At 60.0% G+C, this 55,334-nt stretch carries 58 protein-coding genes and 3 pseudogenes (2 of these 61 running past the window's edge); 33 read left to right on the top strand and 28 right to left on the bottom strand.

What is annotated here, in order from left to right; genetic code table 11:
* A protein-coding gene (locus BOP93_RS22515; RefSeq protein ID WP_003176055.1) for an FKBP-type peptidyl-prolyl cis-trans isomerase crosses the window boundary here: on the top strand, positions 1-384 show its 3' portion. 234 nt of this gene lie to the left of the window's left edge; 384 of the gene's 618 nt are visible here — the last part of the coding sequence; its start codon lies off the left edge, out of view; the stop codon is at positions 382-384.
* A gap of 124 nt (positions 385-508) precedes the next feature.
* Here the strand turns inward: BOP93_RS22515 and BOP93_RS22510 are convergent, their stop codons facing one another.
* The 3 genes from BOP93_RS22510 to BOP93_RS22500 form a co-directional block, all read right to left on the bottom strand.
* Positions 509-766: a PA4570 family protein gene (locus BOP93_RS22510; protein ID WP_003194088.1), complete on the bottom strand. Its 258-nt coding sequence runs from the start codon at positions 764-766 to the stop codon at positions 509-511.
* 158 nt (positions 767-924) lie between these two features.
* Positions 925-1,266, bottom strand: coding sequence for a zinc ribbon domain-containing protein YjdM (locus BOP93_RS22505; RefSeq protein ID WP_065935044.1), 342 nt, complete (start codon positions 1,264-1,266; stop codon positions 925-927).
* A 193-nt stretch (positions 1,267-1,459) separates the two neighbouring features.
* Positions 1,460-2,428 carry a polyprenyl synthetase family protein gene (locus BOP93_RS22500; protein WP_065883534.1) on the bottom strand — a complete coding sequence of 323 codons (969 nt, stop codon included), beginning with the start codon at positions 2,426-2,428 and terminating at the stop codon, positions 1,460-1,462.
* 239 nt (positions 2,429-2,667) lie between these two features.
* On the opposite strand from BOP93_RS22500, the gene rplU reads away from it, so the two are divergent.
* The 7 genes from rplU (at position 2,668) to BOP93_RS22465 (ending at position 8,307) form a co-directional block, all read left to right on the top strand.
* Positions 2,668-2,982 carry a 50S ribosomal protein L21 gene (gene rplU, locus BOP93_RS22495; RefSeq protein ID WP_003176051.1) on the top strand — a complete coding sequence of 105 codons (315 nt, stop codon included), beginning with the start codon at positions 2,668-2,670 and terminating at the stop codon, positions 2,980-2,982.
* Positions 2,983-3,016: 34 nt separating this feature from the next.
* On the top strand, positions 3,017-3,274 hold the full coding sequence (gene rpmA, locus BOP93_RS22490) for a 50S ribosomal protein L27 (protein WP_003176049.1): 258 nt from the start codon (positions 3,017-3,019) through the stop codon (positions 3,272-3,274).
* Positions 3,275-3,467: 193 nt separating this feature from the next.
* The gene (cgtA, locus tag BOP93_RS22485) at positions 3,468-4,691 is read left to right on the top strand and encodes an Obg family GTPase CgtA (RefSeq protein WP_104504709.1); all 1,224 of its coding nucleotides are present in this window, start codon (positions 3,468-3,470) and stop codon (positions 4,689-4,691) included.
* Between the two features lie 110 nt (positions 4,692-4,801).
* Positions 4,802-5,920, top strand: coding sequence for a glutamate 5-kinase (gene proB, locus BOP93_RS22480; RefSeq protein WP_104504708.1), 1,119 nt, complete (start codon positions 4,802-4,804; stop codon positions 5,918-5,920).
* 15 nt (positions 5,921-5,935) lie between these two features.
* Positions 5,936-6,400: a CreA family protein gene (locus tag BOP93_RS22475; protein ID WP_104504707.1), complete on the top strand. Its 465-nt coding sequence runs from the start codon at positions 5,936-5,938 to the stop codon at positions 6,398-6,400.
* A 101-nt stretch (positions 6,401-6,501) separates the two neighbouring features.
* Positions 6,502-6,984 carry a glutathione peroxidase gene (locus tag BOP93_RS22470; RefSeq protein ID WP_065892862.1) on the top strand — a complete coding sequence of 161 codons (483 nt, stop codon included), beginning with the start codon at positions 6,502-6,504 and terminating at the stop codon, positions 6,982-6,984.
* 219 nt (positions 6,985-7,203) lie between these two features.
* Positions 7,204-8,307: an NADH:flavin oxidoreductase gene (locus tag BOP93_RS22465; RefSeq protein ID WP_104504706.1), complete on the top strand. Its 1,104-nt coding sequence runs from the start codon at positions 7,204-7,206 to the stop codon at positions 8,305-8,307.
* Here the strand turns inward: BOP93_RS22465 and BOP93_RS22460 are convergent.
* Together BOP93_RS22460 and cysZ are read right to left on the bottom strand one after the other, a co-directional pair.
* Complete coding sequence (locus tag BOP93_RS22460) at positions 8,276-9,478, bottom strand: glycosyltransferase family 4 protein (protein ID WP_104504705.1); 1,203 nt, start codon at positions 9,476-9,478, stop codon at positions 8,276-8,278. The two genes, BOP93_RS22465 and BOP93_RS22460, sit on opposite strands and share 32 nt — an antisense overlap.
* A 54-nt stretch (positions 9,479-9,532) precedes the next feature.
* Positions 9,533-10,297 carry a sulfate transporter CysZ gene (gene cysZ / locus BOP93_RS22455; protein WP_065935049.1) on the bottom strand — a complete coding sequence of 255 codons (765 nt, stop codon included), beginning with the start codon at positions 10,295-10,297 and terminating at the stop codon, positions 9,533-9,535.
* A 282-nt stretch (positions 10,298-10,579) separates the two neighbouring features.
* Between cysZ and trxB the strand changes: the two genes are divergently transcribed.
* On the top strand, positions 10,580-11,542 hold the full coding sequence (gene trxB / locus BOP93_RS22445; RefSeq protein ID WP_065885058.1) for a thioredoxin-disulfide reductase: 963 nt from the start codon (positions 10,580-10,582) through the stop codon (positions 11,540-11,542).
* A 125-nt stretch (positions 11,543-11,667) separates the two neighbouring features.
* On the opposite strand, the pseudogene BOP93_RS22440 reads toward trxB, so the two are convergent.
* From BOP93_RS22440 to BOP93_RS22410, 7 genes and pseudogenes are all read right to left on the bottom strand, one after another.
* Positions 11,668-11,841 (bottom strand): annotated as a pseudogene (locus BOP93_RS22440) (HopJ type III effector protein); the annotation flags it as partial.
* Between the two features lie 130 nt (positions 11,842-11,971).
* Positions 11,972-12,313, bottom strand: coding sequence for a HopJ type III effector protein (locus tag BOP93_RS22435; protein WP_104504703.1), 342 nt, complete (start codon positions 12,311-12,313; stop codon positions 11,972-11,974).
* Positions 12,306-12,602 carry a DUF1244 domain-containing protein gene (locus tag BOP93_RS22430; RefSeq protein WP_104504702.1) on the bottom strand — a complete coding sequence of 99 codons (297 nt, stop codon included), beginning with the start codon at positions 12,600-12,602 and terminating at the stop codon, positions 12,306-12,308. The genes BOP93_RS22435 and BOP93_RS22430 overlap by 8 nt, the downstream gene beginning before the upstream one ends.
* Positions 12,603-12,618: 16 nt before the next feature.
* Entirely contained in the window at positions 12,619-12,990 is a 372-nt protein-coding gene (gene folX / locus BOP93_RS22425; RefSeq protein WP_104504701.1) for a dihydroneopterin triphosphate 2'-epimerase, read from the bottom strand.
* Positions 12,991-12,992: 2 nt separating this feature from the next.
* Entirely contained in the window at positions 12,993-13,553 is a 561-nt protein-coding gene (gene folE / locus BOP93_RS22420) for a GTP cyclohydrolase I FolE (protein ID WP_057724018.1), read from the bottom strand.
* Positions 13,554-13,573: 20 nt separating this feature from the next.
* A complete protein-coding gene (gene folM, locus BOP93_RS22415; RefSeq protein ID WP_104504700.1) occupies positions 13,574-14,284 on the bottom strand; it encodes a dihydromonapterin reductase in 711 nt (236 codons plus the stop codon).
* A gap of 57 nt (positions 14,285-14,341) precedes the next feature.
* On the bottom strand, positions 14,342-14,899 hold the full coding sequence (locus tag BOP93_RS22410; protein WP_104504699.1) for an antibiotic biosynthesis monooxygenase: 558 nt from the start codon (positions 14,897-14,899) through the stop codon (positions 14,342-14,344).
* A gap of 218 nt (positions 14,900-15,117) precedes the next feature.
* On the opposite strand from BOP93_RS22410, the gene BOP93_RS22405 reads away from it, so the two are divergent.
* Complete coding sequence (locus BOP93_RS22405; protein ID WP_237140440.1) at positions 15,118-16,068, top strand: MerR family transcriptional regulator; 951 nt, start codon at positions 15,118-15,120, stop codon at positions 16,066-16,068.
* A 2-nt stretch (positions 16,069-16,070) separates the two neighbouring features.
* Here the strand turns inward: BOP93_RS22405 and BOP93_RS22400 are convergent, their stop codons facing one another.
* Both BOP93_RS22400 and BOP93_RS22395 read right to left on the bottom strand, forming a co-directional pair.
* On the bottom strand, positions 16,071-16,676 hold the full coding sequence (locus BOP93_RS22400; RefSeq protein ID WP_104504697.1) for a hypothetical protein: 606 nt from the start codon (positions 16,674-16,676) through the stop codon (positions 16,071-16,073).
* Between the two features lie 58 nt (positions 16,677-16,734).
* On the bottom strand, positions 16,735-17,202 hold the full coding sequence (locus BOP93_RS22395; RefSeq protein WP_065935467.1) for a PAS domain-containing protein: 468 nt from the start codon (positions 17,200-17,202) through the stop codon (positions 16,735-16,737).
* A gap of 127 nt (positions 17,203-17,329) precedes the next feature.
* Between BOP93_RS22395 and BOP93_RS22390 the strand changes: the two genes are divergently transcribed.
* The 7 genes and pseudogenes from BOP93_RS22390 (at position 17,330) to BOP93_RS22360 (ending at position 26,518) form a co-directional block, all read left to right on the top strand.
* The gene (locus BOP93_RS22390) at positions 17,330-17,785 is read left to right on the top strand and encodes a flavodoxin (RefSeq protein ID WP_065885067.1); all 456 of its coding nucleotides are present in this window, start codon (positions 17,330-17,332) and stop codon (positions 17,783-17,785) included.
* 226 nt (positions 17,786-18,011) lie between these two features.
* Positions 18,012-18,125 (top strand): annotated as a pseudogene (locus BOP93_RS27935) (class II aldolase); the annotation flags it as partial.
* Complete coding sequence (locus BOP93_RS22380) at positions 18,125-19,027, top strand: alpha/beta fold hydrolase (RefSeq protein ID WP_104504696.1); 903 nt, start codon at positions 18,125-18,127, stop codon at positions 19,025-19,027. The pseudogene BOP93_RS27935 and the gene BOP93_RS22380, both read left to right, overlap by 1 nt.
* Before the next feature lie 131 nt (positions 19,028-19,158).
* Positions 19,159-20,070, top strand: a complete 912-nt coding sequence (locus BOP93_RS22375; RefSeq protein ID WP_104504695.1) for an SDR family oxidoreductase — start codon at positions 19,159-19,161, stop codon at positions 20,068-20,070.
* 483 nt (positions 20,071-20,553) lie between these two features.
* Positions 20,554-22,344 (top strand): DUF1302 domain-containing protein, encoded by a 1,791-nt coding sequence (locus BOP93_RS22370; protein ID WP_104504694.1) that lies wholly within the window; start codon positions 20,554-20,556, stop codon positions 22,342-22,344.
* 27 nt (positions 22,345-22,371) lie between these two features.
* Positions 22,372-23,730, top strand: a complete 1,359-nt coding sequence (locus BOP93_RS22365) for a DUF1329 domain-containing protein (protein WP_104504693.1) — start codon at positions 22,372-22,374, stop codon at positions 23,728-23,730.
* 286 nt (positions 23,731-24,016) lie between these two features.
* A complete protein-coding gene (locus tag BOP93_RS22360) occupies positions 24,017-26,518 on the top strand; it encodes a LuxR C-terminal-related transcriptional regulator (RefSeq protein ID WP_104504692.1) in 2,502 nt (833 codons plus the stop codon).
* On the opposite strand, the gene BOP93_RS22355 is transcribed toward BOP93_RS22360, so the two are convergent.
* Entirely contained in the window at positions 26,515-27,390 is an 876-nt protein-coding gene (locus tag BOP93_RS22355) for a helix-turn-helix domain-containing protein (RefSeq protein ID WP_065892845.1), read from the bottom strand. The genes BOP93_RS22360 and BOP93_RS22355 overlap by 4 nt on opposite strands.
* Before the next feature lie 136 nt (positions 27,391-27,526).
* Between BOP93_RS22355 and BOP93_RS22350 the strand changes: the two genes are divergently transcribed.
* Entirely contained in the window at positions 27,527-28,429 is a 903-nt protein-coding gene (locus tag BOP93_RS22350; protein ID WP_065892844.1) for a DMT family transporter, read from the top strand.
* A gap of 492 nt (positions 28,430-28,921) precedes the next feature.
* On the opposite strand, the gene norR is transcribed toward BOP93_RS22350, so the two are convergent.
* The gene (gene norR, locus BOP93_RS22340) at positions 28,922-30,466 is read right to left on the bottom strand and encodes a nitric oxide reductase transcriptional regulator NorR (protein WP_104504691.1); all 1,545 of its coding nucleotides are present in this window, start codon (positions 30,464-30,466) and stop codon (positions 28,922-28,924) included.
* A gap of 145 nt (positions 30,467-30,611) precedes the next feature.
* On the opposite strand from norR, the gene hmpA reads away from it, so the two are divergent.
* The 8 genes from hmpA to queC all read left to right on the top strand — a co-directional run bounded on the left by hmpA (position 30,612) and on the right by queC (position 38,962).
* Positions 30,612-31,793, top strand: coding sequence for an NO-inducible flavohemoprotein (hmpA, locus tag BOP93_RS22335; protein ID WP_104504690.1), 1,182 nt, complete (start codon positions 30,612-30,614; stop codon positions 31,791-31,793).
* 221 nt (positions 31,794-32,014) lie between these two features.
* Positions 32,015-32,521 carry a disulfide bond formation protein B gene (locus BOP93_RS22330; RefSeq protein WP_104504689.1) on the top strand — a complete coding sequence of 169 codons (507 nt, stop codon included), beginning with the start codon at positions 32,015-32,017 and terminating at the stop codon, positions 32,519-32,521.
* Positions 32,522-33,313: 792 nt separating this feature from the next.
* A complete protein-coding gene (gene cyoA / locus BOP93_RS22325; protein ID WP_065885078.1) occupies positions 33,314-34,255 on the top strand; it encodes a ubiquinol oxidase subunit II in 942 nt (313 codons plus the stop codon).
* 3 nt (positions 34,256-34,258) lie between these two features.
* On the top strand, positions 34,259-36,277 hold the full coding sequence (gene cyoB, locus BOP93_RS22320) for a cytochrome o ubiquinol oxidase subunit I (protein WP_104504688.1): 2,019 nt from the start codon (positions 34,259-34,261) through the stop codon (positions 36,275-36,277).
* Between the two features lie 3 nt (positions 36,278-36,280).
* Positions 36,281-36,907 carry a cytochrome o ubiquinol oxidase subunit III gene (locus BOP93_RS22315; RefSeq protein WP_057723999.1) on the top strand — a complete coding sequence of 209 codons (627 nt, stop codon included), beginning with the start codon at positions 36,281-36,283 and terminating at the stop codon, positions 36,905-36,907.
* A complete protein-coding gene (gene cyoD / locus BOP93_RS22310) occupies positions 36,907-37,242 on the top strand; it encodes a cytochrome o ubiquinol oxidase subunit IV (RefSeq protein ID WP_003194051.1) in 336 nt (111 codons plus the stop codon). The genes BOP93_RS22315 and cyoD overlap by 1 nt, the downstream gene beginning before the upstream one ends.
* Positions 37,243-37,253: 11 nt before the next feature.
* On the top strand, positions 37,254-38,141 hold the full coding sequence (gene cyoE, locus BOP93_RS22305) for a heme o synthase (protein ID WP_003176002.1): 888 nt from the start codon (positions 37,254-37,256) through the stop codon (positions 38,139-38,141).
* Between the two features lie 122 nt (positions 38,142-38,263).
* Positions 38,264-38,962: a 7-cyano-7-deazaguanine synthase QueC gene (gene queC / locus BOP93_RS22300; RefSeq protein ID WP_104504687.1), complete on the top strand. Its 699-nt coding sequence runs from the start codon at positions 38,264-38,266 to the stop codon at positions 38,960-38,962.
* A gap of 141 nt (positions 38,963-39,103) precedes the next feature.
* Here queC and BOP93_RS22295 read toward each other — a convergent pair whose 3' ends face one another.
* A complete protein-coding gene (locus BOP93_RS22295) occupies positions 39,104-39,976 on the bottom strand; it encodes a queuosine precursor transporter (protein WP_104504686.1) in 873 nt (290 codons plus the stop codon).
* Positions 39,963-40,565, bottom strand: a complete 603-nt coding sequence (locus BOP93_RS22290; RefSeq protein WP_104504685.1) for a helix-turn-helix transcriptional regulator — start codon at positions 40,563-40,565, stop codon at positions 39,963-39,965. The genes BOP93_RS22295 and BOP93_RS22290 overlap by 14 nt, the downstream gene beginning before the upstream one ends.
* Before the next feature lie 214 nt (positions 40,566-40,779).
* Here BOP93_RS22290 and BOP93_RS22285 point away from each other — a divergent pair, with 214 nt between their 5' ends.
* The gene (locus BOP93_RS22285; protein WP_104504684.1) at positions 40,780-41,874 is read left to right on the top strand and encodes a pyridoxal phosphate-dependent aminotransferase; all 1,095 of its coding nucleotides are present in this window, start codon (positions 40,780-40,782) and stop codon (positions 41,872-41,874) included.
* A gap of 167 nt (positions 41,875-42,041) precedes the next feature.
* Here BOP93_RS22285 and BOP93_RS22280 read toward each other — a convergent pair whose 3' ends face one another.
* From BOP93_RS22280 to BOP93_RS22250, 6 genes are all read right to left on the bottom strand, one after another.
* Positions 42,042-42,758 (bottom strand): hypothetical protein, encoded by a 717-nt coding sequence (locus BOP93_RS22280; RefSeq protein ID WP_104504683.1) that lies wholly within the window; start codon positions 42,756-42,758, stop codon positions 42,042-42,044.
* A 117-nt stretch (positions 42,759-42,875) separates the two neighbouring features.
* Positions 42,876-43,889 carry a diguanylate cyclase domain-containing protein gene (locus tag BOP93_RS22275; RefSeq protein WP_104504682.1) on the bottom strand — a complete coding sequence of 338 codons (1,014 nt, stop codon included), beginning with the start codon at positions 43,887-43,889 and terminating at the stop codon, positions 42,876-42,878.
* 118 nt (positions 43,890-44,007) lie between these two features.
* Complete coding sequence (locus BOP93_RS22270; protein WP_104504681.1) at positions 44,008-45,909, bottom strand: alkaline phosphatase D family protein; 1,902 nt, start codon at positions 45,907-45,909, stop codon at positions 44,008-44,010.
* 425 nt (positions 45,910-46,334) lie between these two features.
* Complete coding sequence (locus BOP93_RS22260) at positions 46,335-48,563, bottom strand: ATP-binding protein (protein WP_104504679.1); 2,229 nt, start codon at positions 48,561-48,563, stop codon at positions 46,335-46,337.
* The gene (locus BOP93_RS22255) at positions 48,560-49,174 is read right to left on the bottom strand and encodes a biliverdin-producing heme oxygenase (protein WP_104504678.1); all 615 of its coding nucleotides are present in this window, start codon (positions 49,172-49,174) and stop codon (positions 48,560-48,562) included. The genes BOP93_RS22260 and BOP93_RS22255 overlap by 4 nt, the downstream gene beginning before the upstream one ends.
* Positions 49,175-49,370: 196 nt before the next feature.
* Entirely contained in the window at positions 49,371-49,751 is a 381-nt protein-coding gene (locus BOP93_RS22250) for a response regulator (protein ID WP_065885090.1), read from the bottom strand.
* A 174-nt stretch (positions 49,752-49,925) separates the two neighbouring features.
* Between BOP93_RS22250 and BOP93_RS22245 the strand changes: the two genes are divergently transcribed.
* Positions 49,926-50,300, top strand: coding sequence for a c-type cytochrome (locus BOP93_RS22245; protein WP_104504677.1), 375 nt, complete (start codon positions 49,926-49,928; stop codon positions 50,298-50,300).
* 205 nt (positions 50,301-50,505) lie between these two features.
* Positions 50,506-50,613, top strand: a pseudogene (locus BOP93_RS28345) (LysR family transcriptional regulator); the annotation flags it as partial.
* Between the two features lie 111 nt (positions 50,614-50,724).
* Here BOP93_RS28345 and BOP93_RS22240 read toward each other — a convergent pair.
* Both BOP93_RS22240 and BOP93_RS22235 read right to left on the bottom strand, forming a co-directional pair.
* A complete protein-coding gene (locus BOP93_RS22240) occupies positions 50,725-50,982 on the bottom strand; it encodes a colicin E3-like toxin immunity protein (RefSeq protein ID WP_065936612.1) in 258 nt (85 codons plus the stop codon).
* Positions 50,983-50,989: 7 nt separating this feature from the next.
* A complete protein-coding gene (locus BOP93_RS22235; RefSeq protein ID WP_104504676.1) occupies positions 50,990-52,144 on the bottom strand; it encodes an S-type pyocin domain-containing protein in 1,155 nt (384 codons plus the stop codon).
* Positions 52,145-52,330: 186 nt separating this feature from the next.
* Between BOP93_RS22235 and BOP93_RS22230 the strand changes: the two genes are divergently transcribed.
* Positions 52,331-52,801, top strand: a complete 471-nt coding sequence (locus tag BOP93_RS22230) for a helix-turn-helix domain-containing protein (protein ID WP_065892392.1) — start codon at positions 52,331-52,333, stop codon at positions 52,799-52,801.
* Positions 52,798-53,373 (top strand): PIN domain-containing protein, encoded by a 576-nt coding sequence (locus BOP93_RS22225; protein WP_104504675.1) that lies wholly within the window; start codon positions 52,798-52,800, stop codon positions 53,371-53,373. The genes BOP93_RS22230 and BOP93_RS22225 overlap by 4 nt, the downstream gene beginning before the upstream one ends.
* Before the next feature lie 123 nt (positions 53,374-53,496).
* On the opposite strand, the gene BOP93_RS22220 is transcribed toward BOP93_RS22225, so the two are convergent.
* Complete coding sequence (locus BOP93_RS22220; protein WP_104504674.1) at positions 53,497-53,868, bottom strand: PH domain-containing protein; 372 nt, start codon at positions 53,866-53,868, stop codon at positions 53,497-53,499.
* A gap of 157 nt (positions 53,869-54,025) precedes the next feature.
* Here BOP93_RS22220 and BOP93_RS22215 point away from each other — a divergent pair, with 157 nt between their 5' ends.
* Complete coding sequence (locus tag BOP93_RS22215; protein WP_104504673.1) at positions 54,026-54,661, top strand: LysE family translocator; 636 nt, start codon at positions 54,026-54,028, stop codon at positions 54,659-54,661.
* A gap of 7 nt (positions 54,662-54,668) precedes the next feature.
* Here BOP93_RS22215 and BOP93_RS22210 read toward each other — a convergent pair whose 3' ends face one another.
* Positions 54,669-54,998: a hypothetical protein gene (locus BOP93_RS22210; protein WP_104504672.1), complete on the bottom strand. Its 330-nt coding sequence runs from the start codon at positions 54,996-54,998 to the stop codon at positions 54,669-54,671.
* A gap of 217 nt (positions 54,999-55,215) precedes the next feature.
* Here BOP93_RS22210 and BOP93_RS22205 point away from each other — a divergent pair, with 217 nt between their 5' ends.
* Positions 55,216-55,334: the beginning of a hypothetical protein gene (locus BOP93_RS22205; protein WP_104504671.1), read on the top strand. The gene runs 778 nt beyond the window's last position; only the first 119 of its 897 coding nucleotides appear in the window; it begins with the start codon at positions 55,216-55,218; its stop codon lies beyond the right edge, outside the window.

Genomic DNA, 55,334 nt, shown 5'->3' with positions numbered 1-55,334 from the left:
GCTGCCGCAGGTGCGGGCCTGGCATTCCTGGCTGAAAACGCCAAGCGTGACGGCATCACCACACTGGCTTCCGGCCTGCAATTTGAAGTGCTGACGGCCGGTGATGGCGCCAAGCCAACCCGTGAAGATCAAGTGCGCACTCACTACCACGGCACGCTGATCGACGGCACTGTGTTCGACAGCTCCTACGAGCGCGGCCAGCCTGCGGAATTCCCGGTTGGCGGCGTGATCGCCGGCTGGACCGAAGCCCTGCAACTGATGAATGCCGGCAGCAAATGGCGCCTGTACGTGCCGAGCGAACTGGCTTACGGCGCGCAAGGTGTTGGCAGCATTCCGCCGCACAGTGTCCTGGTATTCGACGTCGAGCTGCTCGACGTTTTGTAAGACCTGTACCTGTAGGAACGAGCTTGCTCGCGAAGAACGTCAACGATAACGCGTAAAGCCTGGTTTAACGCGGTGCCTTTGTTATCTTCGCGAGCAAGCTCGCTCCTACATTGGCTGTTGTTTCTCATGGATGGAACTTGCCATTGAGCTCCGTCGCCGGGCGCAACGCCCGGGCATAGCAGAACAGAAACAGATTCCTCACCACTTCCTTCAGCACCCCAGGCTCACTGGAGCTCAGGCCATTCACGTCCAGGTCGCCCTGGTCCTGCAGTTCATTCAGCGCTTCTTCTTCAAGCACCGCACAGACTTCGCCGGTTTCCCGATGCAGGATTCGCAGGTACGGATGTGGGCGGTCCAGCCAGGCATCTATCAAATAAGTCATGGTCGTTCTCCTTGATGGGTTTCAATGAGAATAATTCTTATTCGTAGAATAGCAAGTGTCTATTGGCGGTTTGCGATTTTTTTGTGTGGGTATTTGAGACAGGTCAACGCGAGGGCGAAGCGCCATCCCGCGACGGGCGCGGGATGGATGCAGCCGTTTCACACCTTGCGTACGAACTCGGACTTGAGCTTCATCGGGCCGATGCCGTCAATCTTGCAGTCGATATCGTGGTCGCCGTCGCACAGGCGGATATTCTTGACCTTGGTGCCGACCTTGACCACCAGGGAAGTGCCCTTGACCTTGAGGTCCTTGATCACGGTGATGGTGTCGCCGTCCTGCAAGACATTGCCCACAGAGTCTTTCTTCACGGTTTCATCGCCCGCTGCTTCGGCCTCGCCAGTGGCGGACCATTCATGGGCGCATTCCGGGCAGACCAACTGGGTGCCGTCTTCGTAGGTGTATTCGGAATTGCATTTCGGGCAGGGTGGCAACGTGCTCACTAAAGCTCCTTGAGAGTCAGGATGGCTAAAAGTCGCACATTATATAGGGTTTTGTGGTCTTGCAGGCTGTATGAGATTCAAATGTGGGAGGGGGCTTGCTCCCGATTGCGGTCTGTCAGCCACCTTATACATTGGCTGACCTACTGCTATCGGGGGCAAGCCCCCTCCCACAGGGTCCTGCGGCGCTGGTGCTTTAGTGAGTGCGGGCGACCGCAAACTCACTCAGCTCAACCAGGGCATCCCGGTATTCGCTGGCGGGCAGGGCGTCCAGGCACTTGATCGCACGGGCCACATAATCACGCGCCAACTGCGCGGTGTACTCCAGCGAGCCTGACGCCTCGACGGCCGCACGGATGGCCTCCAGGTCTTCGATGCCGCCTTTCTGGATCGCCTTGCGCACCAGTGCAGCCTGTTCCGGCGTGCCTTCGCGCATGGTGTAGATCAGCGGCAAGGTCGGCTTGCCCTCGGCCAGGTCGTCACCGACGTTCTTGCCCAGGGTTTCGGCGTCGCCCTTGTAGTCGAGCAGGTCATCCACCAGCTGGAACGCCACGCCCAGGTGATCGCCAAAGGTGCGCAGGGCCTCGGCCTGCTCGGCAGTGGCGCCGCACAGTGCCGCAGCGCTGTGGGTGGAGGCCTCGAAGAGCATCGCGGTCTTGCCGCGAATCACTTCCATGTAGGTTTCTTCGGTGGTGCTGGCGTCGCGTACCTTCGACAGCTGCAGCACTTCGCCTTCGGCGATGATGCGCGTGGCCTGTGAAAGAATTTTCATCACCGGCATCGAGCCCAGTTCAACCATCATTTCGAACGAGCGCGAGTACAGGAAGTCGCCCACCAGCACGCTTGGCGCGTTGCCCCACATGGCATTGGCGGTCTCGCGGCCACGGCGCATGCCGGACATGTCGACCACGTCGTCATGCAGCAGGGTGGCGGTGTGCAGGAATTCGATGGTGGCGGCCAGCAGGCGCAGGTCATCGCCTTCGCGGCCCAGGGCCTTGCCGCACAGCAACACTAATAAAGGACGCAGGCGCTTACCGCCCGCCGACGTAATATAGTCGCCAATTTTGGAGACCAGCGGCACTTTGGACGTCAGCTGCTGCTTGATGATGCCGTCGACGGCGCTAAAATCGTCCGCGACCGCGCGGTAGAAAGCTTGGGGTTGCATCAGCGACAGTCGCTCCAGAAGGGTTGCGCGGCATGCTAGGACCCTGACCCCCGGGTGTCAAGGCGCGATAGACGGCCCCTTGCAACACCCATTTACCTTGCGTACAATCGCGCACCCTGAACTTCCTGGGCAGCACCTGCCTTACGCAATTGCATTCGGGACGTCCATCCCATGCAGCCATGCCAGCCAATACCTCTTCTTATAAAGCGCTGGGTGAGCAGGATTATCGGAGAAATACCATGTCGTACGCAGTAATTGTTACTGGTGGCAAGCAATACAAAGTCGCCCCAGGTGAATACCTGAAGATCGAAAAACTGGAAATCGCCACTGGCGAATCCGTGACGTTTGATCGCGTTCTGTTGGTCGCCAATGGCGATGACGTGAACATCGGCGCTCCAGTTGTTGCTGGCGCTACCGTTGTGGCTGAAGTGATCTCCCAAGGTCGTCACGATAAAGTCCGCATCATCAAGTTCCGTCGTCGTAAGCACCACATGAAGCGTATGGGCCACCGCCAGTGGTACACCGAGATCAAAATCACCGGTATTCAGGCTTAATTTCAGCCTAATTCCTCACTAGGAGAATTGACTCATGGCACACAAAAAAGCTGGTGGTAGTACCCGTAACGGTCGCGACTCAGAAGCCAAACGCCTTGGCGTGAAGATGTATGGCGGCCAGAAAATCATTCCGGGCAACATCATCGTGCGTCAGCGCGGCACCCAATTCCACGCCGGTTACGGTGTTGGCATGGGTAAGGATCACACCCTCTTCGCTAAAATCGAAGGCGTGATCAAGTTTGAAGTAAAAGGCGCGTTCAACCGCCGTTACGTGAGCGTTGTCGCCGCTTAATTGCGCGATCGCTGGAAAAGCCCTGTCTCGCGACGGGGCTTTTTCGTTTATGGGGTGAGTCTCTTGCAAAGCTGTTTGTGATGGGCTCCGGGGCTGGATTTGCGGTCGCTGATTGAGGTCGCTACGCTCATTTTTGCAAGAGTCTTATGTCTTGGTTTCTTAAGCTCGTCCGTGCGGCGAGAGGCGTTTTGTTATGAAGTTCGTTGATGAAGTTTCCATCCGAGTAAAAGCAGGCGACGGCGGTAACGGTTGCATGAGTTTCCGTCGCGAAAAGTTCATTGAAAACGGTGGCCCCAACGGCGGTGACGGCGGTGACGGCGGTTCCATCTACCTGATGGCCGACGAAAACCTCAACACCCTGGTCGACTACCGTTACACCCGGCACTTCGATGCCGAGCGTGGCTCCAACGGCGGCAGCACCGACTGCACCGGTAAAAAAGGCGAAGACCTGGTGCTGCGCGTACCGGTCGGCACCACGATCATCGACTCCGCGACCCAGGAAGTGATCGGCGACCTGACCAAGGCCGGCCAGAAGCTGATGGTGGTGCAGGGCGGCTGGCACGGTCTGGGTAACACCCGATTCAAGTCCAGTACCAACCGTGCGCCACGCCAGACCACCCCGGGCAAGCCGGGCGAGCAGCGCGACCTCAAGCTGGAAATGAAAGTACTCGCCGACGTGGGCCTGCTGGGCCTGCCGAACGCCGGCAAAAGTACCTTCATCCGCTCGGTCTCGGCCGCCAAGCCGAAAGTCGCCGACTACCCGTTCACCACCCTGGTACCCAACCTGGGCGTTGTAAGCGTCGACCGCTGGAAGAGCTTTGTGATCGCCGACATCCCTGGCCTGATCGAAGGCGCTTCCGACGGCGCAGGCCTTGGGATTCGCTTCCTCAAGCACTTGTCGCGCACGCGTTTGCTGCTGCACCTCGTCGACATGGCGCCACTGGATGACACCAGTGCAGCCGACGCCGCCGAAGTGATCGTCAGCGAGCTGACCAAGTTCAGCCCGGCCCTGGCCGAGCGTGACCGTTGGCTGGTGCTGAACAAGTGCGACCAGATCCTGGAAGAAGAGCACGAAGAGCGCGTCAAGGAAATCGTCGATCGCCTGGAGTGGGAAGGTCCGGTCTACGTGATCTCGGCCATCGCCAAAGAAGGCACCGAGCGCCTGACCCGCGACATCATGCGCTACCTGGAAGACCGCGCCGACCGCCTGGCGGCCGACCCGGTGTTCAAGGCCGAACTGGCCGAGCTCGACCAACAGATCGAAGACGAAGCCCGTGCCCAGCTGCAAGCGCTGGACGACCAGCGTGCCCTGCGCCGCAGCGGCGTGAAATCGGTGCATGACATCGGCGACGATGACTGGGACGAAGAAGACGTGGATGACGAAGACGGTCCGGAAATCATTTACGTGCGTGACTGATTCGTTGCGATAAACTTGAACGCCGCTCCCTTGGAGCGGCGTTTTGGTATCCGGGTATAACGTTATGGGCGGCGCTGGGTCGCGCGGCCCTCACTCTAAGGTTGAAGATGATGCGGAGCAAAGTGACAGGTGCGCAGCGCTGGGTCGTGAAGATCGGCAGTGCGTTGCTGACAGCGGATGGCAAGGGGCTGGACCGTGCCGCCATGAGCGTCTGGGTCGAGCAGATGGTGGCCTTGCATGAGGCCGGAGTCGAGTTGGTGCTGGTATCGTCCGGGGCAGTTGCCGCCGGAATGAGCCGCCTCGGCTGGACCGCGCGACCCAGCGCGATGCACGAACTGCAAGCCGCCGCCGCCATCGGCCAGATGGGCCTGGTGCAAGCCTGGGAGTCCAGCTTTGCCGAGCACGGTCGCCACACGGCGCAGATCCTGCTGACCCATGACGACCTGTCCGACCGCAAGCGCTACCTCAACGCCCGCAGTACCCTGCGCGCGCTGGTGGAGCTCAAGGTCATCCCGGTGATCAACGAGAACGACACCGTGGTCACCGACGAAATCCGTTTCGGCGACAACGACACCCTCGCCGCGCTGGTAGCCAACCTGGTGGAAGCCGACCTGCTGGTGATCCTCACCGACCGCGACGGCATGTTCGACGCTGACCCGCGCCACAACCCCGACGCCCAGCTTATCTACGAAGCCCGTGCCGATGACCCGGCGCTCGACGCCGTGGCCGGCAGTGTCGGCGGCGCATTGGGCCGTGGCGGCATGCAGACCAAGCTGCGCGCTGCGCGCCTGGCCGCGCGTTCCGGGGCTCACACCATCATCGTCGGTGGGCGCCTGGAGCGCGTGCTGGATCGCCTCAAGGCGGGCGAGCGCATCGGGACGCTGCTGTCGCCGGAGCGTGGCATGCTGGCGGCGCGCAAGCAGTGGCTGGCCGGGCACCTGCAAACCCGTGGCACCCTGGTGCTGGACGAAGGCGCGGTATCGGCGCTGTCCCAGGGCAACAAAAGCTTGCTGCCGGTGGGCGTCAAACGGGTGCAAGGCAGCTTCCGCCGAGGCGAGATGGTGGTGTGCGTGGCGCCGGATGGTCGTGAGATCGCCCGCGGCCTGGCGAACTACAGTGCCCTGGAAGCGCAGAAGATTATTGGACAATCGTCCGACGCGATTGTCGGACTCCTGGGTTACATGGCTGAGCCGGAACTGGTTCACCGCGACAACCTGATCCTGGTTTAACCAAAGGAATACACGATGCGTTTAATGACAGGACTGCTCGGCCTGCTGTTGGCCATGCCGCTGTTGGCCTCGGCCGAAGAAGTCGGCCAAGTGTCGACGGTGTTCAAGATTGTCGGCCCCAATGACCGGATCGTCGTCGAGGCGTTCGATGACCCCAAGGTCGACGGCGTGACGTGTTACCTGTCGCGCGCCAAGACCGGCGGCGTGAAAGGTGGCCTGGGCCTGGCCGAAGACCGCGCCGAAGCCTCGATTGCCTGCCGCCAGGTCGGCCCGATCCACTTCAAGGGCGAGCTCAAGGACGGCGACGAAGTGTTCAAGGAGCGCACCTCGCTGGTGTTCAAGACCATGCAGGTGGTGCGTTTCCTCGACAAGAAGCGCAATACCCTGGTGTATCTGGTCTACAGCGACCGCCTGATCGAAGGCAGCCCGCAGAACGCAGTGACGGCGATTCCGATCTTGCCGTGGCCAACCGCGCAGTAACCGGCGGGCGAGTTTTTCAATCGGCATCTATGATTGCAGGCTTGTGGTCTGTAATCTCGAAGGGCTGCAATGCGAAGAACATGGGATATCTGGAGTTCGTCATGAGTGCTTTCCACGACCTGAAACTCAAAGCGTTGGACGGACAAGAGCTGCCGCTGGCGCCCTTCAAGGGCCAAGTCGTGCTGGTGGTCAACGTCGCCTCCAAATGCGGTCTGACCCCGCAGTATGCGGCCCTGGAAAACCTCTACCAGCAATACAAGGACCAGGGTTTCACCGTGCTGGGCCTTCCGTGCAATCAGTTTGCAGGTCAGGAGCCGGGCACCGAGCAGGAGATCCAGGCATTCTGCAGCCTCAATTACGGGGTGACGTTCCCTCTGGGCAGCAAGCTTGAGGTGAACGGCCCTGATCGTCACCAGCTATACCGCCTGCTGGCGGGCGAGGGCGCTGAGTTTCCAGGCGATATCACCTGGAATTTCGAAAAATTCCTGCTCGGCAAGGATGGCCGGGTGCTTGCGCGCTTCTCGCCGCGTACGCCGCCGGATGATCCAACGGTCGTCCAGGCCATCGAAAAAGCCCTGGCCTGAATCCCCTCGTTGTAGGAGCGAGCTTGCTCGCGAAAATCGTCAACGGTGACGCGTACGCTCAGGATTTACGCGCCGCCCTCCGGCTCTTCGCGCGCAAGCTCGCTCCTACAGGTATTCGGTTGTTTTTATCGCCTTAATCACTCAGATCAATAGTGCTACCCAGCAAGCTTCGGCGTGCATATTATCCACATCATAAATTCGCCTCATGTGGAGTGCTCCATGCCCGTCCAAGCCTTGTTCAAACCTTTCCAGCTCGGTGCACTGCAACTGTCGACCCGCGTGGTCATGGCGCCGATGACGCGTTCGTTTTCACCGGGCGGCGTACCCAATTCCAAAGTGATCGAGTACTACCGCCGTCGCGCCGCCGCCGGTGTGGGCCTGATCATCACCGAAGGCACCGTGGTCGGCCATCAAGCCTCCAACGGCTACCCCAACGTGCCGCACTTCTACGGCGAAGCGGCGTTGGCCGGCTGGAAGAAAGTGGTGGATGCGGTCCACGCCGAAGGCGGCAAGATTATTCCGCAGTTATGGCATGTGGGCAGTGTGCGCCGTATCGGTACCGAACCTGATGCCAGCGTGCCGGCCTATGGCCCGATGGAGAAACTCAAGGATGGCAACGTTGTCGTCCACGGCATGACCACCCAGGACATCAAGGACGTGATCAATGCCTTCGCCCAGGCGGCCAAAGATGCCCAGAGCATCGGCATGGACGGTGTGGAAATCCACGGCGCCCACGGCTATCTGGTCGACCAGTTCTTCTGGGAAGGCAGCAACCAGCGCACCGACGAATACGGCGGCAGTCTGGCCAACCGCTCACGTTTTGCCATCGAACTGATCCAGGCTACCCGCGCGGCGGTCGGCCCGGACTTCCCGATCATCTTGCGTTTTTCCCAGTGGAAGCAGCAGGACTACACGGCGCGCCTGGTGCAAACCCCCGAGGCGTTGGGCGAATTCCTCAAGCCGTTGTCCGACGCCGGCGTGGATATTTTCCACTGCTCCACGCGGCGGTTCTGGGAACCGGAGTTCGAAGGTTCCGACCTCAACCTGGCCGGGTGGACCCGCCAGTTGACGGGCAAGCCGACGATTACCGTGGGCAGTGTCGGCCTGGATGACGAATTCCTGCAGTTCATGGTCAACACCGATAAAGTCGCGCAGCCGGCCAGCCTTGAGAAACTGCTGGAGCGCTTGAATAACGAGGAATTTGATCTGGTCGCCGTGGGCCGTGCGCTGCTGGTGGACCCGGATTGGGCAGTGAAGGTGCGCGAGGGGCGTGAGGCGGACATTCTGCCCTTCAGTCGTGAGGCGTTGACGAGCCTGGTGTAAGCGGCGACAAGACGGGCGCTGGTTGCCCGTCATTGCACGCACCGCGTAACTGGCGCTCGAACTGCTCGACGATTGCCGGCCAGCCCTGGCGGCTGGCATGTTGTCGGGCATTCAAGCGCGCTCGGCGCAAGGTCTCGCGCTCCTCCAGCAGCCAGACGGCCGCATCGCAAAATGCGTTCTCATCCCCCGGCATCGCCAGCGCACCGTTGTAGCCATGGCGAATATGCTGGGTGGCGGCCGCCTGGTCGTACGCCACCACCCCCAGCCCGGACGCCATGGCTTCCAGCACCACATTGCCGAACGTTTCGGTGAGGCTCGGAAACAGGAACAGATCGCCCGAGGCGTAATGCCGTGCCAGCTCTTCGCCGCGCCGGGCGCCGCAGAACACCGCTTCGGGCAAGTCGCGCTGCAACAGGCCGCGCTGCGGGCCATCGCCGACAATGACCAACTTGAACCGTCGCGAGGGGTAAGTGCTCTGCAACGCATCGAAACAGCGTTTGAGCAGCCCCAGGTTTTTCTCCTGGGCGAGGCGTCCTACGTGCAGCACCACACTATCGTCGCTCTCCACCCCCCAGCTTTCGCGCAGGCTGTCGTCGCGTTTCGCCGGATGGAACAGTTGGCTATCGACCCCCCGGGACAGCATCCCGAGACGCTCGAAGTGCCGACGCTCCAGCTCCAGGCGCTGACTCGCGCTGGGAACCAGCGTCAAGGTCGACCGGTTATGAAACCAGCGCAGGTAATGGGTGACCAGGCGACTCAACAGACTCAAGCCGTACTGGTTCGAATACTGTTGAAAGTTGGTGTGGAAGCCGCTGACCACGCTGATGCCCAGGCGTCGCGCCGCGCGCAACGCCGACAGGCCCAGCGGCCCCTCGGTTGCGATGTACAACACATCCGGGCGCTGACGGGTCCAGCGTCGCAGCAGCTTGTGCATCGACGATTGGCCCCATTGCAGCCCTGGATATCCCGGCAACGGCCAGCCACGGCACAGCAGCAACTCATCGTCACTCGGCCGGCTCTGGTCGACACCCTGGCGGGGGCGCACCAGTTCGATTTGATGGCCGCGCGCGCGCAAACCGTCGCACAGGCGGCCAAGGGTGTTGGCCACCCCGTTGATTTCCGGCGGGAAGGTTTCGGTGATCAGGGTGATGTGAAGCGAGGCTGTCGTCATGACCCACAGTGTCGCTGCGGGCCATGTCGTCATTGTGTCACTGCGATGATGGATTTATGACCGGGCTACCTGCTGACCCGTCATCGCCTCGGCACCTTGCTCGCGCACCCAGAACAGCGTGGCCCCGGCGACCGCCGCCGGCATCATCAGCAGGTTGACCACCGGCACCAGCAGCACCAGGTAGACGACTCCGCCAAAACTCATGCTCTGCCAGCGTTTCTGGCGCAGCCAGGCGAGCATTTCGTTCCAGCCCAGCTTGTGGTTGTCGGCCGGGTAGTCGATGTATTGGATCGCCATCATCCACACGCCGAAAAGCAGCCACAACGGCGCGGCAATCAGGTTGACCACTGGAATGAACGACAGGATGAACAGGCCGATAGCCCGCGGCAGAAAGTAGCCCAGCTTGCGCATTTCCCGGGCCAGGGTGCGCGGGACCATGGCGATCAATTCGGCCCAACTGAACGCGGGGAAGTCGTCGGTGCCACGCACCACCACCTCGACTTTCTCCGATAGAAAGCCATTGAACGGCGCCGCGATGATGTTGGCGAGCATGGTGAAGGTGAAGAACACCATCAGCACCACCAGCGCGACAAACAACGGCCATAACAGGTAATTGAGAAAGCTCAGCCAACTCGGCAGGGTTGGCATCAGGTGGTCAACCCACAGGCTGAACTGGTGCCCGGCAAAATAGATCAGCCCCACAAACAGCAGCAGGTTGATCGCCAGCGGCAGCAGCACAAACAGGCGCAGGCCGGGGCTCAGCACCAGTTTGAGGCCTTCGCGCAGGTATTGCGGGCCGGAAAGAGCGGGGGCGGGCATGGATAACTCCGAGCATAGTGACGAACGGGCCGACCTTACCGGCTTTGTATTCCGGGCGAAAGCGGCGACATCAACGGTAACAAACGCCTCGATTGACCGAGCCGACTGCATAGAGACCACCTATGAGCTGGATTGTTATTCCGTATTTCCTTAATCTTGCCCCCCTCGATACGCTGCACCCATTATTTTCAGGGCCCGCGAGTTCAAGCCTTCCCCAAGTGCTTCGTGGTCCCTTTTTTATTCCAGCCGTCTTGTTGTGCGGACGGTCGATAGGAGTGAGTCATGTCTGATACCCGTCATTCGCGAGTGATTATTCTCGGTTCCGGCCCTGCCGGTTACAGCGCTGCCGTCTACGCTGCCCGGGCCAACCTCAAGCCGCTGCTGATCACCGGCATGCAGGCGGGCGGTCAGTTGACCACCACCACTGAAGTCGACAACTGGCCGGGCGATGTCCATGGCCTGACCGGCCCGGTGCTGATGGAGCGTATGAAAGAACACGCCGAGCGCTTTGAAACCGAGATCGTGTTCGACCACATCAACAAGGTCGACTTCTCCAAGAAGCCTTACAGCCTGACCGGCGACAGCGGCGTGTACACCTGTGACGCATTGATCATCGCCACCGGCGCCAGCGCCCGTTACCTCGGGCTGCCCTCGGAAGAGGCGTTCATGGGCAAGGGCGTTTCCGCCTGCGCGACGTGCGACGGTTTCTTCTATCGCAACAAGCCGGTGGCTGTGGTCGGTGGCGGCAACACCGCCGTGGAAGAGGCGCTGTACCTGGCCAACATCGCCAGCACCGTGACCCTGGTGCACCGCCGCGAAACCTTCCGCGCCGAGAAAATCCTGATCGACAAGCTGCACGCCCGTGTCGCTGAAGGCAAGATCATCCTCAAGCTCAACGCCACGCTGGACGAAGTCCTGGGTGACAACATGGGCGTGACCGGCGCCCGCCTGAAGAACAACGACGGCAGCTTCGACGAGTTGACAGTCGACGGCGTATTCATCGCCATCGGCCACACCCCGAACACCTCGTTGTTCGAAGGCGTGCTGGAAGCCAAAGACGGTTACCTGGTGGTGCAGGGCGGCCGTGAAGGCAACGCAACAGCCACCAACATCGAAGGCATCTTCGCTGCCGGTGACGTGGCGGACCACGTGTACCGCCAGGCCATCACCTCGGCCGGCGCCGGCTGCATGGCGGCCCTGGATGCTGAGCGTTACCTCGATGGTCTGAAAGACGCTTCGTTCTAAGCAGCTCTGCAAAACAAATGTGGGAGGGGGCTTGCCCCCGATTGCGGTGTTTCAGTATCAGATGTACTGACTGACACACTGCCATCGGGGGCAAGCCCCCTCCCACATTTTGTTCCGCGTATGACTCAGGATTTGCGGGTCAGCGGCTGTGCGCTGAATTTCACGCCGGCCAGGCCATGGGCGATCAATGCGCGGATATTTCCGTGGTCAGTGCCTTCAGGCGTCGCGACCACCGAACGGTAATGCTCGCCAAACACCAGCAACCCTTCCAGCAACGCCAACCCCAGGCTCTTGCGCGAACTAAGCGACGCTGCAAAACAAATGTGGGAGGGGGCTTGCCCCCGATTGCGGTGTTTCAGTATCAGATGTACTGACTGACACACTGCCATCGGGGGCAAGCCCCCTCCCACATTTTGCTCCGCGTCTGACTCAGGATTTGCGCGTCAGCGGCTGTGCGCTGAATTTCACACCGGCCAGACCATGGGCGATCAATGCGCGGATATTTCCGTGGTCACTGCCTTCAGGCGTCGCCACCACCGCACGGTAATGCTCGCCAAACGCCAGCAACGCTTCCTGATCGCTCAACCCCTCCAGTAACGCCAACCCCAGGGTCTTGCACGAACCTTCGTTCTGGCCGGCGGCATTTTCCACCTCGCCGTTGGTGAAGGCTTGCGGCTGGTAGTCGTAACCTGCGGCAACAAAAGCCAGAGTATCGGCAAAAACGTGCTCGCCGCTGTTGAGGCTGGCGCGCAGGGTGGTCAGGTCAGTCATGGGGTTTTCCTTTGGCGAACGCGGCCTGCTGGTCGGCGCTGGCTTCTTTTTGATATTGGGCTTTCCACTGCGCGTACGGCATGCCGTACACCACTTCACGGGCGTCATCGAGGCTCAGCTCGATCCGGCGCTCATCGGCCTCGGCCTTGTACCACTTGGACAGGCAGTTGCGGCAGAAGCCGGCCAGGTTCATCAGGTCGATGTTCTGTACATCCTTGCGGCTGTCCAGGTGTGCTACCAGCCGGCGAAAGGCGGCGGCTTCGAGTTCGAGGCGTTGTTGGTCGTTCATAGGGCTCACTTGAGTATCAGCGGCTGGCCGCCAGAGTAATCGAAACCGACTCGGCAAAGCGCAGCGCATGGGGCTTGTCCACTTCGACTTCGGCGTACAGCACCGATTGGTTACTCATCACCAGGTCCAGCAGCTCCTGGGTCAGGCGCTCGAGCAGGGCAAAACGGTTGCCTTCGACATGGGCGATGATCGCCTTGGTGATGGTGCGGTAATTCAAGGCATGGTCGATGTCATTATCGCGCACGGCTTCCTGGGCGGCATACAGGATGGTGAGGTTGATCAGCACATCCTGCTTGTTGAGGATTTCGTCCTCGTTGATGCCGATAAAGGTGCGCAGGCACAGGTCCTTGACCCGGATGCGCGCCATGCCTGGTTGAAGTTGTGGCATTGCTACTTGCTCCGTCCAATCAGTTGCAGGAACTCCATGCGCGTGGTGTTCGACTCGCGGAAGGCGCCGAGCATCACCGAGGTGTTCATGGTTGAATTCTGTTTTTCCACGCCGCGCATCATCATGCACATGTGCCTGGCCTCGATCACCACCGCCACGCCGGCGGCCTGGGTCACGTCCTGGATGGCATCGGCGATCTGTCGGGTGAGGTTTTCCTGGATCTGCAGGCGTCGGGCGAACATGTCGACGATGCGCGCCAGCTTGGACAGGCCCAGCACCTTGCCGGTCGGAATATAGGCCACGTGGGCCTTGCCGATAAAGGGCAGCAGGTGATGCTCGCACAGCGAGTACAACTCGATGTCCTTGAGGATCACCATCTCGTCATTGTCAGAGGCGAACAAGGCGCCGTTGACGATTTCCTGCAGATTCTGCTCGTAGCCATGACACAGATACTGCATCGCCTTGGCGGCGCGCTTGGGCGTATCGAGCAGGCCTTCGCGCTCGGGGTCTTCACCCAGGCCCTTGAGGATCTCGCGGTAATGGTGGGGCAGGGACAAAGTCATACAACATCCTCACAAACGGCTTACTTGATGTGCCGCCCGCCGTTGACGGTCAGGGTGGTCCCGGTGACATAGGGGTTGTCCAGCAGGTAACGCACACTCTGGTAGATCACTTGCGGCCCGGGCTCGATGCCCAGTGCCGACTTGGCCAGGACCCTGTCGCGATAGGCCGCGTCGTCGCCTTCATTGAACATCACCATGGCCGGCGCAATGCCGTTGACCTTGATCAACGGTGCGAACTGCGCGGCAAACGACAGCGTGAGGCTGTCGAGACCGGCCTTGGTGGCGCAATAGGCCATGTGCTGACGGCTGCCCTTGCGCACCACATCGTCGCTGATATGCACGATGTCGGCCGGTGTCGAGCGTTGCAGCAGGGGGGAACAATGCAGGTTGATCAGGTACGGCGCAAGCATGTGCACGCTGAACATATCGATAAAGGCGCGGCTTTCGTCGCCCGGCGTTTCCGCGACCCAGGCCGAAGCGTTGTGGATGATCGCACGCAGCGCGTCGGTACGTGACTTCAGCTCAGCGATGAACGCCAGGATTCCCGCCTCGCTGGAAAAATCGGCAAACAGGCCGACCGCGCCGCGTTCGCGCAATTGCTGCACACCCGGACGTTCGCTGCGGTAGCTGAAGATCACCGGTTGCCCTTCGTCCAGCAGGCGCTCGGCGCAATACAGGCCGACACGCCGGCCGGCACCGGTGATCAGGATCGGGGCGTTGGTTGCAGTCATGGGAGGCTCGAGTCGCTGGCAGATGCAAACTATACCAGCGACCCGCCCCCCCTGTACTCAGGCAGCGGCTTCGCCGGCCTTGCGGGACGGCGTCGGGTGCAGCCAGTTCGCCAGTAGATGAGTCGATAACGGGATAAAGAAGTAAACCATCAACGGTGTGAGCGCCAGGGTGCTGACCAGCACCCGGCTGAACAGGTCCAACTCGCCGAGCAGGGGGGCCAGGCCGAAATTGAACAGCAGCGACACCGGGAAAAACGCCAGCCAGATCGCCACCGCCTGTTTCCAGCGCGGCGGGCGTGCGCCGACGGCGCCGAACCAGCCATCGATGCCACTGACACGGTGCTCGGACGGGTCGGCAAACAGCTCGCTGCCACGGCTCAGCCAGGCACTGCGCGACGCGGAAAACTCCCAGGCATGCAGGGTCTTTTCATCGGCGAAGCGGAAGATAATCTGGAATTCATCATCATGGGGAGGCGGTGCGAGCACGCCGGAGCCCAGGTAACCGGGAAAATCGGTGGCCAGTTGCTCGCCTTCGCGCAGCCAGGCCATCAGTTCTTCATAGCGACCTTTGGCCACACGGCGCGCAACCATCAAGGTGACGGGAGAGGTAGACATTGTGTATCTCCAGATAAACGGGTGCGCTTGGCCGGGTAGGCAGCGCACGAGCGCAGCGGCGGGTAGTGCCACTGCGCTGAAAAAACAGGCAAGGATTATTCCTGTTTTGGGAAAATACGCCAGTGACATTGGTCCGAAGTCCAGGGAGCTTGAAAAAGACAGGTTTAAAGGCGTTAAATGCGGCTCCAATCCTGGTGACTTTTGTCAGAAATAACGTGATTACTGCCCCGACTGATAGCACTTTGCAGCTGGCATCGATTGATTCGGCGCAACTGTTCCCCATTCGAGAAGTCGCAAGATTGACAGGCGTCAATCCGGTCACGCTGCGGGCGTGGGAGCGGCGCTATGGTCTGATCCGGCCCGTGCGCACCGAAAGCGGGCACCGCCTTTACTCCAGGGGCGATATCGAGACGGTCAATCGTATTCTCGAATGGACTGAACGTGGCGTCGCGGTGAGCAAGGTAGGCAAACTTCTGGCCCGTGACGCTCAACAGGTCGACGCGCTGCGTGCCGAGCGCGACGCGGTTGCAGACAGCGAATGGCCGCAGTGGCGGGCTCGGCTGCTGCAGGCCATCAGTGCTTTCGATGATCGCCAGTTGGAAAGCGTGTACGGTCAGATTTTCTCGAGCTATCCCTTGAACGTCGCGTTCCAGGACATCCTGATGCCGCTGTGGAACGACCTGCTGCGCCATCAGGGCGGTTTCGGCCAGGCCAGCGAGTGGCTGTTTTTCGACGCTTTCCTGCGCGTGCAGACGCTCCTGCGTCTACAGATAGCCAGCGCATCGGCGGCCCCCCGCGTGTTACTCTGCGCCATGCCGGGTGAGTGCCGAAAACTTGAGCTTTTGGTGGCGGCGCTGCTGATGAGCGGGGAGGATTTGACCGTGAAGGTGCTGGGCCTGGGTCAGCCGGTCGAGGAGTTGACCCTTGTCTGTGAAAAGATCCGCCCCCAGGCGATGGTCATTTTCTCCAACCACGCACACAAGCAGGACCTGGAAGCGCGCTTGAACCGGCTGGCATTGACCCTCAACTGCCCGCTGTTTCTGGCGGGTGCTGCATCGGACCTGGTGCAGGCTGATCTGGCCGGTACGTCCATTGGCTGCCTGGGCAGTGAAGGGCGTCAGATGCAGCAGCTTCTGCAGCAGTTTCTCAGTGGCGGCCTGGATACCTGATCTCATGCATGTACATGCGGATGCACCAGACGATGCTGGTGCAGGATGAACTGGCGCAGGCGCTCGATTTCATCCGAGTCACTCTGATTCAGGCGGTAGGCGAACAATCCCCGGGCGGTTTCCCGCTCCAACGTACCGCGCAGCGCAATGCGTTCGTAACCGGACGGGCTGAACCACAACGAGAAGGTTTTCGGCGGTCTGGCTCGGCCACGCCCTTCTACCAGCACACCTTTGAATGACACTTCATGCACCCACAGGGCGCTGGCGTAGCCCTTGCTGTTCTCCAGGGCCACCGGCTCTTCAAGGGCCAGGCGCCATGGGCGGACCATCGGCCCGTCTTCAAAAATACTCGGCACGCCCAACCGAAGATGCACTGCATGAAATTCATCCTCTACCAGATGCAGAGGGAAGGTCAGTTGCTGATTGTCGAATTGCGCCTGGATGGTGACCTGGTCATGGGCGGCCAACCGGGTCAGCAGGTCGCGAATCTGTGCACCGCCATTGACCGTCAGGCTCGACCCTGCATCCCGCAGGTTGAGCTGCGGGTTGTGCTGCATGTTCTGGATAAAATCCAGCTCGTCCTGAGTCAGTAGAGCATCGCGGTGCATTGATATAGCTCAAAGGTTGCGCATTAAAAGGCCATTATTGCTCTAAAGAAGGCATTTTTTACAGCTTGTTAACGCCGCTCGTTGACTTGAGCGCCGCCAGCTCGGCCTTAAGCTCGGCCACCTGGGCTTCCAGCTGAGCCACGCGTTGCTGCGCCTTTACCTGAGTGGTGACGTCTTTTTGCACACCGACGAAATACGTCTGCTGGTCGGCGGCGTTGTACACCGTGGATACCGAGAGTTCGTTCCAGAAGTGCGTGCCGTCCTTGCGGTAGTTGCGCACGATCTCGCGGCAGGCGCCGCCACTGTCGAGCGCCTCGCGGATCGCCATCAGGGCCGGCTGGTCGCGATCACCCGACTGCAGGAAACGGCAATCCTGATAGAGAATCTCGTCCAGGGTGTAGCCGGTCAGACGTTCGAACGCGGGGTTGACGTAGATCAGCGGCTTCTCGTCGCCCTCGCGTTCGGCAACGACGATGCCGTCGTTGGACGCGTTGACAACCATCTGCAGCAACTTGGGGTTAATCATTGAACGTTCCATGGCGTGTTCCGATGGTGCAAGTTTATGGCAAATTCTGAATGTTGCACGGCAGGCACTGAAACCCTGGTGCAGCTGCTAATATCCTACGCTTTCGTTCAATGACAGGATCAGATTGATGAAAGTCGCCATCCTTTCCGGCTCGGTCTACGGCACGGCAGAAGAAGTCGCCCGCCACGCCCGGGACATCCTCAACGCAGCGGGTTTTGAAGCCTGGCACGATCCGCGCGCCACGCTGGCGCAGGTGCAGGCCTTCGCCCCCGAGGCGTTCCTGGCGGTCACATCGACCACCGGCATGGGCGAATTACCCGACAACCTGCAGCCGCTGTATTCGAGTATTCGCGATCAACTGCCTGCCGCCTGGCGCGGCCTGCCCGGTGCGGTCATTGGCCTGGGCGACGCCAGCTATGGCGATACCTTCTGCGGCGGCGGCGAGCAACTGCGCGAATTGTTCGGTGAGTTGGGCGTACGCGAAGTGCTGCCGATGCTGCGCCTGGACGCCAGCGAAAGCGTGACCCCGGAAAGCGACGCCGAGCCGTGGCTGGCCGAGTTCGTGACGGCCCTGCAGCAGTAACAGGTGGGTGCGCCATCCGTGGACGCGCTGTCCGGCGCGCTTTTATTGACGGCGCTTCTCTGACACCGATTTGTACTATTCTCCTGGCTGACTCGCCCAGTCATCAAGCTGGCTGCGAAGGCAACTCCGCAAGCCAGGGCGTCTGACTAGACTGGCCCATCACTTTAAAAATAATAATAAGTGCGCCAAGGAGGTCGACATCGTGAGCCTAGTTCCGGTTTCATCGTCAAAGGCGATGGTGGCAGCTGTCACAAAAAGTGCCCAAGATATGGTCGGAGCGCTGGCCTGGCCGGCGCTGTTGCGCACATTGGATCACCAGGCCCCCGGGTATAAAAGCTGATGCCACTTGCAGAAATTCCGCTCAGCGTCTGGCGCAAGCGCGGCCAGGACTTCGTCTTTCGCGGCCAGTCCATTCGTTATTGGGTGGCCGGGCAGGGCGAGCCGCTGCTGCTGATTCATGGCTTTCCCACGGCCAGTTGGGATTGGCACTACCTGTGGCAGCCCCTGGCCCAGCACCATCTGGTGATTGCCTGCGACATGCTCGGCTTTGGCGACTCGGCCAAACCGCTGGATCACGGTTACTGCCTGCTGGAGCAGGCGGATCTGCAGCAGGCGCTGCTCGAACACCTGCAGGTGACGAAACCGGTGCACGTGTTGGCCCATGACTATGGCGACAGCGTGGCCCAGGAACTGCTGGCCCGGAATTATGAAGGCCGGTTCCAGATGGCCAGTTGTGTGTTTCTCAACGGTGGGCTGTTCCCTGAAACCCATCGCGCAACCTTGGTGCAGAAGTTATTGCTCAGTCCCCTGGGCTGGATGATTGGCCGGGCTTCTGGACGAAGCAGTCTGGCCAGCAGTTTCAACCAGATATTTGGGCCCCGCACGCGCCCCAGCGAAAGTGCCCTGGATGATTTCTGGAGCCTGATTGAACGCAACGATGGCCCGCGTATCCTGCACAAACTGATCAGCTATATCCCGCAGCGCCGTCGCCTGCGTGACCGCTGGGTGGCGGCGATGCAACGCGACGACGTGCCGTTGCGCGTCATCGACGGTGAGGTCGATCCCATTTCCGGCGCGCACATGGTGGAGCGCTACCGCCAGTTGGTGCCGCATGCCGATACGGTATCGCTGGCCGGCATCGGCCATTACCCGCAGATCGAGGCACCGGTCCAGGTGCTCAGGCATTACCAGGCGTTTCGTGAGCATATTGGCCAGCAGTCGGTGCGTGCGGCTTGTTCCTGAGCCTGGCACCTGCCCCAAGGCATCATCCCGCTGCCTTATCGAGCACCATTCAGCGTCGGGCGTATTTATTGTGACCGGAGGCGCTGTGCCCGACACTCTGGCCATAGCCATTGTCGCCAGAGGAGTTCGGTATGAGTCAGTCAGTGCAGTTGCAGGATAAGGTCGTGATCGTCACCGGTGCCGGCGGCGGATTGGGCCGGGCTCACGCGCTGCTGTTCGCCCGGCACGGGGCCAAAGTGCTGGTCAATGATCTCGGTGGTTCGACCCAGGGCGAGGGCGCCAATGCTTCGGCGGCCGACCGGGTGGTGGCCGAAATCCGCGAAGCCGGCGGCATTGCCGAAGCCAACCATGACTCCGTCACCGATGGTGACAAAATCGTGCAGAACGCGCTGGATGCCTTCGGCCGTATCGACGTGGTGGTGAACAACGCCGGTATCCTGCGCGATAAAACCTTCCAGAAAATGGACGACAGCGATTGGGACCTGGTTTACCGGGTGCATGTCGAAGGCGCCTACAAAGTCACGCGCGCCGCCTGGCCGCATCTGCGCGAGCAGGGGTATGGCCGGGTGATCTTCACCGCGTCCACCTCGGGCATCTACGGCAACTTCGGCCAGTCCAACTACGGCATGGCCAAGCTCGGCCTGTATGGCTTGACCCGCACCCTGGCGCTGGAGGGGCGCAAGAACAACATCCTGGTCAACGCGATTGCCCCCACTGGCGGCACGCGCATGACTGAGGGGCTGATCCCGCCGCAGGTATTCGAGCGCCTCAAGCCGGAACTGGTCAGCCCGTTGGTGGTGTACCTGGGCAGCGAAGCCTGCCAGGAAACCTCCGGCCTGTTCGAGGTGGGTGGCGGCTGGATCGGCAAGACCCGTTGGGAGCGCAGCCTGGGCGTGGGCTTTGATCCAGAAGCGGGCTTTTCGCCGGAAGACGTGGCGGCGCACTGGCAGCAAATCTGCGACTTCGAAGGCGCGGCGCACCCCAAGGACACTATCGAGGCCTTGAAGGAAATGATGGCCAACTTGCAGAAGTTCAGCCTCTGATCGTTACCATAAAATTAGAGAATCCTACGGGGCGTCGATGGCGCCCCGTTTTTATTCCATGCATAAAAAAGGCCGCTGCACAGGCAGCGGCCGAAGTAAGACGTTGGATCAAGGAGCGATAAATCAACGTCAGTGAACACGGGTAACAGATTGAAAATAGTCACAATCCATTGGATTCAAGCTTTTCTCCCCAACTCGGGAGCGGGCTGTTTGCCCTGAGAGCGAGGCAAGAATAATCGGTTGTAACAGAATGAGTAATAGCGGTTCAGGACAAGGACTGTTACCAAAACGACAATAATTGCCGTGCCGTCATCGATTCTTCTGATAATCCGCCATCCATCCAATCCATGACCCGTGCCCAAGCCTCAGGCGGCGGGGCTTGTCATCCTTTCGAGCGACAACACGAATACCTCCTTGGTGCGCTTATCGCTCCCCATGGGCAGCAGTAGGGTGGGGCCTTCTGTCACTCACCGGGGAAGACGCATGACAAAAACAACAATGCGCGCCATCTTCACGCCACAGGCGCTGGCCGCTGCGGTTGCCGTGGGCTGCTGTGCCCAGGCACAGGCTGTTTCGTTCAACATCGGCGAGATCGAAGGGCAATTCGATTCTTCGCTGTCGGTCGGTGCGAGCTGGGGCACGCGGGATGCCGACAGAAGCCTGGTCGGCACCGTCAATGGCGGCACGGGTCAGGCGTCCACCGGAGATGACGGGCGGCTGAACTTCAAGAAGGGCGAAACCTTCTCGAAAATCTTCAAGGGCCTGCACGACCTTGAACTCAAATACGGCGACACCGGTGTGTTCGTGCGCGGCAAGTACTGGTACGACTTCGAGCTCAAGGACGAAGACCGCGAGTTCAAGCCGATCAGCGACCACAACCGCAAGGAAGGCGCCAAATCCAGCGGTGCGCAGATCCTCGACGCGTTCGTCTACCACAACTACTCCCTGGGCGACCTGCCCGGCACCGTGCGCGCCGGCAAGCAGGTGGTCAGTTGGGGCGAAAGTACCTTCATCGGCAACTCCATCAACAGCATCAACCCGATCGACGTGTCGGCATTCCGTCGCCCGGGGGCCGAGATCAAGGAAGGCTTGATTCCGGTGAACATGCTGTTTGCCTCCCAAAGCCTGACCAATCAACTGACCGTCGAAGGCTTCTACCAGCTGGAATGGGACCAGACCGTGCTGGACAACTGCGGCACCTTCTTCGGCGGTGACGTGGCGGCGGACGGCTGCACCAATAACTACACCGTAGGCAGCCCGGCGATCCGACCGTTGCAACCGGTGGCGGCTGCCTTTGGCCAAGGGTTTGGCGTCACCAATGAAGGCGTGATCGTGCGGCGTGCCGGTGACCGCGATGCGCGCGACTCCGGCCAGTTCGGCGCCGCCCTGCGCTGGCTGGGCGATGACACTGAATATGGCTTGTATTTCATGAACTACCACAGCCGCACACCGACCGTCGGTACCCTGACGGCCAACACCAACCTGGCCACTCTCGGGCGCATTATTAACACCGCCAACGCCATTGCGCCGGGTTCCGGCGCCGGTTTGGCTCAAAGCACGATGCTCGGTCGTGGCCAGTACTACCTCGATTACCCCGAAGACATCCGTCTGTTCGGTGCCAGCTTTTCCACCACGCTGCCCACCGGCACGGCGTGGACCGGCGAAATCAGCTACCGCCCCAACGCGCCGGTGCAACTGAATACCACCGACCTGACCCTGGCCTTGATCAACCCGATCGCCGGCCAACTGGCCTCACCCATCCGCAGCAATTTCGGCGATGACAACAAAGGCTACCGCCGCAAGGAAATCACCCAGATCCAAAGCACCATGACCCAGTTCTTCGACCAGGTGCTGGGCGCCGAGCGCCTGACCCTGGTGGGCGAAGCGGCCGTGGTGCATGTCGCCGGCCTGGAAGACAAAACCAGACTGCGTTATGGCCGCGACTCGGTGTACGGCGCCTATGGGTTCCAGGGTGACACCGACGGTTTCGTCACCTCCACCTCCTGGGGCTACCGCGCACGGGCAATCCTTGATTACAACAACGCGATTGCTGGGGTGAACCTCAAGCCCAACCTGTCCTGGTCCCATGACGTCGCCGGCTACGGCCCCAACGGGATTTTCAACAAAGGCGCCAAGGCCATCAGCGTCGGCGTGGACGCGGACTACCGCAGCACCTACACCGCCAGCCTCAGCTACACCGACTTCTTTGGCGGCGACTACAACACCCTGACCGACCGCGACTTCCTCGCCCTCAGCTTCGGCGTGAACTTCTGATTTGGCTTAAAAGAAGGACAAGAACTTATGCGTAAGACAATTGCAGTGCTGGCCCTGAGTCTATTGGCCGCCCACGTAATGGCAGCGGTATCGCCGGAAGAAGCCGCCAAGCTTGGCACCACACTTACCCCGGTCGGCGCCGAAAAAGCCGGCAACGCCGATGGCTCGATCCCGGCCTGGACCGGCGGCATCCCGAAAAACGCCGGCGCGGTGGACAGCAAGGGCTTTCTCGCCGACCCGTTCGCCGCTGAAAAGCCGCTGTTCGTGATCACCGCCGCCACCGTCGACAAGTACAAGGACAAGCTTTCAGACGGCCAGGTGGCGATGTTCAAGCGCTACCCCGAGACCTACAAGATCCCGGTGTACCCGAGCCACCGTACGGTCAACCTGCCGGCCGATGTCTACGAGTCGATCAAGCGCAGCGCCCTCAACGTCAAGGCGATCAACGACGGCAACGGTCTGGAAAATTTCACCGGTAACCGTTACTACGCGTTCCCGATCCCGAAAAATGGCGTGGAGGTGCTGTGGAACCACATCACCCGCTACCACGGCGGCAACCTGCGCCGCATCATCACCCAGGCCACGCCCCAGACCAACGGCAGCTACACGCCGATCCGCTTCGAAGAAGAAGTCGCGGTGCCCCAGGCCATCCCCGATATCGACCCGGCCAAGGCGGCCAACGTGCTGAGTTACTTCAAGCAATCGGTCACCGCGCCGGCGCGGCTGGCCGGCAATGTGCTGCTGGTGCACGAAACCCTCGACCAGGTGAAAGAACCGCGCCTCGCCTGGATCTACAACGCCGGCCAGCGCCGTGTAAGGCGCGCGCCGCAGGTGTCGTATGACGGGCCGGGCACCGCCTCCGACGGCCTGCGCACCACGGATAACTTCGACATGTTCTCCGGCGCGCCCGACCGCTATGACTGGAAACTGGTGGGCAAGAAGGAGCTGTACATCCCTTACAACAGCTACAAGCTCGACTCGCCCACCCTCAAGTACGACGACATCATCAAGGCCGGGCATATCAACCAGGACCTGACCCGCTATGAGCTGCATCGCGTCTGGGAAGTGGTCGGCACCGTCAAGCCGAGCGAGCGGCACATCTACGCCAAGCGCCACATGTACATCGACGAGGACAGCTGGCAGGTCGCCCTGGTGGACCACTACGACGGTCGCGGCCAACTGTGGCGCGTCGCCGAAGGCCACGCACAGTTCTATTACGACCACCAGGTGCCGGCCTACACCGTGGAAACCCTCTACGACCTGATTGCCGGACGCTACCTCGCGCTGGGCATGAAAAACGAGGAGAAGAGCAGCTTCGTGTTCGGCTTCGCGGCCAAGGCGGCGGATTACACCCCGGCGGCGCTCAGGTCTGAAGGCGTGCGCTGATCCTCGACTCAAATGCAATCAATCTGTGGGGGGAGCAAGCCCTAATTAAGCGCAGATCCCCTGTGGGGGGGGGCGGTGCGACTATTCGACTTGCCCCCGATAGCGGTGCGTCAACCAACATCAATGTTTGCTGGGCCGACGTCTTCGGGGGCAAGCCCCCTCCCACATTGGTCTGCATACACATCGGGTTTTGTGCATGGCCCTTAATCACCCTGCTGAATACTTCTTCAACAACCGCCCACCGCAGGACTAGGGTTGCATCACAATAAAAAAGCAGGATGCAGCAATGACCGCCCTGACACGCTGCCTGGACCGTCCCGGATTTATGCCCCGGCTGTCCGCCCACCATGTGCTGCGCCCGCGCCTGGCCGCAGCGTTGCTCGCGGCGTCGGCGCGTGTGAAGTTGTTGTGCGCGCCGGCTGGCAGCGGCAAGAGCGCGCTGCTCGCCGAATGTGCACTGCAGGCGCCGTCCGGCTGCCAGGTGTACTGGTTGGCACTCAATGGTGGCGTGGCGTGCCCTGATGATTTTTCCCGGCGCCTGGCCCACAGCCTTGGGTTGCCCTACACCGATGAAGCCACGTTATTGCTGGATCTGGGGCGCTGGCAACCCACGGCGTGGGTGTGCCTGGATGATTTCTGCCGCCTGCCCGCGCCCGAGCTGGACGCCTTGCTGGACCGGTTGCTCGCCAGCAGCAGCCCGGCGCTGACCTGGTGGCTGGGCGCGCGACGCCGACCATTGTGCAATTGGCCACGGCTGTTGCTTGATGATGAATTGCTGGAGTGCGGCAGCGCTGAACTGGCCTTCAATGCTACGGAAATCCAGGCATTGCTCGGGCCTGGGCAGACTGTCGAGAGTGTCATGCAATTCAGCGCAGGCTGGTGTGCCGGAGCGCGCATCGCGTTACTCAATGACGGCCACGCCGATAAAACCTTGCTCGATTATCTGCAACACGAAGTGTTCAACAGCTTGCCGGCGGAGTTGGCCGAAGCCTGGCGGGTGCTCGCCAACCTGCCGCGCTTCAACACGGGCCTGTGTGAACATCTGTTCGGCTTTGGTGACGGTGCTCAGTACCTGCGCGAGCTGCAAGCGCTCGGTGCGTTTATCCAGCCCTGGGAAGGCAGCACCGATTGGCTGCAGATATTTGCACCCCTGGCGCGCCTGCTGCGCGAAGAGCCTTGGCCGGCCAAGCGCGCCTGGCACCGGCGCGCCTGCCAGTGGTTCAGTGCCGAGCAGGACTGGCAGGCCGCCTTCGAGCAGGCGCTGCTGGCGCAGGAATACGAGGCGGCGGTGAGCCTGTTGCAGCACTTCAGTTTCGAAGACTTGTTTCGCGGGCAAAATGCCGTGTTGCTGTTGCGCCTGCATGAGCAGCATGGTGATGAATTGATGCTCGGCTCGGCGCAATTGGTCGGGCTGGTCACGGCGGCACTGCTGTTTGCCGGGCGCTTCGAGCAGGCGGCGGTGTGCATCGACCAGTTGGCTCGATTCGCGCCGCGACCCACGGCGACGGCGCAGCGTCACCTGGTGGCGCGCTGGCAGGCGCAGGCCGGCTGGCTGCTGCACCTGAGCGGCGATGCCGAAGGTTCCCGCGCGCATTTCCTCGATGCGCTGCAAGCCTTGCCCGAGAGTGCCTGGACATCGCGCCTGATGTGCCTGTCGGGCCTGACACAGCAAGCCCTGCTGCGCGGTGAGCTGGATGTCGCCCAGACCTTCAATCGCGAAGCGCTGTGCCTGGCCCGCGCCCACGGTTCGCTGGTGTTGGAGGCCTTGCTGGAGCTGGATCACGCCCAGTTGCTGGAACAGCGCGGCGCGCCTTACCGGGCGCACAGCCTGCTGGAAGGTGTGCAAGCGATGCTGGTCGAGCAGCGCTTGCAGGCGGGGCCACTGATGGGGCGTATCGCCCTGCGACGCGGGCATCTGGCGTTGCGTCAAGGGCAGGACGCCCTGGCGGGCGAATGTTTCGAGGTCGGTATGAACATCTGCCTGCACAGCCAGGACAAGCGGGTGCTCTACGGATTTCTCGGGCTGGCGCTGCTGGCGGCCAATCGCGGTGATTACGCCCAGGCGTTTATCCAGCTGCGCGATGCCGAGCGGCTGATGCAGCAGCGCCACGTCCCCGTGCTGGTGTACCGCGCGGTGCTGTTGTTGGTCAGCGGGCATTTCTGGTTGCAGCAGGGGCGCGCGGAATTGACGGTGGAAGCGATGCGCCGCGTGCTGCGCCACTTTCATGGGCCCTGCGCCAAGCAGGCGCCGCCGGCCACACTGGAATTGATCCCGCGTCTTGAGTACCTGCTGGTGCTGGCCGAGGTCAGGCTGGGCTGCGCCGAACAGCCGCTTGAGCGTCTCGGCGCCTTGCTCGACAGCACCCGGCAACGCGGCATGCTGTGCCTGGAAACCGAGCTGCAGTTGGTGCTGGGCGAGGTGGCCTGGCGCCTCGGAGAGCCGACCCGGGCGCGACTGGCGCTGCAAGCCGGCCTGGCATTGGCCGCGCGTTGCCAGGTGCAGCAGGCGGTGCGCGAGTTGCGTCTACGTGCCCCGGGATTATTGAGTGAGTTGGGGCTCGAACCGCAAGCGTCGCCCGTCGGCGTCACGCAAAACCCGCTGAGCCAGCGCGAACTGGAAGTGTTGCAGTTGATCGCCCTGGGCAACTCCAATCTGCAAATTGCCGACCGCCTGTATATCTCCCTGCACACGGTCAAGACCCATGCGCGGCGTATCCACAGCAAACTCGGGGTGGAGCGACGCACGCAGGCGGTGGCCAAGGCCAAGACGCTGGGCTTGATGGGCTAGGCGCGAAAGGCCTGGCGATAGTCCCCGGGCGCCGCCCCCATGGCTTGGCGAAAGCGCTGGTTGAAATGACTGGCGCTGGAGAAACCGCACATCAAGGCGATCTCCCCCACGGCCAGGGCGCTGCCGCGCAGCAGGCTCTTCGCACGTGCCAGCCGGCGCGCCAGCAAATACTGGTGGGGCGGCAGGCCGAAGCTTTGGCGGAACATGCGCGCGAAGTGATACTCCGACAGCGCGCACAGGCCCGCCAGTTGGCCGAGGCTGATGGCGTCCTGCAGGTGCTGGTCGATGTACTCCACCAACCGCCGCCGCTGGTGCGCGGCCAGCCCACCTTTTACCCGCAGGCCGTCACGGGCGCCGACCTGGCTGAGCAGGGTGTGACTGAGCATTTCGTGGGCCAGGCTGCTGGTCAGCAGGCGCTCGCCGGGCTCGTGCCAGTTGAGGGCAATCAACTGGTGAAAGCATCCGGACAGGCGGGCGTCTTCGAGGAAGGTGCCTTCGCGCAATTGCAGCTCGCGGGGTTCGCGGTCAAGCAGGGTGACGCAGCCGAGGGCAAATTGTTCGGGGCTGAAATACACATGGGCCAGGCGAATCTGACCATTGATCACCCATGCCGATTGATGCTCGGCCGGCAGGATGCACAGTTTGTCCGGACCGCCCTTGACGCCCGGCTGATCACGGCGAAAAGTGCCGGTGCCGCCGCCGATGTAGCACGACAACGTGTGATGGCTGGGCGCCTGGTAATCCTGGGAATCGTGGTGGTTGCTCCACAATGCTGCGGACAAACCGTCACCGAGCTCGGCGCAGGCTTGCAGGCGTGCGTTGGGCGAGCGGTTAAGGGCTTGAAAGACTTGCAGGGATTCCAGTGCTGGCATGCTGTGTTCTCCGACGTTTTGCATCCTACCGCGCCGTCATGGCGCTGTGAGCCCCGTGTCTTACAAAAGCGCAAGAATGTGCAAGAGAACCGCACGCGGTAAAAGCGACACTGTGGCTCACTTACCGGAGCCCGCTATGAACCTTTCCCTGTATCTACTCACGGTGCTGATCTGGGGCACCACCTGGATCGCGCTCAAATGGCAGTTGGGCGTGGTGGCGATTCCCGTATCGATCGTTTATCGCTTTGGCCTGGCGGCGCTGGTGCTGTTCGTGCTGTTGCTGCTCAGTCGCCGGCTGCAGGTGATGAACCGGCGCGGGCACCTGATTTGCCTGGCGCAGGGCCTGTGCCTGTTTTGCGTCAATTTCATGTGTTTTCTCACCGCCAGCCAGTGGATCCCCAGCGGGCTGGTGGCGGTGGTGTTTTCCACGGCGACCTTGTGGAACGCGCTGAATGCCCGGGTGTTTTTCGGTCAGCGGGTCGCACGCAATGTGTTGATGGGCGGCGCGCTTGGGTTGCTGGGCCTGGGCTTTTTGTTCTGGCCGGAGGTGGCCGGGCATACCGCCAGCCCGCAGACCTTGCTCGGCCTGGGCCTGGCCTTGCTGGGCACGATGTGCTTTTCGGCGGGCAATATGCTCTCCAGCTTGCAGCAGAAAGCCGGGCTCAAGCCGTTGACCACCAATGCCTGGGGCATGGCCTATGGTGCGGCGATGCTGGCGGCCTATTGCGCAGTGCGTGGTATTCCGTTCGAGATGGACTGGAGTGCGCGGTATATCGGTGCGCTGTGGTACCTGGTGATCCCGGGTTCGGTGATTGGCTTTACCGCCTACCTGACGCTGGTGGGGCGCATGGGGCCGGAGCGGGCGGCCTATTGCACGGTGTTGTTCCCGGTGGTGGCGCTGAATGTATCGGCATTTGCCGAGGGCTATCAGTGGACCGCCCCGGCGCTGGCGGGGTTGGTGCTGGTGATGCTGGGCAATGTGCTGGTGTTTCGTAAACCCAAGCCGGTGACCCCGATTTTGCATGCGAAACAGGTCTGATGTGGGAGGGGGCAAGCCCCCGTAGCGATAGGTATCTACACAATTTTGGTGCGACACCGCACCTGTGGGAGGGGGCTTGCCCCCGATGGCGGCCTCAGAGCCGACCAGGATGTTGGATTGGACCGAGTACATATCCATTTCTGCGGTAACGGCTGCTATGGGTTCCGCTTTTACAGCGGCTCACTTTTGAAAAGCGCAAAAGTAAGCAAAACGCTCCTGCCCCACCACTCGGCACCTCGCCTAGGCTCGGTGTGCCCTCTCTCCGGCTTGAATCCGTGGGCCGCCGCAATGGGCCATCCATGGCCCAGTGCGGCTAACCCGGCGTCCTGCCGGGTTACCCACGAATTCAAGCCTGCGTTCGGCCAGCGTGGTTTAACGGGGCGCCTGAGATCAAAAGCAGATCAAGATCAAGGTCAAGAGCGGCTCGCTTCGCATCGTGGTTACGGTTGGGCGCTACAGAGTTGTGTAGCAAGCCCTCTCCCACATTTCGGGTTATTTCAGGCCCAGCCGCCTGGCCATGCGGCCGAGGTTGGCACGGTCCAGGCCCAGTTCGCGGGCGGCGGCGGCCCAGTTGTGTTGATGGCGTTCCAGGCAGGCGCTGATGACCTGGCGCTGGAAGTGTTCGGTGGCCTGGCGCAGGTCGCCAGTGACGTCGGGGGCGCTGGCGAGCGGTGCGTCGAGGGTCGCTGCGCTGACATCCGGCAGGTCGAGGTCTGAAGCGCTCAGGCTGAGAATCTTCGGCCGCTCGCGGCAGTGGCCCAGGGCTTTGAGCGCGCTGCGTCCGATCAAGTGCTCCAACTCGCGCACATTGCCCGGCCAGTCGTAGGCCAGCAGCGCCGCCTGGGCATCGCTGGTCAGGCGCAGGCTGCCCAGGCCCATGCGTGAGCGGTTCTGCTCCAGAAAGAACCCGGCCAGCAACAGTACGTCGCGCCCGCGTTCACGCAGCGCAGGCACTTTCAGTGGGTAGACGCTCAGGCGGTGGTAGAAGTCGGCGCGGTAGCGGCCATTGCGGACTTCTTCCGCCAGGTCACGATTGGTGGCGGCAATCAGGCGCACATTCACCTGATGCTCCTTGTCCGAACCCAGGCGCTGCAACTGGCCGCTTTGCAGCACCCGCAGCAGCTTGGCCTGCACCGTCAGCGACAGCTCGCCCACTTCATCCAGGAACAGCGTGCCACCATTGGCCAGTTCGAATTTGCCCCGGCGTTCATTCAGCGCACCGGTGAAGGCGCCGCGCACATGGCCGAACAGCTCGCTCTCCACCAGGGTCTCGGGCAGCGCGGCGCAGTTGAGGCTGATCAGGGGTTTGTCGGCACGCGCCGACGCGGCGTGGATCGCCTGGGCCACCAGCTCCTTGCCGACCCCGGTCTCACCGGTGATCAGCACGGTCAGGTCACTGCCGCCCACCAGTTTGATTTCCTCCACCAGGTGCTTGTGCGCCTTGCTCTGGCCGATCATTTCCTTGTGCTGCTGGCCGCTGGCCTGACGGTAGATCTCGGCACGCTGGTGCTCGTCTTCGGCGCGCAACGCCAGGCGTTCAATGCGCTCGGCGACGTTGACGGTGGCGGCGGCAAGGCTGGCAAAGGCTTGCAGGGCGTCGAGTTCGACCCGTTCAAAGCGCTCGGTGTCGAGGGCGTCCAGGGTCAGCAGGCCCCAGGGCCGGTCGTCGATAAACAGCGGGCAGCCCATGCAGTCGTGGACTTCCAGGTGCCCGTGCAGGCCGTCCACCAGGCCGTCGTAAGGGTCGGGCAACGGGCTGTCGCTGTCGAAGCGGGTAGGGCCGGGGCTGCTCAGCAACACCTCGAAACGCGGGTGCTCGCTGACTTTGAAACGTCGGCCCAGGGTATCGGCACTCAATCCATCCACGGCCAGCGGCACCAGCCACTCGCCATCCAGGCGCAGCAACGCGGCGGCATCGCACGGCAGCAGGGCGCGCATGGCGTGCAACAGGCGTCGGTAGCGCTCGCCTTCGGGCAGTTCCCGGGACAGGTCGGCAACCAGCGGCAGCAGGGTGGTGAGCAGCGGCTTTGCAGTCATAATGACTCCTTGTAGTCCTTATGACTATAAGTTGTACGAAGTCATACTGACTACATAATATTTAAGTTATTGAAAAGTAAAACTTTATCGATTGGCATGATTAGTGAGTACACAAAGGCATTAGTGAAAAGACCAGGAGTCTCCCATGCTGAGTGCCCAAGATCGTGCCATCGTCAAATCCACCGTGCCCCTGCTGGAAAGCGGCGGCGAAGCGCTGATCACCCATTTCTACCGCATGATGCTGTCCGAATACCCTGAAGTTCGCCCACTGTTCAATCAGGCTCACCAGGCCAGCGGCGACCAGCCCCGTGCCCTGGCCAATGGCGTGTTGATGTACGCGCGGCATATCGACCAGTTGGACCAGTTGGGCGACCTGGTGGCCAGAATCATCAACAAGCACGTGGCCTTGCAGATCCTGCCGGAACACTACCCGATCGTCGGTGCGTGCCTGCTGCGGGCTATTTCCGAGGTGCTGGGCAGCGAGATAGCCACCCCTGAAGTAATGAGCGCGTGGGGCGCGGCGTATGGCCAGTTGGCGGACATCCTGATCGGCGCCGAAGCGGCTATCTACGACGAGAAAGCCCAGGCCCCCGGTGGCTGGCGCGGTGCGCGGCCGTTCGTGCTGGTCAAGCGTGTGGAGGAGAGCGCCGAGATCATCTCGTTCTACTTTTCCCCGGCGGACAACGGCCCGATCCTCAACGCTGCCCCCGGTCAATACATCGGCATGAAGCTGGTGCTCGATGGCGAGGAAGTGCGTCGTAACTATTCCCTGTCGGCCTTGAGCGATGCCGGGGTGTACCGCATCAGCGTCAAGCGCGAAGCCGGCGGGCGGGTGTCCAATTACCTGCATGACCAACTGCACGTCGGCGCAACTGTTGACCTGTTCCCCCCAGCGGGCGAGTTCACCCTGGCCGCCAGCGACAAGCCGCTGGTGCTGATCAGCGGCGGGGTAGGCATTACGCCAACCCTGCCGATGCTCGAAGCGGCCCTGGCCACCCAGCGCCCGGTGCATTTTATCCACTGCGCGCGTAACGGCGGCGTGCATGCGTTCCGTGACTGGGTGGATACGCTGGCGGCCAGGCACCCGCAGCTCAAGCGTTTCTATTGCTATGCCGAGGACGACGGCGTGAGCCCGGCGGCGGACACGGTCGGCCTGCTGAGCCAGGAGCAACTGGCGGCCTGGCTGCCCGAGCAGCGCGATATTGATGCGTACTTCCTGGGGCCCAAGGGTTTCATGGCGGCGATCAAGCGGCATCTGAAGGCGTTGGGCGTACCGCACAAGCAGGTGCGCTATGAGTTCTTCGGCCCCGCTGCGGCGTTGGAATAATCCCTCAGCAGCCATGCTGTCCAATGTGGGAGGGGGCTTGCCCCCGATAGCGGTGGGTCAGTCAGCTTGTCTTTCGCTGACACATCGCATCGGGGGCAAGCCCCCTCCCACATTGGATTCTTCATTTTTCCTGATTAATCCGTTGTTAACCCCTCTCTGTTTTAACGGGTGCCTGTGTGTAAACTTGTTGCCATCAGGCAAACAGACAAAGGAAACCGGAGATGAGTGACGAAATGCGTTTGGGCAGGGAGCGGCGCTTTCTGGTGTTGCTGGGCATCATCTGCCTGGCGCTGATCGGCGGCGCGCTGTACATGCAAGTGGTGTTGGGCGAAGCGCCGTGCCCACTGTGCATCCTGCAACGCTACGCCTTGCTGCTGATCGCGTTCTTTGCGTTCATCGGGGCCGCGATGCGTACCAAAGGGGCCGTTACGTTCTTTGAGGGCCTGGTGGTGCTCAGCGCCGTGGGCGGTGTGGCGGCTGCCGGTCACCATGTGTACACCCAGTTCTTCCCTCAGGTCAGTTGCGGCATCGATGTGCTGCAGCCGATCGTTGATGACCTGCCCCTGGCCAAAGTGTTTCCCCTGGGCTTCCAGGTCGACGGCTTCTGCAGCACGCCTTATCCGCCGATCCTCGGCCTGTCCCTGGCGCAATGGGCGCTGGTCGCCTTCGTGCTGACCGTGATCCTGGTGCCCCTGTGCATCTATCGTAATCGCCACCCCAAAGCCTGAATCCGCGCCACGAAACGCCCCGGTCTCCTTGAGTGAAGGCCGGGGCGTTTTGGTTCGCAGGGATTTGTGAAAGCGCCGTGACGAGCGGCAACAAAAGCGCTGCGCAGCGTGCGACATGTTGTCACACGGAGGCTGTCGCAGGCGGTTCGAAACCGGCCGAACTGGCCTCTGGATTTGCATCCGGTGCGCAAACTGTGCTGTCAGTTCGTGGTTTGAAAGACACCGCCATGTGCGTGGAGTCCGAGCACCGGACGGGTCTGCAAATGCCTTGTTTTATGGGGACTTTACTGCGTTTACCATACCCTTACGGTGCGTAAGGGGAGTGGCAATCTGCCCAATGACAACGCAGTTTTTGTGGTTTTTGTTGAGAATTGAACGCGATAACATCACGAACCGTTGCAGGAATGGTGAAGGATTATTGCTGTAATCGATAAAAATTATTTCTGTATCAGACATGGTTTATACATCGCTAGCTAACTACAATCGCCCGCACTGAATGTCCGGTGCTGTTCAATATTTGAGCATTGGGGCGGTCGAGGAGCAGATGGAAGGCTCTGTGCGATCCCAGGTTCCGGCAGCCTTTCAACTATTCCGCACCAAATGGAATTGGTCTGTAACAAGGCCTTTAGCCACGAAATCGAATAAGAACTCACCGCAGGTCCGTGAAACGTACACCTATGACGTAGCGGGCTGGCTCTTATTCAATCGAAGAGAAATGCCAACCCTTGGCAGGGTGAAGTGTTGGCGATCAAAACCCAACTGCATTGCGCAAGCTGCTTTAGAGGTCGTGAGATGAGTAAAAACAGGTACCCCCGATTACTAGGCTTTTTGCCGCTGCTTGGCATGATGTTAATGCTGGGAGGCTGCAAGTGGACCTTGCTCGACCCAAAAGGACAGGTCGGTCTGGATGAACGAAACCTGATCATCACCGCCACCCTGCTGATGCTGCTGGTCGTGGTCCCTGTGATTATCATGACCTTCGCCTTCGCCTGGAAATACCGCGCGTCCAACACCAGCGCCACCTACGCGCCGAAGTGGTCGCACTCCACCAAGATCGAAATCGCGGTGTGGCTGGTCCCGATCCTCATCATCATTGCCCTGGGTTATGTGACCTACAAGTCCACCCACGCACTGGACCCGTACCGTCCGCTGGAATCGGACGTCAAGCCGATCAACATCGAAGTGGTCGCGCTGGACTGGAAGTGGCTGTTCATCTACCCGGACCTGGGTATCGCCACTGTGAACCAGATCCGGTTCCCGGAACACACTCCGCTGAACTTCAAGATCACCTCCGACGCCGTGATGAACTCGTTCTTCATCCCAGCCCTGGGCGGCCAGATCTACGCGATGGCAGGCATGCAGACCAAGCTGCACCTGATCGCCAACCAGAAAGCTGAAATGGAAGGCATCTCCGCCAACTACAGCGGCGCTGGCTTCACCGGCATGAAATTCAAAGCGATCTCGACGAGCCAGGAAGAATTTGACGCCTGGGTAGCCGAAGTCAAGGCCGCACCTAAACAGCTTGATCAAGCTGAGTACGACGCCCTGACCAAACCAAGCCAGAACAACCCTGTCGCGCTGTACTCCGCGTTTGAACCGAACCTGTTTCAGAAAATCGTCGACAAGTACGAAGGTATGAAGCCAGGCAAGCCGGTCAAGCACGAGAAGAAAGAAGTGGCCGTGGTTGAAGGTTCTGACACAGGCGCGCATTCAACTGCTGGGGCAGAGGAGTAAACGATGTTTGGTAAATTAAGTTGGGACGCGGTCCCATTCCACGAGCCGATCGTGATGGTGACCATCGCCATGATCGCGCTGGGTGGTCTGGCACTGTTTGCGGGTATCACGTACTTCAAGAAGTGGACCTACCTGTGGACCGAGTGGCTGACCTCGGTCGACCACAAGAAAATCGGTGTCATGTACGTCATCGTGGCCATGGTCATGCTGCTGCGTGGTTTTGCCGACGCCATCATGATGCGTACCCAGTTGGCCATGGCCACCGAGGGTTCGCCTGGCTACCTGCCACCTGAACACTATGACCAGATCTTCACCGCCCACGGTGTGATCATGATCATCTTCATGGCGATGCCTTTCTTCACCGGCCTGATGAACCTTGCCTTGCCGCTGCAGATCGGTGCGCGTGACGTTGCCTACCCGTTCCTGAACTCCCTGAGCTTCTGGCTGCTGGTTTCGGGCGTGGTGCTGATCAACGTGTCCCTGGGCGTCGGCGAATTCGCCAAGACCGGTTGGGTTGCGTATCCGCCATTGTCGGGGCTGCAATACAGTCCGGGCGTGGGTGTGGACTACTACATCTGGGCGCTGCAGTTATCAGGACTCGGGACGACATTGACGGGGGTCAACTTCCTGGCCACCGTCCTGAAGATGCGCGCCCCTGGCATGAAACTGATGGACATGCCGATCTTCACCTGGACCTGCACCTGGGCAAACGTGCTGATCGTGGCTTCGTTCCCGATCCTGGCCGCTACCATGGCGCTGCTGTCGCTTGACCGTTACCTGGATTTCCACATTTTCACCAATGAACTTGGTGGCAATCCAATGATGTACGTGAACCTGTTCTGGGCATGGGGTCACCCTGAGGTGTACATCCTGATCCTGCCGGCGTTCGGTATCTTCTCCGAAGTGATCTCGACCTTTACCGGCAAGCGCCTGTTCGGTCACCACTCGATGGTCTATGCATCGGGCGCCATTTCGGTACTGGGCTTCATGGTGTGGCTGCACCACTTCTTCACCATGGGTTCGGGGGCCAGCGTCAACGCCTTCTTCGGCCTGGCGACGATGCTGATTTCCATCCCGACGGGGGTGAAGCTGTTCAACTGGCTGTTCACCATCTACCACGGTCGTCTGCGCATGACCAGCCAGGTCCTGTGGACCCTGGGCTTCATGGTGACCTTCGCCATCGGCGGCATGACCGGCGTACTGCTGGCCATCCCGGGTGCTGACTTCGTCCTGCACAACAGCCTGTTCGTGATCGCTCACTTCCACAACGTGATCATCGGCGGCGCGGTATTCGGCTACATCGCAGGTTTCAGCTTCTACTTCCCGAAAGCGTTCGGCTTCAAGCTGCACGAAGGCTGGGGCAAGGCTGCATTCTGGTTCTGGATCTCGGGCTTCTTCGTCGCGTTCATGCCGCTCTATGCACTGGGCTTCATGGGCATGACCCGTCGTCTGAACGCCACCACCAACCCTGAGTGGGTGCCGTACCTGTACGTCGCCATGTTCGGTGCGGTGATGATCGCTGTGGGCATTGCCTGCCAGCTGATCCAGCTGTACGTGAGCGTCCGTGACCGTAAGCAGAACGCCTGCGAGTCCGGCGACCCATGGAACGGCCACACCCTGGAATGGTCGACCTCGTCGCCACCACCGTTCTACAACTTCGCCGTGATCCCTACCGCGAACACCATTGATGCGTTCACCGAAGCCAAGGAAGACGGTACTGCGTACCAGAAACCTGCGCACTACGAGCCGATCCACATGCCAAACAACACCGCCACTGGCGTGGTGATGGGTGCGCTGTTGACCGTGTTCGGTTTCGCGATGATCTGGCACATCTGGTGGCTGGCAATCGTGGGCCTGGTAGGCACCATCGGTTACTTCATCATTCACGCTGCCCGTGATGATCAAGGCTACATGGTGCCGGTCGAAACGATCGAACGCATCGAAGCCGAGCAGCACGCTCGCCTGGTAGCCGAGAAGAAGATTCCGGCCAACCGTGTAGAAACCTCGTTGGAACAGGCTTAAACCATGTCGAACTTAGTGACCAATGCTGGACACGCCCATGTCGATGACCATGGGCACGATGACCATCACCACGACTCGGGGCCAATAACCGTCTTCGGTTTCTGGCTCTACCTGATGACCGACTGCATCTTGTTTGCGTCGATCTTCGCGGTGTACGCGGTACTGGTAAACAACGTAGCGGGTGGCCCGTCGGGCCACGACATCTTCGAATTGCCTTACGTGCTCGGCGAAACCGCCTTGCTGTTGTTCAGTTCGATCACCTACGGCTTCGCCATGTTGGCCTTCTACAAGGGCAACAAGAAAGGCGTACTGAGCTGGTTGGCACTGACCTTCCTGTTCGGCCTGGGCTTTATCGGCATGGAGATCAACGAGTTCCACCTGCTGATCTCCGAAGGCTACGGCCCGCACCGTTCCGGTTTCCTGTCGGCGTTCTTCACGCTGGTCGGCACCCACGGTCTGCACGTATCCGCCGGCCTGCTGTGGATGGCGGTGATGATGTATCAGGTCAATAAGCACGGCCTGACCAACACCAACAAGACCCGCCTGAGCTGCCTGAGCCTGTTCTGGCACTTCCTGGACGTGGTCTGGATCTGCGTATTCACCGTCGTTTACTTGATGGGGACTCTGTAATGGCTAATGCACACTCCCATGACAGCCACGATTCAAGCCACGGCAGCGTAAAGTCTTACGCCATCGGCTTCATCCTGTCGGTCATCCTGACCCTGATCCCGTTCGGCCTGGTGATGTACCCAACCCTGCCGAAGTCGATCACCTTGATGATCGTCCTGGCGTTCGCGGTAATTCAGGTCCTGGTTCACCTGGTGTACTTCCTGCACCTGGATCGTTCCAAAGAGCAGCGCGAGAACGTGATTGCGTTCGTGTTTGCAGGCCTGGTGATCGTTCTGCTGGTTGGTCTGTCGCTGTGGATCATGTTCAGCATCCACACCTACATGATGGCGAAGTGAGGTAAGACCCGATGTCGCTTAAGCACTTTATCCAAATCACCAAACCGGGGATCATTTTCGGTAACGTGCTTTCTGTGGCGGGCGGTTTCTTCCTGGCCTCCAAGGGACATGTCGATCTGGCCATCTTCCTGGCGGCAATGATCGGCACCTCCCTGGTGGTAGCTTCCGGATGCGTGTTCAACAACTGCATCGACCGTGACATCGACATCAAGATGGAGCGCACCAAGAATCGCGTGCTGGTCCAGGGCCTTATCTCCCTGAAACTGGCACTGATCTTCGCGACCGTCCTGGGTGTTGCGGGCGTGGTGTTGTTGTACAAGGTGGCCAACCCGCTGGCGGCGCTGTTTGCCGTGATCGGCTTTGTCATCTACGTCGGCCTCTACAGCCTCTACCTCAAGCGCAAGTCGGTACACGGCACGCTGGTGGGGAGTCTGTCGGGGGCGATGCCGCCGGTGATTGGTTATGTGGCTGTAACCAATAGCTTCGACATGGCCGCGCTGGTGCTGCTGGTGATGTTCAGCCTGTGGCAGATGCCGCATTCCTACGCCATCGCGATTTTCCGCTTCAATGACTACCTGGCTGCCTCGATTCCGGTTCTGCCGGTCAAGCGTGGCATCCAGGTGGCCAAGAAACACATCCTGCTCTACATCCTGGCCTTCCTCGTGGCGACCTTGATGTTGACCTTCAGTGGCTATGCCGGCATGAGCTACCTCGCCGTCGCCGCGGCCATGGGCATGTACTGGTTGTACATGGCCTGGACCGGCTACAAGGCGGTGGATGACACCGTCTGGGCGCGCAAGCTGTTCGTGTTCTCGATCTTCACCATCACCGCGCTCAGCGTGATGATGTCCCTGGATTTCCAGGTGCCGAAAGAGCTGTTGCTGACTTACGCGCACTGAGTGGTCCGAGCAATAAAGGCCCCGCCTTCGCAAGAAGCGCGGGGTTTTTTATGGTATGCCCTTTATGATCGCGAGCAAGCTCGCTCCTATACCCAAATTCTTCGAATGCAGGAAGCAAAGCAATGAGTAAAAAAGCCGTTATGGTTTTCAGTGGCGGGCAGGACTCGACCACCTGCCTGATCCAGGCATTGAAGCAGTATGACGAACTGCACTGCATCACCTTCGATTATGGCCAGCGCCATGTGGCGGAGATCGAAGTGGCTCGCACGTTGGCCAAGCAGTTGGGCGCTACCGTGCACAAGGTGATGGATGTGTCCCTGCTCAATGAGCTGGCGATCAGCAGCCTCACCCGTGACAACATCCCCGTGCCCACCGTGAACAGCTCAGGCGAAAGCCTGCCGAGCACCTTCGTGCCGGGGCGTAACATCCTGTTCCTGACCCTGGCCGCGATCTACGCCTATCAAGTCAAGGCCGAGACCGTGATCACCGGCGTATGCGAAACCGACTTCTCGGGTTACCCGGATTGCCGCGACGCGTTCGTGAAAGCGCTGAACCAGGCCCTCAAGCTGGGCATGGAATACGACGTACGCCTCGATACCCCGCTGATGTGGCTGAACAAGGCCGAGACCTGGGCCCTGGCCGATTACCACGAGCAACTTGAGCTGGTCCGCGAGCAGACGCTGACCTGCTACAACGGCGTGATTGGCACAGGCTGCGGCAACTGCGATGCGTGCAACCTGCGCGCCCGAGGCTTGGAGGAGTATCTGCAGAATAAAGCGGATGTGATGCAGAGCCTCAAGCACAAGTTGCAGCTGAAGTAACTCGATCAAGAGCCAGGTGAGGTCCAAATGTGGGAGGGGGCTTGCCCCCGATGAGGGAGTGTCAGCAAATGCATTTTTGACTGACACACCGCTATCGGGGGCAAGCCCCCTCCCACAGGGATAGCGGTGAACCAGTGAGTTTCATGCACTGGTCAGATAGCGCTTGAACAACGACCGCGCCCCATACGCCGGCAGGATATTGAAGAACGCAAAGCCGACTTTGATCGCGATCTGCACATAGATCATGCTCAGGATGTCACTGGTCTGCATCACGCCATAGAAGGCGATAAAGCAGAACAGGAAGCTGTCGATAATGACCGCAAAGAACGTACTGAGGAAAATCCGCAGGTACAGGTACCTGGAGTTGGTCAGTTCCTTGATTTTGCACAGCAGATAAGAGTTGATGTTCTCCGACACCAGGAACGACACCGACGAGGCGATCAGCACCGACGAGACTTGCAGGATCACGTCGGTGTACGGTCCATCGAGTTTCCAGCCCGGCAGCCCCGGCAGGAAGGTCGAGCCGTAGAGCAGGATGATGATCATCGCGTTACTGGCAAACGCAAACAGGATCGCTCGGCGTGCCAGGCGCAGCCCGAAGTTTTCGTTCAGCAGGTCCACGATCAGAAAGGTCAGGGGATACAGGAACGTGCCCGGCGTCACGATGATGCCCATCGACTCCAGGTAGATCGGTTTGGTCGCGGCGATACTGGTGAAGATATAAAACGTGAACAGCAGCAGATTCAGGATGATGTAGATCATCCATGAGTTTTCATTGCGGTCGTTCATGTCGTAGGCCGTAAGTGCACCGCCTTGTGAATAGAACTTCTTGTAGAGGTTCCTGATTTCCATCCGGTTGAAGTTGTCCATCATTTCGCTGTTGAGCACTTCACTGAGCTTGATCTTGATGACCTTGCCGGTGTCGATCACCATGATCACCGCCAGGCGCTTGTCATTTTCAAAGCCCAGCAGCTTGTATTTGCTGTTTTCAGCCGGTGCTTCAAGCATGCTCATTGAAACGCTCCTCGAAGATATCGCCGATGACACACAGGCGATCCGAGTTCGCGCAGGGTTCGAGGGTAATGAAGAGTTTTTTGGTGGTGCGGTCGTACACCAGCTTTTCCTTGTCGTCGCTGCAGGCGCCTTTTTGCACGATCAGCAGATCGCCTGGCTCATTGAGACCGGCAATGGCGTGTTCCAGCAGTACGCCAATCAAGTTGCAGGACATGCCGAAGTAGTAAGTCAGCGGGAACAGCGTGGACAGTTCACCGATACGCTTACCCAGGTGCTGTATAACCTGGCTTTCCTTGAGCACCGGCACCGCCGCCGGGTTCATGTTGCCCAGGGGGGAAACATTGCTCTCGATGATTTCCTTGGCTTCAAAATTGATCGTCTCGATTTCTTCGTAGGAGACGCCGAAGAAGTCGGAGATTTTCCGGATGGTCGAATGCTGTACGTTGGCGACCTTGCCTTCCAGGATGTTGTAGATGGTGGTCCTGGTCAGGCCGGCGGCGCTGCTTAACGAAAGCTGGGTCTCGCCGCGACTTTTGATCAAGTACCTGATGTTGCTCTTCAGGTGCTCGGTTTTTTCCCGTCTGTGCATCAAATGCTCACCACTTCCATTTAGTCATAATCGTCCATTCTTTTTTGCGAAACCGTGGATTTAGAGCCTGGCACGCGGCTTTTCAGCGTCGCGATCGCGAGTGTTACATGCGTGCCGCTCAACAATAAAGCGCTAAATCGGGCCGCGTTTTCCTCGTCATACTTCTCTGTACGACCCGTACGAATCCCTCGTCCGTCTACAAGGAGTAGTTGCCATGGTCAGCGTCAGTCGTCGATCTCTTCTCGCCTTGGGCGCGGCCTTGCCCGTGCTGGGGCACCTGGACTGGGCCTTCGCAAACCCTGCGCCAGCGACCGCTGACAAAGTATTGCTCAACTACAACGAAAGCCCCTACGGGCCGTCGACGGCGGCGCTTGAGGCAATGCAGCGGGGCAGTGCGGCAGCGGGGCGGTATCCCTACCGACACATGTATGCATTGGCTGCGTTGTTCGCCCAGCAGCAAGGCATTAGCGAAGAGAACGTGGGAGTGTTTGCTGGCTCAATGGCCGCGCTGCGCTATGCCGTGCTGGCATTCACCCGCCCAACCCGTGGCTTGGTGATGGCCACGCCATCCTACGAAGTGCCGCGCCAGGCGGCCGAATCGAACCAGGCGCCGGTGCGCGAAGTCAGCCTCGATGCCGGGCATGCCCATGATGTACCGGCCATGCTCGCGGCGGACTCTCAGGCTGGCATGCTGTACCTGTGCAACCCCAACAACCCGACCGGCACCCTGACGCCCACCGAGGCCATCCATCAGGCGCTGGCGAACAAACCCAAAGGCAGCGTGCTGGTGGTGGACGAAGCCTATATCGACTTCTGCGATGCCCCCAGTTGCGTGACCTGGACCAGGGACCACGACGACCTGCTGGTGCTGCGCACCTTCTCGAAAATCTACGGCATGGCCGGTGCGCGCCTGGGCCTGGCAATCGGCCACCCGGCATTGCTGGAGCAACTGGCGGTGTTCGGCGGCGACAATGTGCCGGCCGGTGCCAGCCTGCTGGGCGCCCACGCCAGCCTGGAAGACGTCAAGCTGCTGGGCCAGCGCAAGGCCCTCAATGCCGGCTTGCGTGACGAGACTATCGCTTGGCTGAACGAGCGAGGGTTCAGGTGCACGGCGTCGCAGAGCAACTGCTTCATGATCGACGTCAAGCAACCTGCGGAGCCGGTGATCGAGCGGCTGGCTGCGCAGAATGTGCTGGTGGGGCGGGTATGGAGCAACTGGCCGCAATGGGTGAGGGTAACGGTGGGTAACCGGCAGGAGATGGAGCGGTTTCGCCAGGTGTTTGCCACGCAGATCATGGGTGTCGGCTGAACCGCATACAAAAGGTGGGAACGGAGCAAGCCTTAATGCCAGTCAGATAAGCGAACGAAATGCCCAAGGCAGCGAAGATCAAATGTGGGAGGGGCGGTGCGCTAACTGACCTGCATCAGGACTTGCCCCGTCCCCAACTTCAGTCCTGCTGTGTGACCGGCAATGGATTATTGCTGGACGATGCTGTAGCCATCAAAGGCTGTCTGCTGTTGCAGTGCCGCAATCACGTTCTTGCGGCTCAGCGGCTGCTCAGTGCCGGCGTTATCGACAAAGCTTTCCACCTCCGGCTCGGCTTCATCGCCCTCACCGACAAAATTGAACCCCAGGAATTCGAATGCTTCACGGTCGACGTTGAGTTTGGAGCGTGGCGTACGCAGTGGCAGGGTGACGCTGGCGCCATCCTTGCTGATCACAAACACCTCGGCTTCTTTCTTGGCACGCGCGGCCTTGCCCTTGCCGGCGCTCGGGTTGCTGATGGCTTGGTGCGACTGGTTCAGCACTTTGAGGGCCAAGCCGTAGACCAGCTCCTTAAACTCGGGATCGTCCTTGAAGCTGGACAGGATGCGACTGATGGAGAACTTGCTGCTCAAGTCTTCCAGGGCGGCGTTATCGGCCGCTTCGGCGTCCTTCAATTGCTTGAGCCGGCCCATCAGCTCGTACGCCTTGTCATCGTCAAAGGCGTCATGGGCCTGACGGATGGCCAGGCGCAATTCGCGGATCTGGTCGCTTTCCTTGGAGGTGTGAAACGCGTCCAGCACCATTTCGCTGATGATCTTGGCCGCTGGCACATGCTGTGAAAGATTGATGGCGTTCTCGTACTCGGCTTGGGCGTGCAAGGCGGTTACGGAGGCTTCGGCGGAATCAGCGGTGTACGAATCGGACATTGAAATTTCACTACTTCAGTAAACGGGGAGAGACAAAAAAGCGTCGCGCATTTTCAGGGGGCAGGGGAGTCAGGTCAAGGCAACTCATCGAAGGTGAGCCCGCTCAGGTCGTCGGTTTTATTCCGACACGCCATTCTTCCCCGCCGCCTTGGACCGATACAGCGCCTGATCGGCGCGGGTCATCAGGGTTGCCGGTGACTCACCGAGCTGGCGTTCCACCACGCCCAGGCTCAGGGTTATCCTGGCGCCACCCACGGCGGGCATTTCCTGGATTTTATGACGCACCCGTTCGGCCAGTTCCCTGGCCGTCTCCAGCGTACTGTTGGGCAAGACCAGCATGAATTCATCACCGCCCCAGCGCGCCAGCACGTCATCTGCACGCACGCACGCTTCCAGGCCTTCAACCACCCGTATCAACGTCTGATCGCCTACGCCATGGCCATATCGGTCATTGATCGGCTTGAAGTCATCGATATCCATGGCCACCAGCGCCAGTGGCAAGCGAAAGCGTTCGGCGCGGCTGCACTGTTCGAGCAATACGTTTTCCAGGCGATAACGGTTGGCGATGCGGGTCAAGGCGTCCCGTTCGGCCAGGGAGCGGTTTTCGTCCAATTGCAGTTGCAGTTGCTGATTGACGCGCGACAACTCAAGGGTGCGCTCGACCACCAGTGCTTCAAGAGACTGGTTACGCTTTTGCAGGCGTTCCATGGAGCATTTGCGAGTGTGGATGTCGCGGTGCGCACCCACCATGCGCGCGACCGAGTTGTCTGGATTACGCGCGATGACGTAGCCACGGTCTTCGATCCAGAGGTAGCTGCCATCGTATTTTCGACAGCGGTATTCGGCCCGGTATTGGGGCGAGCGTTGGCAGATATAGTCGTCAAATCCGGCCATCACCCGGGGGTAATCCTCAGGATGGATCAGGTTCTCCCAGGTGAATACGCTGTTTTCCAGGGAGTGGCGCGAGTAACCCAGCATTTCGTACCAACCGGGATTGCGGTAGACGAAACCGGTATTGGCATTCCAGTCCCAGATACCGTCGCTGACCAATTCCATGATGGCATGCAACAGGTCGGCGCTGAGGTCGGAAAAGTCATTGCGCGGTATTTCACTGCCGGTTGTATCGTCCATTTACGCGCTTCCTGCGTGAACTGGCTCCCGAGGCCAGCTGTGGTTGACGCCGATACTCCGTGGCTGGCGCTACTGTACAACGCGGCCGGTGTGCTTTGAATAGGGCAGATGTATTGTTTCAGGGGCGTGGCGCGGTCATTTTCGTACGCGGCTTGCCATTCGCGTTGTGCTGAAAAATCGCTTCAGGTTGGCCCTTTTCGTTGAAAAACACCTGACCGATTCCCGCGCAATTCCATAAGCGCTCGCCAGCCTCGGCATGTTCCGGGATATGCGGCACCACCTGCATGGTACGGCGCCGGGTAAACCAGTTGAGCGGTGAGCGCGGGGAGTAGAGCCAGCGGTTGAGACGGTCGAACCATTCCAGCAGACGCGGCGGGAACTCGTTCTTGATGCCGCTGCTGGTGATCTGCCAGATCCTGGGACCCGCATTGCGGTGGCGAATCAGCACTTCGTAGACAAACGAATAATGCACGTCCCCCGACAGAATCACGTAATTACCGGGTGTGCGGGAGTGGCGGAAGATATTGAGAATCACCTGGGCGCTGCCGCGATGGGCCATCCAGTTTTCGGCGTCGACCAATAAGGGGTGGCCGCACCAACTGAAGATTTTCTGCACGGTCTCTATCAGCTTCACGCCAAAGATCGGCGCGGGCGAGACGATAATGGCCGACGGATGATCGAGCAGTTCCTGCTGCAGTTCGCTCAAGGCTTCCCAATCCAGCAGGCCGGAGGGTTGCTTGAGGGTGAACTCGCTGCGCCAGCGGCGGGTGCGGGTGTCGAGCACCACCAGCGCGGGGTTGGTGGGGAGTACGTAGTGCCAGTGCTGGAACTTCAACAGCGCTTGCACCAGGTCATCCTGCGCGCTGGCGTCGAGGTGATTGTGATGTGCCGTGGCCGTCAGGGCCTGGGTTTGTTTCACCAGTTCGCCAAACGCCTGCGGTTGGTTGCCCCAGCCCTGGCACAGCATATAGGCAAGCAAGGCATTGCCGATGATGCGTTTGGAGAAGGGGTGGCCGTAGGCGGTTTCCTCCCATTGGGCGCTGAGGTTCCAGTCATCGGTGATGTCGTGATCGTCAAAAATCATCAGGGTCGAAAGGTGGGCAAACACCCGTGCAACGCCCGGCAATCCGTCACGAAACCGATCAATCAGCCCCTGTTCGCGAGCGTAACGCTGCTGTTCTTCAAGGCTCAATTGCGGCGCCTGGGGCGCGATCAGCGTCCAGGGCATGGGAGACCAGGCCAGCAGGTACATCGCCAGGACCTCGGCGAAGCTCACGAGGTGATTGTCTGCGGTGCTGCTGGTGAAAATCGGCTTCTTCACACCGCCGAAAAACCGTTCGCGCAGGGTCTCGTTGCTGTCCAGCGCCGGCAGCAGGTCGGCCCTGTGGTAATAGCTGGCAGGATGCCCGTAGAGGTTGGCGCTGTCGTCTACCACTGCGCCCTCCAAATACTCGTCGAACAACTCCAGGCGTGCAATCAAGGCATGAATGGCCCGCAACATCGGCCCGGCGACGTCATCGGCGTAGATCTGGTCGCCGCTCATCATCAGCAAGGCCGGGCGGTCGGTGGGGAGTGGCGCAGCCGCCAGCAGACGGTCTACGCACAGCAGGCCTTCGTCGGCACGGTGGTGAGGTTTGCGACACGAACCATGCACCAACTGATGCAGGCGGCTGTGCAACACGAAGTTCGCAGTACCGGCTTCAGGGTATAGAAGATGCCCGGCCCACTGCGCAATGCCCTGGGTGTCGATCAGCAGGTCGTAGCCGATAACCACGTCCTGGGGCAGTGCGTGGTCCAGTGCGATATCGATCAGGTGGATAAAAGCGTGACGCCCGGCGGCAACGACTTGGCACTGGCGTTCGTCCAGGCCGATCTCCAGCGTTTCGCCTTGAGGTACATACAGCTTCAACGTCAAGGTCAGGGCGCGGCTTCCCACCAGCCACATGACCAGTCGCCGGGGTTCCAGGCGGCGAAGAAGGGGGCCCGCGATAACGGCGGGCAGGGTGTCGGGTTGAGGCATCAACAATGCCGCTCATGCAGAGTAGAACGGGAAAGCATAACCCCGAGGATGTCAGTGTTTTGTTAACAGCGTGCAACACAGGGCGTAGCACGCCTTGCAAGGGATCAGCGTCGGTTCACACCAGGAAGCCCTGTCCGAGAGGGTCCAGGTTCGATTCTTTTCTTGCTTGTTTCTGGTCTTGTCCCTGTGGGACGGCGTCAACTGGGGGCGTCGGCTGCGCGGGACTGACCGGGGACTGGGCGTTTTGTACAGATTGATGAAGGTTATAGCTGTGAAACGATTGACCGATGATCATGGACATACCTCTTGCTCAGTTGAAGGAGGGTGGCTCGCACCAGGACGCTCTCTGAGTACGCCATGATCAGTGGCGCTGGCCGGGCAGACGTTCCCGGCCATCGGTATCGCAAGATGTCACAGCGTTTATTTCAGATCGGCTTTGGCACCGTAAACCGGAACTCACTCCCTCGGCCCACCTCACTCTCGGCTACGATCCTGCCGCCATGGGCCTGCACGATGCCCTGGGTGATGTACAGCCCCAGGCCGCTGCCGGTGGGGTTGTTTTCGGTCTGGGTCCAGTAGCGGTCAAACACATGGGGCAATTGTTCCGGCGCAATGCCTTCGCCAGAATCCCGCACCGAGAACACGATTTCTTCGCCATTGCTCATGGCACTGATGCCGATATTGCCCTGGCGTGGGGTGAACTTGATGGCATTGCCGATCAGGTTCGACAGGACCTGGAACAGGCGCTCCGGGTCGGCGTTGATCAGCAGGCCGGGCTCGGCGTTGAACGACAGGTCAATGCCTTTCTCCGATGCCAGCGGTGCGAGCAAGGAGTAGGCCTCTTCGAATATCTGGCTGACATCCAGCGCCACCGGCTTGACCACATACCGCCCCGCATCGATTTTCGACGTGTCGAGCAAGTCCTCCAATAGCACATTCATGCGCCCGGCCGCCTGCTGCATGGTATCGATGGCCGAGGAAATCCGCCGTGACGTATGAGGGCCGTCGGAGCTGAACGCCTTTTGCAGCATGCCGCAGAGCATGGAGATCACGGTCATGGGGTTGCGCAGGTCATGGGACACCACCGCCACCAGCTCTTCACGCGCCCGCACGGCTTGTTGTTCGCGCAGCACCTGGCGGGCCAGGTCGTTTTCCAGGGCCGAGCGGCGCAGGTCATTGGCGGCGAACAGGTCGCCATGGCTCCACTTGGTGGAGATGCCGGCCATTTCGACCTTCCAGATTTCAAATGACGTGCGGGGACGAAGGCGCAGGCCGGCGTCGGAATTTTCCAGGTCCAGCGGCTTTTGCGGGTCGCCGCTCCAGTTGATGTTCTCTTTGACTTCCGGGCGGAACCACAGCACACCGTTGTCCACAGGCTTGGGCAGTTGCATGGCCAGGACGCCGCTGGCCAGTGCCTGGAACTCGGCGGCCGGTGGGTATGACGAAACCAGATTGTGGCTGGCGAACACCGGTTCGTCGCGTTCCTGCAGCCATTTGTGCAGCGCACGGATCTGCGCCGGTTCCGGGCAGTTACCGTAGCGGTGCAATTGTTTGTTATCGATGATCGCCACGCCGCCTGCCCGCGTCAGGTCCATCAGCAACTGGCCCTGTTGGGCCAGGCCATCGAACACATTGTCCTCCGAGGCCTTCATCGCTTGATCAAGCAGCGCCAGCGCCTGAAGTTTTTCCTCGCGCTGACGGCTCAGTTCCAAGGCTTCCATGGCGCTGATCTGCAACGACAGCACCTGGCCGATGGTCTGGCAGGCGGTGCGTAACTCGTTCGGCACCAGCAGGGGTTCCCGATTGCCGCAGCTGATCAGGCCCCAGAGCTTGTCGCCGTCCATCAGCGAGATGCTCATGGATGACAGCACGCCCATGTTCTGCATGTACTGGCAGTGGATCGGCGACACACTGCGCAGGGTGGCAAAGCTCAAATCCAGCGGTTCGCCGGTATCTGGCCGCAGCCTGGGCACCAACGGGACTGGCTCGTAGGCCGCATTGGGAATAATCCGTAGCCAGTTGGTGCGATACAGCTCGCGAGCCTGCTCCGGGATGTCGGACGCAGGGAAGAACAGCCCGTTGAAAAGCTCCATAGACGGCGCCGATGCTTCGGCGATCACCTGGCCATGGCCTTCGTCTTCGAAACGGTAGATCAGCACGCGATCGTAACCGGTCATGGCCTGGATTTCATTTACGCTGATTTCGTACAGCGCCTGCAGGGTTTTCGCCGCCTGCAAACGTTGCAGCATCTTGCCCAGGTTACTGGTGCGGCCGTTTAACGCGCGCGGGCGAAAGTCCTTGAGCCGCGGCTCGAACTCCAGTACCAGCACGTCCTGGTGGCGGTGCAGCAAGCCTTCGAAATCCGCACCGTTGAGGGTGACGTGCAACGGTGGCATGTCGAAAAAGGTATTGGTCCGGGCCATGACCTGCACGGCCTGGGCGTGTTCGGTGCCGATCACGCTGTGCAGCGGCTGGCCGAGCAGCGTTTCGGGCGCATGGCCGAACAAGGTGCCGACGTTGGCGCTGACCTGGATGATATTCAGGCCGGGCTCCGACAGGGTCAGCAGCGCACCGTGGGGCTGGATCGCCCCGGGAAAGCGGATGGGCTCGTTGGCACAGTTGGCAAGCAGCTCTTCAAAATCTTCGGTTTTCATAGCAGTACCTCCTGGCTGTCGAGCCATTGCTCAAAGCAGCTGAATGTCGAGCGGGCGGCGTTCACGGCGCATTGTTTTGCGGGCGCGTCCAGCGGCTGGTCGCCCAGGTAAACAAGAAAGTCTTTCCAGCGCCGCCCGGTCTCTACCCCGTAGATGTCGAGAAAGGCGCCGCCGTTGTCGGCATTGACGCCCAGGCGCTGAGCCATTTCACGACGAAGCACCTGGCCACCCAGCGTCGCACCCTCCAGTACATACAGAGCACCGAGGCAGGCGGCGGGGGTGTCGAGCGTTGGCAGTTGCGTGCAATGGGGCAGGGTGTCGATGGCCTGATCATCCAGGCCCAGCGCGTGGAGGTCACTGACCAGTATCGGTGTTTTCACACGCATTGCGGTATCAAGCCCTTCGGGAATCAAGCCGCTGCCGTACAGTGCAGCCTCCATAGGCTGATAAAACCCGAAGTACGCCTGCAGCAGATGCCGGTACCCCTGCGCATCAAGGCGATCGGAGAAAAACGGCAGGCGTTTTTCCAGCGCGGTATGCAGCGAGGCCGTGCCTGTGCGCAACGCTTCCAGCAGTGGGGGCGCATCGACGTCATGGGCCTGAGAATGCATTCAGTAAGCTCGAACTGTGGGCCTCTCGGCCATGAGTGACGCGCGGAAATGGGCGACGATTCTACACAACTCGCAGTCTGTAACTAAACGCGCAAGGCGAAAAGGCTGACTAACGGATCAGAAATGTCGCTCCTTGCGTCATTAATGGACCGATGGTTTCACCGGGAAGTTCGCTCAAGGTGATATCGCGACGCTATCAATGCATAGCCAAACCCTGCTGATTCAGCGCTGTTTGCACGCAGTCAATCAGATGCTGGGTGCTCCAGGGCTTGGGCAGGAATCGCACCGAGCCGCCCAATTGTGCCGCCAGATGGGCGTTGCCGGACGTCAGCACCACCTGCACCGTCGGCCAGCGGTGCGCCACCACCTTGCTCAGGTCAAAGCCATTGAGCAAACCCGGCATTTGAATATCGCTGACAATCAGGTCCACGGGGTCATCGCCCCGTTCCAGATAAATCATCCCGTCGTCCGCTGAAGGGAACGACGTCACCGACGCGCCGAAGTCCTCCAGCACATCCACCATTAACGCCCGAATGATTTCGTCGTCTTCCAATACTAAAATCGATGGCCGAGCCATGATCCTTACTCCACCATCAGGGTTCAGTAGGGTTGAGTGGAGGCTGCAGGCATAGGTTCGATTGGATGTTTTTTAAACGATGGGTGGTCGTTTGGCGATGTGCAGGAACGTGGCTGAGGGCGTTGCTGTGTAAACAGGCATAATTGGCATCAACACTCGACGCGGAGCTGTCCGATGAAGTATGCCTTGTTGACCCTCGCCCTGATGCTGACCACCGGCCAGGCCGCCGCCGCCGGCGATGCGGAAGCGGGCGGCAAGCTCTTCGCCAAGACCTGCGGCGGTTGCCACAGCATTGGCGAAGGCGCCCGTGGCGGTTTTGGGCCGCAACTGAACGGCATCATTGATCGACCTGCCGGTACCACGGCGGACTATCAGTATTCGGAGGCGATGAAGACCTCGGGAGTGGTCTGGACCCGGGACAAACTGGCGGCCTACATTGAAAATCCGAAATCGGTTGTGAAAGGGACGCGGATGATTTTCTGGGGCATCAGTGATCCGGAGAAGATTGAAAATATATTGGCGTATCTTGAGACGTTTCAGCACGAGTGATGGCGTAGAGGGTTGTCGGCGTATGGCTAGCCTTCAGGCGTTACGTTCTCAACCCTGTGGATCCCGAAATCGTGATGGCCGGACGCGTTGATCGTTCCCACGCTCCGCGTGGTAATGCATCCCATGACGCTCTGCTTCACCTGTACGCATTGAATTGTACGACGGGACGCGGAGCGTCCCAGGCGGCATTACCACGCGGAGCGTGGGAACGATCATGCTCATGCTATGGCCCGAACGACTGCACCGGGATCCCGCCCATATGTGGCTGCGCGATCTCATCGCCTCGACATTGGCGGGCACCTGTACGCGTTGATCGTCCCGGTTCGACTGCGCAGCCGTGGCCTGTGAGTTCGACGTTCTTGACCCGCCTTTGCTCAACATTCAACGGTATACGTATCAAATACGCCCATTGATTCTGTTCGTATCAGTCAAGCGTGTCCTCGTGATCGAATGCGATGAAGTAGTCGTTTTCTGAAAGAACTATCTCATGGGAGAAATGTGCCTGTATCACTGATAGCCACTCCCTTTGCAATTCAAACATGCCGTTATTGACGTCTTCGTCTACCGACAATCCGAGCTCAGAAATCACGGAGTAATCGTTTCCTAAGTCCGCCGAATCCTCAGTTCCGATTAGCCACTCTGTGGTTCTGTCGAACCATTCCAATCTCACTTTGAGTCCCATGTAACCCTCACAGATACTTTCTGATGTTTCGTTTCTTTTTTGGCCCTTTTAGCTGCTCGCCGGTTAGATGGTTGAACGCACCGATATGGCTTCCATCACTTGCTAGATAAATTTCCAGCTCGCCGTGTTGGGAATCCCATTCATAGATTTTTCGACCTTTTTCATCTATCCAGCGCTCTCTCAGGCCGGCACCTCCCTGCTTGGGAGTCATGGGTTTTGCTTTTTTCAGTTTTTCAAAGCCAGTAATTTGTCCAGTATTCGGAGCCTTGTGGTACTTGTGATCCCCCGCCTTAAGACTCACCACCACATACAGCGGCCGAACCCCCGACCCCACCGGGAACACCAGAATAAAATCCCGGTACTCCGGCGGATAAACCGGATTCACCAGAATCTGCGCGGCCTTCTCCGTCGGCGGGTAAATCCAGATCACCGGCGCTTGCGGCGCAGCCTCCAAGGCTGGAATTCCCAGCGTGTCACTGGGATCAACCGCAGGTGTCCAGATCAACTCTAGTCCCTCACCCAAATCCGCCACAAACTGCTCGTCGCGGGCTTGGAACTGCACCACATCGATCATCTGCCAACTCGGATGGTTGCCGGTGTAAAAACCATACCCCTTGAGCGTACCGTCCTCGCGTTGTTCGACATGCAAACGCATCTGCGACCGCGCCCGCGCCATCGAGCGCAACTGCTCCTCACTGTAGAGCGCGCTATCACCCATCTCAGACGGCCAGGCCAGCGCCACCAAACCGGCCAACAGGCCACCGGCGACAGACCCGACGGCAGTCGTCGCCGATTCCCACACTGCAGAGCGCAACGCCAACTGCCCCAAGCCGGCGGGCAACGCGCTGCCGCCGATCCTGCGCAAGGCCACCGCGCCTCGTCCGTCCACCTCGCGCCCGCCCAACAGGCTTAAATGGGCGTACTCCTTGACCAACTCCAGCGGGACATAACCTGTGGGGTCGGCGTAGCGGATGAAACCGTCCGGCAGTTGGCAGGGCTTGATAAAGACGCAGCCGACAGGTTTTGCCGGCGTGGGGGCTGGGGCAGGGAAGGGTTCGTATAGATCAATCGCCGGCGAATAGGGGGCCCGCGACGGTTGCGGTGTCAGGATTCGCTGTCTGCGTAGCGCTTCTTCAGTAGGTGGATAAGAACGTTCTGACATGACCGGCTCACTTCCTTGTGCGAGGGAGTGAGCCTACGGGGGGATATTACGGGGCTGGAATTGGCAGTGTTCGACGGTGGGTGTGGGAAAAGTAGACAGTCACTTGAGCGGGTTTCGAATATTGCGATTTTCGTTTGTTTCGTTTAGCTTGAGCTCAATTGAACTATGTGACGACGGAGCAGCATCATGATCACCCCGCACCTCCCTAAAACAATTCCTCCGCTGGAAAAGGAAGTCGAAGCCGCCGTTCAGGGCCAGCGCGAATTGGCCTCATTGCTGTCGACCAAATTCGACACTCAACGCATCGATATCTTCGACAAAGAAGACAAACCCCACTCCCTTGTACTCCCCACATCCGCGCTACGTCTGCTGGTTGATATTTTGGGTGAGCTGGCGCTGGGCAATGCCGTCAAGGTTGTACCCGTCCATGCTGAGTTGACCTCCCAGGAAGCTGCCGACCTGCTCAACGTTTCACGCCCGCACCTGGTGAAGATGCTGGAAGAAGGCGCCATTCCTTTTACGAAGACGGGTCGCCATCGGCGTATCCGGTTTTCAGATTTGATGGCGTTTAAACAGCAGCGCGATGCAGAAAGCCAAGAGGCGATGGAGGCGTTGGTACGGCAGGCTCAGGAGCTAGGTATGGGGTATGACCTATGAGGTGTTCGCCGTTCACTGCGGTATACGATGCTTGTGTTCTTTACCCGGCAGCACTCCGGGATCTGTTGATGTGGCTGGGATTGTCTGGTCTGTATCGAGCGCGATGGACCAGCCAGATCCATGAAGAGTGGAAGCGCAATGTGCTAAAAAATCGCCCCGACCTTACTTCGGAGCAAGTGGATAGCACTTCAACGATGATGGACAAGGCTATACCTGACGGGCTGGTGACAGGGTATGAGGAGTTATGTTCGAGCCTGGATTTGCCCGATCCTGATGATCGTCACGTACTGGCGGCGGCGATTCGTAGTAAGGCGGAGGTCATCGTTACTTTCAACTTGAAAGACTTCCCATCGCATATCTTGGCTGCTTATGACATTGAGCCAATGCACCCGGATGACTTTATCTCGGATCTTTGGGATTTGGATCAGGCAGCAGTACTGGCCGCGGCACAGAAGCAGAGGCGAGCGTTGAAGCGGCCGCCAATGGATACGCAGAGTTATCTGGAGATGTTGATGCGTCAAGGGCTGGTGCAGACAAGTAAGGTGCTTGGGCCTTATGAGGTGATGCTGTAGTTTTAGACTTCATGGGGAGCCGTTCACGAGCAAACCCCCCATTTTTTTGGTCGGGATGCAGTAGCCGAAGTGTATAGGTAGTAAAAAAGACCTTGGCACATCGAGGTCTCTTTAGTCCGCTGATCAAGTCAGCAGATGCTTTGAAATCAACCGTGAAATCTCGACAATCGAAGTCTTTCCGGTAAATTCAAACTTCACCTTGCCCAACGATGAAAAGTAAATCTCCAGCTCCGAATCCAGATCGAACGTACCCGACGTCTCCACCGAATACGCCACGATGTTCTTGTACGGCAGCGACGTGAAGTCCTTCTTGCTGCCGGTGATTCCCTGAACATTCACCGCAATGATGCGCTGGGTGGTGAACACCACTCCGTCGCGCATGGCCTTGTACGCGTCGACCACTTCCTCGCCGTCCAGCAGCAATGACGCCACGCGTTCGGCGTACTCGTTGTTTTGTTTGAGTTTGAAGAAGCCTTTGTTGTTGAAGTCGATCATGTGCCTGCCCTTGGGTGAATGCTCTGGTTGGTGTATGACGTTTTGATCACGGATCTGTATCTAACGCGCGCATTTTGAACGCTCTACCATGGCGTCCAACGCTACAACGTTGACCAAATGTTTCGCGTCGACGGAACAACCGCCAGGGAGCCCGACCATGCCTGAACTGTCCAGCTGGCTTGCCTATGCGCTGATATCCCTCGGCATGGTGCTGACGCCCGGTCCGAACATGATTTACCTCATTTCACGGTCGATCTGCCAGGGACGCACCGCCGGGTTTATTTCCCTTGGCGGCGTGGCGTTGGGGTTTCTGGTGTATATGCTGTGCGCGGCCCTGGGAATTACCGCATTGGTGATGGCGGTGCCCTTTGCCTACGACGCGCTCCGCTTTGGCGGGGCGCTGTACCTGGCTTATCTGGCCTGGCAGGCGGTCAAGCCGGGTGGGCGTTCGCCGTTTCAGGTGCAAAGCCTGCCCCAGGACAGCCCGCGCAAACTGTTCACCATGGGCCTGGTGACCAACCTGCTGAACCCCAAGGTAGCGGTGATGTATTTATCGCTGTTGCCCCAGTTCATCGACCCGAACGGCCATGGCAGTGTGCTGATGCAATCCCTGGTGCTGGGCTTCACGCAGATTCTCATCAGCGTCAGCGTCAATGCGGTGATTGCCACGCTGGCGGGGTCCATCGCCGTGTTTTTCGTCACCCGGCCGGGGTGGCAGGTGGTGCAGCGTTGGCTAATGGGGACGGTGTTGATGGGGCTGGCGGTGCGGATGGTGGTGGAAGGGCGGCGCTAGTCGCAGGTTACAGAATGGCTTTCAGGTAATCCTTGAGTGCGTCGAGCGGGGCATTGAGGGCTTCCAGTGTCGGCGCCTGACGCATGTCCAGCGCAAGCCGTTGCAGCTCGCGCCCCATCACGGTCGTGGCGCCGCCCAGTGATTCGAGCGCTGAGGTCAGGCACTCATCAAGCTTAAACTGAATCCCCGCCATATCCCCCTGGCGCACCAACAACCCAAACACCTCGCGGTCATACGCCTCCATCACCGGATCATCGCGCAAAACCGGACTGCCGCCGTCCGTCTCGTGCACCAGCTTCAGTGCAAAGAGCGCAACCGCTTCCAGCGTCAATTCCATGGTTTTGGTTCCTGGGGCTTTGGGGAGGGCGATGATCACTGTTCTGCGTGGGAAAAAAAAGACCCCATAGTGTGAACCGGTTGGCTTGCGCAGCCGTTCTGTGCTCTGGCCAAGGAACGATATTAATTAGCCATGTTCCAACTCGCCGTGCCAAGTGCACCCGGTCACCAGAAGGATAGGGTGCAAGATCTAACCCACTACAAGGACGCCAATACCCATGCAGTCATCCCCCACCCAAGCGCCATCCGCCACTGGCGAACTGATCGCCAGTTTTCGCCACGGCAAGGGTTTCCTGATCTTCAGTTTGATATTTGGCGTCGCGTTGCTGGGGCTCGC

The sequence above is a fragment of the Pseudomonas orientalis genome (assembly GCF_002934065.1).
Lineage (GTDB): Bacteria > Pseudomonadota > Gammaproteobacteria > Pseudomonadales > Pseudomonadaceae > Aquipseudomonas > Aquipseudomonas orientalis_A.
The sequence above is the reverse complement of the archived record's forward strand: the minus strand, read 5'-3'. Positions and strand labels throughout refer to the sequence as shown.

Coding starts and splice junctions, on each gene's coding strand:
- BOP93_RS22260 (WP_104504679.1), bottom strand. CDS start 48,563: ATGAAAACCGAAGATTTTGAAGAGCTGCTTGCCAACTGTGCCAACGAG.
- BOP93_RS22250 (WP_065885090.1), bottom strand. CDS start 49,751: ATGGCTCGGCCATCGATTTTAGTATTGGAAGACGACGAAATCATTCGG.
- BOP93_RS22400 (WP_104504697.1), bottom strand. CDS start 16,676: ATGCACCGCGATGCTCTACTGACTCAGGACGAGCTGGATTTTATCCAG.
- BOP93_RS22210 (WP_104504672.1), bottom strand. CDS start 54,998: ATGGAATTGACGCTGGAAGCGGTTGCGCTCTTTGCACTGAAGCTGGTG.
- BOP93_RS22280 (WP_104504683.1), bottom strand. CDS start 42,758: ATGTCCGATTCGTACACCGCTGATTCCGCCGAAGCCTCCGTAACCGCC.
- BOP93_RS22365 (WP_104504693.1), top strand. CDS start 22,372: ATGCGTAAGACAATTGCAGTGCTGGCCCTGAGTCTATTGGCCGCCCAC.
- BOP93_RS22500 (WP_065883534.1), bottom strand. CDS start 2,428: ATGCAACCCCAAGCTTTCTACCGCGCGGTCGCGGACGATTTTAGCGCC.
- BOP93_RS22475 (WP_104504707.1), top strand. CDS start 5,936: ATGCGTTTAATGACAGGACTGCTCGGCCTGCTGTTGGCCATGCCGCTG.
- cyoA (WP_065885078.1), top strand. CDS start 33,314: ATGAGTAAAAACAGGTACCCCCGATTACTAGGCTTTTTGCCGCTGCTT.
- queC (WP_104504687.1), top strand. CDS start 38,264: ATGAGTAAAAAAGCCGTTATGGTTTTCAGTGGCGGGCAGGACTCGACC.
- BOP93_RS22215 (WP_104504673.1), top strand. CDS start 54,026: ATGCCTGAACTGTCCAGCTGGCTTGCCTATGCGCTGATATCCCTCGGC.
- BOP93_RS22370 (WP_104504694.1), top strand. CDS start 20,554: ATGACAAAAACAACAATGCGCGCCATCTTCACGCCACAGGCGCTGGCC.
- norR (WP_104504691.1), bottom strand. CDS start 30,466: ATGACTGCAAAGCCGCTGCTCACCACCCTGCTGCCGCTGGTTGCCGAC.
- cyoB (WP_104504688.1), top strand. CDS start 34,259: ATGTTTGGTAAATTAAGTTGGGACGCGGTCCCATTCCACGAGCCGATC.
- BOP93_RS22235 (WP_104504676.1), bottom strand. CDS start 52,144: ATGTCAGAACGTTCTTATCCACCTACTGAAGAAGCGCTACGCAGACAG.
- BOP93_RS22255 (WP_104504678.1), bottom strand. CDS start 49,174: ATGCATTCTCAGGCCCATGACGTCGATGCGCCCCCACTGCTGGAAGCG.
- BOP93_RS22350 (WP_065892844.1), top strand. CDS start 27,527: ATGAACCTTTCCCTGTATCTACTCACGGTGCTGATCTGGGGCACCACC.
- hmpA (WP_104504690.1), top strand. CDS start 30,612: ATGCTGAGTGCCCAAGATCGTGCCATCGTCAAATCCACCGTGCCCCTG.
- folX (WP_104504701.1), bottom strand. CDS start 12,990: ATGCCACAACTTCAACCAGGCATGGCGCGCATCCGGGTCAAGGACCTG.
- BOP93_RS22295 (WP_104504686.1), bottom strand. CDS start 39,976: ATGAGCATGCTTGAAGCACCGGCTGAAAACAGCAAATACAAGCTGCTG.
- BOP93_RS22360 (WP_104504692.1), top strand. CDS start 24,017: ATGACCGCCCTGACACGCTGCCTGGACCGTCCCGGATTTATGCCCCGG.
- cgtA (WP_104504709.1), top strand. CDS start 3,468: ATGAAGTTCGTTGATGAAGTTTCCATCCGAGTAAAAGCAGGCGACGGC.
- folM (WP_104504700.1), bottom strand. CDS start 14,284: ATGACTGCAACCAACGCCCCGATCCTGATCACCGGTGCCGGCCGGCGT.
- BOP93_RS22230 (WP_065892392.1), top strand. CDS start 52,331: ATGATCACCCCGCACCTCCCTAAAACAATTCCTCCGCTGGAAAAGGAA.
- proB (WP_104504708.1), top strand. CDS start 4,802: ATGCGGAGCAAAGTGACAGGTGCGCAGCGCTGGGTCGTGAAGATCGGC.
- BOP93_RS22245 (WP_104504677.1), top strand. CDS start 49,926: ATGAAGTATGCCTTGTTGACCCTCGCCCTGATGCTGACCACCGGCCAG.
- rpmA (WP_003176049.1), top strand. CDS start 3,017: ATGGCACACAAAAAAGCTGGTGGTAGTACCCGTAACGGTCGCGACTCA.
- BOP93_RS22390 (WP_065885067.1), top strand. CDS start 17,330: ATGAAAGTCGCCATCCTTTCCGGCTCGGTCTACGGCACGGCAGAAGAA.
- BOP93_RS22220 (WP_104504674.1), bottom strand. CDS start 53,868: ATGATCGACTTCAACAACAAAGGCTTCTTCAAACTCAAACAAAACAAC.
- BOP93_RS22395 (WP_065935467.1), bottom strand. CDS start 17,202: ATGATTAACCCCAAGTTGCTGCAGATGGTTGTCAACGCGTCCAACGAC.
- BOP93_RS22270 (WP_104504681.1), bottom strand. CDS start 45,909: ATGCCTCAACCCGACACCCTGCCCGCCGTTATCGCGGGCCCCCTTCTT.
- BOP93_RS22430 (WP_104504702.1), bottom strand. CDS start 12,602: ATGAACGACCAACAACGCCTCGAACTCGAAGCCGCCGCCTTTCGCCGG.
- BOP93_RS22225 (WP_104504675.1), top strand. CDS start 52,798: ATGAGGTGTTCGCCGTTCACTGCGGTATACGATGCTTGTGTTCTTTAC.
- BOP93_RS22435 (WP_104504703.1), bottom strand. CDS start 12,313: ATGACTGACCTGACCACCCTGCGCGCCAGCCTCAACAGCGGCGAGCAC.
- BOP93_RS22380 (WP_104504696.1), top strand. CDS start 18,125: ATGCCACTTGCAGAAATTCCGCTCAGCGTCTGGCGCAAGCGCGGCCAG.
- cysZ (WP_065935049.1), bottom strand. CDS start 10,297: ATGCCCGCCCCCGCTCTTTCCGGCCCGCAATACCTGCGCGAAGGCCTC.
- BOP93_RS22460 (WP_104504705.1), bottom strand. CDS start 9,478: ATGACGACAGCCTCGCTTCACATCACCCTGATCACCGAAACCTTCCCG.
- BOP93_RS22510 (WP_003194088.1), bottom strand. CDS start 766: ATGACTTATTTGATAGATGCCTGGCTGGACCGCCCACATCCGTACCTG.
- BOP93_RS22285 (WP_104504684.1), top strand. CDS start 40,780: ATGGTCAGCGTCAGTCGTCGATCTCTTCTCGCCTTGGGCGCGGCCTTG.
- BOP93_RS22410 (WP_104504699.1), bottom strand. CDS start 14,899: ATGTCTACCTCTCCCGTCACCTTGATGGTTGCGCGCCGTGTGGCCAAA.
- trxB (WP_065885058.1), top strand. CDS start 10,580: ATGTCTGATACCCGTCATTCGCGAGTGATTATTCTCGGTTCCGGCCCT.
- BOP93_RS22315 (WP_057723999.1), top strand. CDS start 36,281: ATGTCGAACTTAGTGACCAATGCTGGACACGCCCATGTCGATGACCAT.
- BOP93_RS22275 (WP_104504682.1), bottom strand. CDS start 43,889: ATGGACGATACAACCGGCAGTGAAATACCGCGCAATGACTTTTCCGAC.
- folE (WP_057724018.1), bottom strand. CDS start 13,553: ATGACTTTGTCCCTGCCCCACCATTACCGCGAGATCCTCAAGGGCCTG.
- BOP93_RS22465 (WP_104504706.1), top strand. CDS start 7,204: ATGCCCGTCCAAGCCTTGTTCAAACCTTTCCAGCTCGGTGCACTGCAA.
- BOP93_RS22355 (WP_065892845.1), bottom strand. CDS start 27,390: ATGCCAGCACTGGAATCCCTGCAAGTCTTTCAAGCCCTTAACCGCTCG.
- BOP93_RS22240 (WP_065936612.1), bottom strand. CDS start 50,982: ATGGGACTCAAAGTGAGATTGGAATGGTTCGACAGAACCACAGAGTGG.
- rplU (WP_003176051.1), top strand. CDS start 2,668: ATGTCGTACGCAGTAATTGTTACTGGTGGCAAGCAATACAAAGTCGCC.
- BOP93_RS22470 (WP_065892862.1), top strand. CDS start 6,502: ATGAGTGCTTTCCACGACCTGAAACTCAAAGCGTTGGACGGACAAGAG.
- BOP93_RS22290 (WP_104504685.1), bottom strand. CDS start 40,565: ATGCACAGACGGGAAAAAACCGAGCACCTGAAGAGCAACATCAGGTAC.
- BOP93_RS22375 (WP_104504695.1), top strand. CDS start 19,159: ATGAGTCAGTCAGTGCAGTTGCAGGATAAGGTCGTGATCGTCACCGGT.
- cyoE (WP_003176002.1), top strand. CDS start 37,254: ATGTCGCTTAAGCACTTTATCCAAATCACCAAACCGGGGATCATTTTC.
- BOP93_RS22330 (WP_104504689.1), top strand. CDS start 32,015: ATGAGTGACGAAATGCGTTTGGGCAGGGAGCGGCGCTTTCTGGTGTTG.
- cyoD (WP_003194051.1), top strand. CDS start 36,907: ATGGCTAATGCACACTCCCATGACAGCCACGATTCAAGCCACGGCAGC.